Source organism: Streptomyces sp. 2P-4 (assembly GCF_030167965.1).
Lineage (GTDB): Bacteria > Actinomycetota > Actinomycetes > Streptomycetales > Streptomycetaceae > Streptomyces > Streptomyces globosus_A.
Genome location: NZ_CP095011.1, coordinates 112410 through 168216, shown reverse-complemented (window position 1 = coordinate 168216; position 55807 = coordinate 112410). Strand labels below are relative to the sequence as shown.

General features: G+C 74.6%; 53 protein-coding genes and 1 pseudogene (2 of these 54 only partly in view). 21 read left to right on the top strand and 33 right to left on the bottom strand.

The features are described from left to right. Both MUK52_RS00800 and MUK52_RS00795 read right to left on the bottom strand, forming a co-directional pair. A protein-coding gene (locus MUK52_RS00800; protein ID WP_246042546.1) for a SpoIIE family protein phosphatase crosses the window boundary here: on the bottom strand, positions 1-1322 show its 5' portion. The gene continues 1201 nt to the left of window position 1, outside the view; only the first 1322 of its 2523 coding nucleotides appear in the window; its start codon is at positions 1320-1322; the stop codon falls past the left edge of the window. 46 nt (positions 1323-1368) lie between these two features. Then, positions 1369-5406, bottom strand: coding sequence for a HAMP domain-containing protein (locus MUK52_RS00795; RefSeq protein WP_114055755.1), 4038 nt, complete (start codon positions 5404-5406; stop codon positions 1369-1371). Between the two features lie 255 nt (positions 5407-5661). Between MUK52_RS00795 and MUK52_RS00790 the strand changes: the two genes are divergently transcribed. Continuing rightward, on the top strand, positions 5662-5958 hold the full coding sequence (locus tag MUK52_RS00790) for a WhiB family transcriptional regulator (protein ID WP_114055756.1): 297 nt from the start codon (positions 5662-5664) through the stop codon (positions 5956-5958). Between the two features lie 13 nt (positions 5959-5971). On the opposite strand, the gene MUK52_RS00785 is transcribed toward MUK52_RS00790, so the two are convergent. Beyond that, positions 5972-7597 (bottom strand): ADP-ribosyltransferase domain-containing protein, encoded by a 1626-nt coding sequence (locus MUK52_RS00785; RefSeq protein WP_284574116.1) that lies wholly within the window; start codon positions 7595-7597, stop codon positions 5972-5974. Positions 7598-7652: 55 nt separating this feature from the next. Next, positions 7653-8330 (bottom strand): macro domain-containing protein, encoded by a 678-nt coding sequence (locus MUK52_RS00780; protein ID WP_284574114.1) that lies wholly within the window; start codon positions 8328-8330, stop codon positions 7653-7655. Between the two features lie 165 nt (positions 8331-8495). Between MUK52_RS00780 and MUK52_RS00775 the strand changes: the two genes are divergently transcribed. The 3 genes from MUK52_RS00775 to MUK52_RS00765 all read left to right on the top strand — a co-directional run bounded on the left by MUK52_RS00775 (position 8496) and on the right by MUK52_RS00765 (position 10279). Then, a complete protein-coding gene (locus MUK52_RS00775) occupies positions 8496-8891 on the top strand; it encodes a VOC family protein (RefSeq protein WP_114055759.1) in 396 nt (131 codons plus the stop codon). A 66-nt stretch (positions 8892-8957) separates the two neighbouring features. After that, positions 8958-9572: a hypothetical protein gene (locus MUK52_RS00770; protein ID WP_284574113.1), complete on the top strand. Its 615-nt coding sequence runs from the start codon at positions 8958-8960 to the stop codon at positions 9570-9572. A 284-nt stretch (positions 9573-9856) separates the two neighbouring features. Further along, positions 9857-10279 (top strand): hypothetical protein, encoded by a 423-nt coding sequence (locus MUK52_RS00765; protein ID WP_114055761.1) that lies wholly within the window; start codon positions 9857-9859, stop codon positions 10277-10279. A 21-nt stretch (positions 10280-10300) separates the two neighbouring features. On the opposite strand, the gene MUK52_RS00760 is transcribed toward MUK52_RS00765, so the two are convergent. From MUK52_RS00760 to MUK52_RS00750, 3 genes are all read right to left on the bottom strand, one after another. After that, positions 10301-11470, bottom strand: a complete 1170-nt coding sequence (locus MUK52_RS00760; protein ID WP_284574112.1) for an RNA polymerase sigma factor — start codon at positions 11468-11470, stop codon at positions 10301-10303. Positions 11471-11478: 8 nt separating this feature from the next. Then, a complete protein-coding gene (locus MUK52_RS00755) occupies positions 11479-11886 on the bottom strand; it encodes a YciI family protein (RefSeq protein WP_114055763.1) in 408 nt (135 codons plus the stop codon). A gap of 118 nt (positions 11887-12004) precedes the next feature. Further along, a complete protein-coding gene (locus tag MUK52_RS00750; RefSeq protein WP_114055764.1) occupies positions 12005-13261 on the bottom strand; it encodes a cation:proton antiporter domain-containing protein in 1257 nt (418 codons plus the stop codon). A 68-nt stretch (positions 13262-13329) separates the two neighbouring features. Between MUK52_RS00750 and tsaD the strand changes: the two genes are divergently transcribed. After that, on the top strand, positions 13330-14400 hold the full coding sequence (gene tsaD, locus MUK52_RS00745) for a tRNA (adenosine(37)-N6)-threonylcarbamoyltransferase complex transferase subunit TsaD (RefSeq protein WP_284574110.1): 1071 nt from the start codon (positions 13330-13332) through the stop codon (positions 14398-14400). Positions 14401-14583: 183 nt separating this feature from the next. On the opposite strand, the gene MUK52_RS00740 is transcribed toward tsaD, so the two are convergent. The 5 genes from MUK52_RS00740 to cutA form a co-directional block, all read right to left on the bottom strand. Next, a complete protein-coding gene (locus MUK52_RS00740; protein ID WP_114055765.1) occupies positions 14584-14799 on the bottom strand; it encodes a hypothetical protein in 216 nt (71 codons plus the stop codon). A gap of 77 nt (positions 14800-14876) precedes the next feature. Next, complete coding sequence (locus tag MUK52_RS00735) at positions 14877-16124, bottom strand: M20 metallopeptidase family protein (protein WP_428985428.1); 1248 nt, start codon at positions 16122-16124, stop codon at positions 14877-14879. A gap of 227 nt (positions 16125-16351) precedes the next feature. Further along, positions 16352-18754: a glycoside hydrolase family 65 protein gene (locus tag MUK52_RS00730; protein WP_284574109.1), complete on the bottom strand. Its 2403-nt coding sequence runs from the start codon at positions 18752-18754 to the stop codon at positions 16352-16354. Then, positions 18751-19494, bottom strand: a complete 744-nt coding sequence (locus MUK52_RS00725) for a beta-phosphoglucomutase family hydrolase (protein ID WP_284574108.1) — start codon at positions 19492-19494, stop codon at positions 18751-18753. Before MUK52_RS00725 ends, MUK52_RS00730 begins: the two co-directional genes overlap by 4 nt. Before the next feature lie 117 nt (positions 19495-19611). Continuing rightward, the gene (gene cutA, locus MUK52_RS00720; protein WP_114055769.1) at positions 19612-19947 is read right to left on the bottom strand and encodes a divalent-cation tolerance protein CutA; all 336 of its coding nucleotides are present in this window, start codon (positions 19945-19947) and stop codon (positions 19612-19614) included. Positions 19948-20117: 170 nt separating this feature from the next. Between cutA and MUK52_RS00715 the strand changes: the two genes are divergently transcribed. After that, positions 20118-20792 (top strand): esterase/lipase family protein, encoded by a 675-nt coding sequence (locus tag MUK52_RS00715; RefSeq protein ID WP_284574107.1) that lies wholly within the window; start codon positions 20118-20120, stop codon positions 20790-20792. A 119-nt stretch (positions 20793-20911) separates the two neighbouring features. On the opposite strand, the gene MUK52_RS00710 is transcribed toward MUK52_RS00715, so the two are convergent. Both MUK52_RS00710 and MUK52_RS00705 read right to left on the bottom strand, forming a co-directional pair. Further along, entirely contained in the window at positions 20912-21367 is a 456-nt protein-coding gene (locus MUK52_RS00710) for a hypothetical protein (RefSeq protein WP_114055775.1), read from the bottom strand. Between the two features lie 97 nt (positions 21368-21464). Next, positions 21465-21959 (bottom strand): MarR family winged helix-turn-helix transcriptional regulator, encoded by a 495-nt coding sequence (locus MUK52_RS00705; RefSeq protein ID WP_174250399.1) that lies wholly within the window; start codon positions 21957-21959, stop codon positions 21465-21467. Between the two features lie 70 nt (positions 21960-22029). Here MUK52_RS00705 and MUK52_RS00700 point away from each other — a divergent pair, with 70 nt between their 5' ends. Both MUK52_RS00700 and MUK52_RS00695 read left to right on the top strand, forming a co-directional pair. Next, a complete protein-coding gene (locus MUK52_RS00700; protein WP_284574105.1) occupies positions 22030-24108 on the top strand; it encodes an MMPL family transporter in 2079 nt (692 codons plus the stop codon). Positions 24109-24256: 148 nt separating this feature from the next. Beyond that, positions 24257-24586, top strand: coding sequence for a hypothetical protein (locus tag MUK52_RS00695; protein ID WP_114055778.1), 330 nt, complete (start codon positions 24257-24259; stop codon positions 24584-24586). Between the two features lie 46 nt (positions 24587-24632). Here MUK52_RS00695 and MUK52_RS00690 read toward each other — a convergent pair whose 3' ends face one another. Next, positions 24633-24857 (bottom strand): hypothetical protein, encoded by a 225-nt coding sequence (locus MUK52_RS00690; protein ID WP_114055779.1) that lies wholly within the window; start codon positions 24855-24857, stop codon positions 24633-24635. A gap of 128 nt (positions 24858-24985) precedes the next feature. Then, complete coding sequence (locus MUK52_RS00685; protein WP_428985429.1) at positions 24986-26191, bottom strand: spore photoproduct lyase family protein; 1206 nt, start codon at positions 26189-26191, stop codon at positions 24986-24988. A 357-nt stretch (positions 26192-26548) separates the two neighbouring features. Here MUK52_RS00685 and MUK52_RS00680 point away from each other — a divergent pair, with 357 nt between their 5' ends. The 4 genes from MUK52_RS00680 (at position 26549) to gap (ending at position 31654) form a co-directional block, all read left to right on the top strand. Then, positions 26549-27973, top strand: a complete 1425-nt coding sequence (locus MUK52_RS00680) for a helix-turn-helix transcriptional regulator (RefSeq protein WP_284574104.1) — start codon at positions 26549-26551, stop codon at positions 27971-27973. Between the two features lie 378 nt (positions 27974-28351). After that, a complete protein-coding gene (locus tag MUK52_RS00675) occupies positions 28352-29530 on the top strand; it encodes a PP2C family protein-serine/threonine phosphatase (RefSeq protein WP_114055780.1) in 1179 nt (392 codons plus the stop codon). A 54-nt stretch (positions 29531-29584) separates the two neighbouring features. Then, positions 29585-30541 carry a GlxA family transcriptional regulator gene (locus MUK52_RS00670; RefSeq protein ID WP_284574101.1) on the top strand — a complete coding sequence of 319 codons (957 nt, stop codon included), beginning with the start codon at positions 29585-29587 and terminating at the stop codon, positions 30539-30541. Between the two features lie 117 nt (positions 30542-30658). Next, positions 30659-31654, top strand: a complete 996-nt coding sequence (gene gap, locus MUK52_RS00665) for a type I glyceraldehyde-3-phosphate dehydrogenase (RefSeq protein WP_284574098.1) — start codon at positions 30659-30661, stop codon at positions 31652-31654. A 127-nt stretch (positions 31655-31781) separates the two neighbouring features. Here gap and MUK52_RS00660 read toward each other — a convergent pair whose 3' ends face one another. Then, positions 31782-32849 (bottom strand): AraC family transcriptional regulator, encoded by a 1068-nt coding sequence (locus MUK52_RS00660; RefSeq protein ID WP_162793209.1) that lies wholly within the window; start codon positions 32847-32849, stop codon positions 31782-31784. A gap of 464 nt (positions 32850-33313) precedes the next feature. Between MUK52_RS00660 and MUK52_RS00655 the strand changes: the two genes are divergently transcribed. Then, complete coding sequence (locus MUK52_RS00655) at positions 33314-34783, top strand: FAD-dependent oxidoreductase (protein ID WP_114055784.1); 1470 nt, start codon at positions 33314-33316, stop codon at positions 34781-34783. Here MUK52_RS00655 and MUK52_RS00650 read toward each other — a convergent pair. The 3 genes from MUK52_RS00650 to MUK52_RS00640 form a co-directional block, all read right to left on the bottom strand. Further along, positions 34764-35141 (bottom strand): hypothetical protein, encoded by a 378-nt coding sequence (locus MUK52_RS00650; protein WP_114055785.1) that lies wholly within the window; start codon positions 35139-35141, stop codon positions 34764-34766. The two genes, MUK52_RS00655 and MUK52_RS00650, sit on opposite strands and share 20 nt — an antisense overlap. Before the next feature lie 149 nt (positions 35142-35290). Further along, entirely contained in the window at positions 35291-35650 is a 360-nt protein-coding gene (locus MUK52_RS00645) for a PRC-barrel domain containing protein (protein WP_114055786.1), read from the bottom strand. Positions 35651-35706: 56 nt separating this feature from the next. Continuing rightward, positions 35707-35832: a hypothetical protein gene (locus tag MUK52_RS00640; RefSeq protein ID WP_263406993.1), complete on the bottom strand. Its 126-nt coding sequence runs from the start codon at positions 35830-35832 to the stop codon at positions 35707-35709. 226 nt (positions 35833-36058) lie between these two features. Between MUK52_RS00640 and MUK52_RS00635 the strand changes: the two genes are divergently transcribed. Both MUK52_RS00635 and MUK52_RS00630 read left to right on the top strand, forming a co-directional pair. Then, positions 36059-36613 (top strand): cysteine hydrolase family protein, encoded by a 555-nt coding sequence (locus tag MUK52_RS00635; protein ID WP_114055787.1) that lies wholly within the window; start codon positions 36059-36061, stop codon positions 36611-36613. A 113-nt stretch (positions 36614-36726) separates the two neighbouring features. Further along, positions 36727-37542: an SDR family oxidoreductase gene (locus MUK52_RS00630; RefSeq protein WP_114055788.1), complete on the top strand. Its 816-nt coding sequence runs from the start codon at positions 36727-36729 to the stop codon at positions 37540-37542. A gap of 115 nt (positions 37543-37657) precedes the next feature. On the opposite strand, the gene MUK52_RS00625 is transcribed toward MUK52_RS00630, so the two are convergent. Next, positions 37658-38602 (bottom strand): RNA polymerase sigma-70 factor, encoded by a 945-nt coding sequence (locus MUK52_RS00625; RefSeq protein ID WP_114055789.1) that lies wholly within the window; start codon positions 38600-38602, stop codon positions 37658-37660. Positions 38603-38849: 247 nt separating this feature from the next. After that, positions 38850-40043: an FUSC family protein gene (locus MUK52_RS00620; RefSeq protein WP_284574093.1), complete on the bottom strand. Its 1194-nt coding sequence runs from the start codon at positions 40041-40043 to the stop codon at positions 38850-38852. Positions 40044-40209: 166 nt separating this feature from the next. Here MUK52_RS00620 and ppk2 point away from each other — a divergent pair, with 166 nt between their 5' ends. Continuing rightward, positions 40210-41244, top strand: coding sequence for a polyphosphate kinase 2 (gene ppk2, locus MUK52_RS00615; RefSeq protein ID WP_284574092.1), 1035 nt, complete (start codon positions 40210-40212; stop codon positions 41242-41244). A gap of 63 nt (positions 41245-41307) precedes the next feature. Continuing rightward, positions 41308-41958 carry a carbonic anhydrase gene (locus MUK52_RS00610; RefSeq protein ID WP_114055792.1) on the top strand — a complete coding sequence of 217 codons (651 nt, stop codon included), beginning with the start codon at positions 41308-41310 and terminating at the stop codon, positions 41956-41958. A gap of 79 nt (positions 41959-42037) precedes the next feature. On the opposite strand, the gene MUK52_RS00605 is transcribed toward MUK52_RS00610, so the two are convergent. Further along, positions 42038-42964: a hypothetical protein gene (locus tag MUK52_RS00605; protein WP_284574091.1), complete on the bottom strand. Its 927-nt coding sequence runs from the start codon at positions 42962-42964 to the stop codon at positions 42038-42040. Positions 42965-43264: 300 nt separating this feature from the next. Here MUK52_RS00605 and MUK52_RS00600 point away from each other — a divergent pair, with 300 nt between their 5' ends. The 4 genes from MUK52_RS00600 to MUK52_RS00585 all read left to right on the top strand — a co-directional run bounded on the left by MUK52_RS00600 (position 43265) and on the right by MUK52_RS00585 (position 47341). After that, positions 43265-43876 carry a TetR/AcrR family transcriptional regulator gene (locus MUK52_RS00600; protein ID WP_284574090.1) on the top strand — a complete coding sequence of 204 codons (612 nt, stop codon included), beginning with the start codon at positions 43265-43267 and terminating at the stop codon, positions 43874-43876. A gap of 121 nt (positions 43877-43997) precedes the next feature. Then, positions 43998-45449, top strand: a complete 1452-nt coding sequence (locus MUK52_RS00595; RefSeq protein WP_284574088.1) for an MFS transporter — start codon at positions 43998-44000, stop codon at positions 45447-45449. Further along, on the top strand, positions 45446-45916 hold the full coding sequence (locus MUK52_RS00590; protein ID WP_216827085.1) for an SRPBCC family protein: 471 nt from the start codon (positions 45446-45448) through the stop codon (positions 45914-45916). Before MUK52_RS00595 ends, MUK52_RS00590 begins: the two co-directional genes overlap by 4 nt. A gap of 72 nt (positions 45917-45988) precedes the next feature. After that, positions 45989-47341 carry a carotenoid oxygenase family protein gene (locus MUK52_RS00585; RefSeq protein ID WP_114055796.1) on the top strand — a complete coding sequence of 451 codons (1353 nt, stop codon included), beginning with the start codon at positions 45989-45991 and terminating at the stop codon, positions 47339-47341. Between the two features lie 29 nt (positions 47342-47370). Here MUK52_RS00585 and MUK52_RS00580 read toward each other — a convergent pair whose 3' ends face one another. The 10 genes and pseudogenes from MUK52_RS00580 to MUK52_RS00535 form a co-directional block, all read right to left on the bottom strand. After that, a complete protein-coding gene (locus MUK52_RS00580) occupies positions 47371-48492 on the bottom strand; it encodes a DUF8094 domain-containing protein (protein ID WP_284574087.1) in 1122 nt (373 codons plus the stop codon). Positions 48493-48649: 157 nt separating this feature from the next. Next, positions 48650-49426 (bottom strand): SDR family NAD(P)-dependent oxidoreductase, encoded by a 777-nt coding sequence (locus tag MUK52_RS00575; protein WP_114055798.1) that lies wholly within the window; start codon positions 49424-49426, stop codon positions 48650-48652. 97 nt (positions 49427-49523) lie between these two features. Beyond that, a complete protein-coding gene (locus MUK52_RS00570; RefSeq protein WP_284574083.1) occupies positions 49524-50714 on the bottom strand; it encodes a cytochrome P450 family protein in 1191 nt (396 codons plus the stop codon). Positions 50715-50876: 162 nt separating this feature from the next. Continuing rightward, positions 50877-51431 carry a Clp protease N-terminal domain-containing protein gene (locus tag MUK52_RS00565; RefSeq protein WP_284574082.1) on the bottom strand — a complete coding sequence of 185 codons (555 nt, stop codon included), beginning with the start codon at positions 51429-51431 and terminating at the stop codon, positions 50877-50879. Further along, positions 51431-51640: a helix-turn-helix domain-containing protein gene (locus MUK52_RS00560; protein ID WP_030315760.1), complete on the bottom strand. Its 210-nt coding sequence runs from the start codon at positions 51638-51640 to the stop codon at positions 51431-51433. The genes MUK52_RS00565 and MUK52_RS00560 overlap by 1 nt, the downstream gene beginning before the upstream one ends. Positions 51641-51834: 194 nt before the next feature. After that, positions 51835-52203, bottom strand: coding sequence for a hypothetical protein (locus MUK52_RS00555; protein WP_284574076.1), 369 nt, complete (start codon positions 52201-52203; stop codon positions 51835-51837). Positions 52204-52261: 58 nt separating this feature from the next. Beyond that, positions 52262-52432 (bottom strand): annotated as a pseudogene (locus tag MUK52_RS00550) (gas vesicle protein K); the annotation flags it as partial. 133 nt (positions 52433-52565) lie between these two features. Further along, positions 52566-53981, bottom strand: coding sequence for a GH1 family beta-glucosidase (locus MUK52_RS00545; RefSeq protein WP_284574074.1), 1416 nt, complete (start codon positions 53979-53981; stop codon positions 52566-52568). A 60-nt stretch (positions 53982-54041) separates the two neighbouring features. Further along, a complete protein-coding gene (locus MUK52_RS00540; protein ID WP_284574073.1) occupies positions 54042-54962 on the bottom strand; it encodes a carbohydrate ABC transporter permease in 921 nt (306 codons plus the stop codon). After that, positions 54959-55807, bottom strand: partial view of a carbohydrate ABC transporter permease gene (locus tag MUK52_RS00535; RefSeq protein ID WP_114055803.1) — the 3' portion only. It continues 111 nt past the right edge of the window; only the last 849 of its 960 coding nucleotides appear in the window; its start codon lies beyond the right edge, outside the window — the gene reads right to left on this strand; its stop codon occupies positions 54959-54961. The genes MUK52_RS00540 and MUK52_RS00535 overlap by 4 nt, the downstream gene beginning before the upstream one ends.

Here is a 55807-nt window from a genome sequence, read left to right as displayed (position 1 = left end):
AGGCGCCACACCACCAGGAGGTGGCTGCCGTGCCGGCTGATGCTGACCTTGGCGCGGGTGCTCAGCGGCACCCCGCCGACCATCGCGGAGAGCGTCATGCCCCCGGTGCGGAAGGGCTCCCCGGTGACGAAGACGTGCTCGGCAGCCTCCAGCAGCCCGCCGGCCTCCGCGGCGAGCGGGTACGCCTCCAGCAGCCGCGAGCCGACGATGGCGCTCGTCGGCCGCCCGGCGAAGTCCACGAACGCCGGGTTGGCGTGCCGGATGGTGAACTGCACCGGCACCTCGCCGCCTTCGGGCGACATCTGCAGGACCAGGCAGGGGTCCAGCACGCCGTCGGCGAGGGCCCGTACCCCGTCGAGCTGCGCATCGTGGTGCTCGCTGCCCGCGGGGCGGCCGCTGTCCGCCCATGTCTCCAGGGTCGCCGCGCACAGCTCGGCGAGGGCCTCGAACTGCCGCTGGAGGGGCTGGGACTGCTCGGGCAGCCGGTCGTTCCAGCACACCTCCAGCACGCCCGTGAGCCGTCCGCCGATGCCCGCCGGGACGGCGAGGCGGCCGCCGCCGACCGCGTGCTGGCCGATCGAGGGCAGCCCGGCGTCCGCGAGCGCCGGATACGCGACGACAGCCCGCCCGTCGAGGGCGCGGCGGGCGGGGGTCGGCACGCCCGGAGGCACGTGCCGCCAGCGGTGGGCCTCCTCGGCGCCGAACCCGGCGCTGCCGGCGAGCGAGAGGGACTGGTCGGGGTGGGCGGCCCACACGGCGACCGCGACCGCGCCCAGCGGCCGCAGCGCGTGCTCCAGCATCGAGCGGGCGACCGCCTCGGTGTCCCGCTCGGCGAGGGCGTGCGCCTCGGCGCTGCGCAGCCGGACGCCGACGGAGTCCGCGGCCGGCGCCGCGGCCGAGGCCGTGACGAAGTCCCGGGCGACCGCCGAGATCCGGTCCGAGGCCGCCTGGTTGACCAGGTCCGCGGCGAGGACGAGCGGCGTGACGCCGGCCTTCTCGGCGAGGTCCGCCAGCTGCGCCGACGCCTCCGTGGGCCCGCAGTGCAGCCGCTCCACCAGCACACCGACGGCCATCTCGACGAGCGCCCGCCCGGCGGCGTCCGCGTGCGCCTGCTCCAGCTCCCGCCGCAGCAGCTCGACCGTCGTCGCCAGGCGGCCGACGGCACCGCCGTCGGCGTGCGCCCCGGCCTCCGTCCCGGCGGAGGCCGGGACGGAGACGGCGGCCGCCGCGCTGTCGCGCTGCGCCCCGATCCGGATCGCCCCGCGGCCGGGCGGGATCCCGGCGCGGCCGCTGCCGTCTCGCGGATCCTGGGGGTGGTGCACTGCTCGTCTCCTCGCGGTCCTTCGGTTGCTGTCGGCCGGCCCGGCGTCAGGAGGCCAGGTGCCGCTTGATCCGGCTGATCAGTTCGCCGGCGTCGACCGGCTTGGTGACGTAGTCGCTGGCGCCCGAGGCGAGGCTCTTCTCCCGGTCGCCGATCATGGCCTTGGCGGTCACGGCGATGATGGGCAGCCCGCTGTGCTCGGGCATGGCGCGGATCGCCGAGGTGGCGGTGTACCCGTCCATCTCCGGCATCATCACGTCCATCAGGATGACGTCGATGCCCGGGTGCGTGGCGAGCGCGTCGAGCGCGGCCCGGCCGTTCTCCGCCTGGAGCACCCGCATGCCGTGCAGTTCCAGGATCCCCGTGATCGCGTACAGGTTGCGGTCGTCGTCGTCGACGACGAGCGCGGTGCGGCCGGCCAGCGAGGGGTCGACCTCGGGGTCCCAGGGCGAGCCGGCGTCCGTACGGTGGGCGAGCGGCAGGACGTCGCCGGGCCGGTCCGCGCCCATGTGCAGGGCGATGCGCTCGCGCAGCTCGTCCAGCCCCGTGATCAGCTCCAACAGGCCGGAGCCGTCCCGCTCGCGCAGCAGCCGGGCGTCGTGCGCGGCGGTGCCCCGGCTGCTGTGGGCCAGCACCGGGACCCCCTGCAGGGCCGGGTCCCGCTCCATCTCCTCCAGCAGGCCGACGGCCGCCCCGTCGGGCAGGTCCAGTTCGAGGACGACGCAGTGGCAGGGGCTGGTGGCCAGGGTGGCCGCGGCCTCCTGCGCGCCGACCGTGGTGATGATCTCCACCTCCCGGCGGCCCGCCGCGTCCGCCTGGTGCGGCAGGTCCCCGACGGCGTTCTCCGCGACCAGCGACAGCAGCCCCTTGGGGCGCGCCTCGACCACGAGGAGGCGCCGCGGCTGCAGCGGCGCCGGCGCGGCGGCCGGGTCGGCCGCGGCCCGGCCCGCCTCCGGGGCGTCCTGCTCCGGGCCGCCCTCCAGCTCCCGGAGCGCCTCCGCGTCCGTCGCGGCGGCCACAGCGAAGTCGGGCGGTGCGACCGGCAGGTAGAGGGTGAAGGTGCTGCCCCTGCCCAGGGTGCTCTCGGCGGTGATGGCCCCGCCGAGGAGGTAGGCGATCTCGCGGCTGATGGACAGCCCGAGGCCCGTCCCGCCGTACTTGCGGCTCGTCGTCCCGTCGGCCTGCTGGAAGGCGCCGAAGACGGTCTCCAGGTGCTGGGGGGCGATGCCGATGCCGGTGTCCGTCACGCGGAACGCGAGGACGGGGCCGCCGCCGCGGCGCACGATCTCCGGGATGCGCGCCTCGTCGGCCGGCTCGATGTGCAGCCCGACACTGCCCTGCTCGGTGAACTTGACCGCGTTCGACAGCAGGTTGCGCAGGATCTGGCGGAGCCGGTAGTCGTCGGTGACCAGCTCGGACGGCACTTCGGCGGAGGTGTGCACGGTGAACGACAGGCTCTTCTGCCCGGTCATCGGCCGGAAGGTCGCCTCGACGTAGTCGAGCAGCCTGGTGAGGGAGACCGTCTCGGGGGTGAGGTCCATCTTCCCCGCCTCCACCTTGGACAGGTCGAGGATGTCGTTGATCAGCTGGAGCAGGTCGGATCCCGCCGAGTGGATGATGCCGGCGTACTCCACCTGCTTGGCCGTCAGGTTCCGCGTCGGGTTCTGGGCCAGCAGCTGCGCCAGGATCAGCAGGCTGTTCAGCGGGGTGCGCAGCTCGTGGCTCATGTTCGCCAGGAACTCCGACTTGTACGTGGAGGCCAGCGACAGCTGGTGCGCCCGCTCCTCCAGCTCCTGGCGGGCCTGCTCGATCTCCAGGTTCTTCGTCTCGATGTCGCGGTTCTGCGCCGCGAGCAGCTCGGCCTTCTCCTCCAACTCGGCGTTGGAAGCCTGGAGTTCCTCCTGCCGGGCCTGGAGCTCCTGCGAGCGGGCCTGCAGTTCGGCGGTGAGCCGCTGGGACTCGCCGAGGAGCTCGTCGGTCCGGGCGTTCGCGATGATCGTGTTGACGTTCACCCCGATCGCCTCCATCAGCTGCTCCAGGAAGTCGCGGTGGACCTGTGTGAACGGCCGCACCGAGGCGAGCTCGATCACGCCGAGCACCTGCCCCTCGACCACGATCGGCAGGACGATCAGCGACAGCGCCTCCGTCTGCCCGAGCCCCGAGGACACGGCGAGGTAGCCCGCCGGGAGGGCGTCGACCGCGATCGGGCGCTTGCTGCGGGCGGCCTGCCCGACGAAGGACTCGCCGAGGCGGAACCGCGTCGGCCGGGAGCCGTCGGGGAAGGCGTACGAGCCGACGAGCTGGAGGACCGTGCCCTCCCGGTCCTCCTCCGCCAGGTAGAAGGCGCCGCACTGCGCCGACACCAGCGGTGTCAGCTCGTCCATGACCGACTCGGCGACGAGCTTCAGGTCGCGCTGCCCCTGGAGCAGGGCGGAGACGCGGGCCAGGTTGGTCTTCAGCCAGTCCTGCTCCTCGTTGGCGCGGGTGGTCTCGCGCAGGGACTCCACCATGAAGTTGATGTTGTCCTTGAGGTCGGCGACCTCACCCGAGGCGTCGACGGTGATGGAGCGGGTCAGGTCGCCGGCCGCGACGGCGCTCGTCACCTCGGCGATGGCGCGGACCTGCCGGGTCAGGTTCCCGGCCAGCTCGTTCACGTTCTCGGTGAGCCGCTTCCACGTGCCGGAGACGTCCGCCACCTCGGCCTGCCCGCCGAGCCGGCCCTCGCTGCCGACCTCGCGCGCGACACGCGTCACCTCGGCGGCGAACGAGCTGAGCTGGTCCACCATCGTGTTGATGGTGGTCTTGAGCTCCAGGATCTCCCCCCGCGCGTCGACGTCGATCTTGCGGGTGAGGTCGCCGTTCGCGACGGCCGTCGTGACCTGGGCGATGTTGCGGACCTGGCTGGTCAGGTTGTGCGCCATGAAGTTGACGTTGTCGGTGAGGTCCTTCCAGGTCCCCGCCACGTTCGGCACCCTGGCCTGGCCCCCGAGGATCCCCTCCGTGCCGACCTCGCGCGCGACGCGCGTCACCTCGTCGGCGAACGCGGACAGGGTGTCGACCATCGTGTTGATCACGCCGGCGAGGGCCGCCACCTCGCCCTTGGCCTCCACGGTGATCTTCTGCGACAGGTCGCCCTTGGCGACCGCCGTCGCCACCTGCGCGATCGAGCGGACCTGCCCCGTCAGGTTGGAGGCCATCACGTTGACGTTGTCCGTGAGGTCCTTCCATGTCCCCGACACGCCGCGGACGGTGGCCTGGCCGCCCAGGTTCCCGGCGGTGCCGACCTCGCGTGCGACGCGCGTCACCTCGTCGGCGAACGCCGACAGCTGGTCCACCATCGTGTTGATGGTGTCCTTCAGCTCCAGGATCTCGCCGCGCGCCGCCACGGTGATCTTCTGGGACAGGTCGCCCTCGGCGACGGCCGTCGCCACCTGGGCGATGGCCCTGACCTGGCTGGTCAGGTTGCCGGCCATGAAGTTCACCGAGTCGGTCAGGTCACGCCAGGTGCCCGAGACGCCCTGGACGTCGGCCTGGCCGCCGAGGATGCCCTCGGTGCCGACCTCGCGGGCGACGCGCGTCACCTCGCCGGCGAACGAACCGAGCTGGTCCACCATCGTGTTGACGGTGTCCTTCAGCTCCAGGATCTCGCCGCGCGCGTCGACGGTGATCTTCTGGGAGAGGTCGCCCTTCGCGACGGCCGTCGCGACCTGCGCGATGTCGCGGACCTGCGTGGTGAGGTTGCCGGCCATCGCGTTGACCGAGTCGGTGAGGTCCTCCCACGTGCCCGACACGCCCGGCACCTGCGCCTGCCCGCCGAGCCGGCCCTCGGTGCCGACCTCGCGTGCGACGCGCGTCACTTCGGAGGTGAAGAGGGAGAGCTGGTCCACCATGCCGTTGAAGACCGTGGAGATCTCGCCGAGGAGGCCGTCCGCCTCGGCGGGCAGGCGGATGCCGAAGTCGCCGTCGCGTACGGCGGTGAGCCCCGCGAGCAGCAGCCGCAGCTCGGGCTCGCCCACCTGGGCGGGCCCGGCGCCGGATCCCCGGGGCCGTTCCGCACCCTCGTCGGGCGGTGTCGTGCCAGCCATCAGAACGTCGCCTCCGTAGAACGCCGGGCCGGTGGCCGGCTGTCGAATCCTTCGCGTCCCGCCTGCGCGGCGGCCGCCGCCGGCCGGGCGCGGGCCCGTACCGACCCGGAGGCTACCCCACCCTCCAGGGGATGGGAAAAGCCCAGGATCACGCCGTAATTCGCAGGTGCGGCCGTGCATGGATGCCGAGGATCCGGTGATACGCGCACCACCGGGCGGCCGTCGCGGCCGCCCTCCACCGGAAGGAGCCGCCCCGTGGCCGAGATCGCATCCCTGCCCGTGTCCGGATCGTTCGAGCAGCGGCGCGACCGGCCGCTGGACGGGGCGTGCCGGGGCGCGGAGGGCGGCGTCTTCGCCCGGGTCGCCCACGAGCCGGCCACGGCCGCGCGGGCCCGCGAGGAGGCGGCGAAGGCCGTCTGCGGCGGCTGCCCCGTCCGCATCCCGTGCCGCCGGCACGCCCTCGCCGCGCGCATCCCCCACGGGGTGCGGGGCGGGCTGACGGCGGACGAGCGGCACGTGCTGCTGACGGCCGCCCCGCACCTGCCGGCCTGACCGGGCAGGCCGGTCAGGAGACGAGGCTCTGCTCGTCCAGCTCCGTCAGTCTCACCGTGCACAGGCCGCCGCGTTCCGTCCTGACGGACGTCACCTTCAGCTGGGTGCCCGGGGCGAGGATGTACTCCTCCTCTCCGGTGAACGCCGAGAAGCTGCGGATGCCCACCGCCCGGGCCGGTGTCACCTCGAACAGCGTGCGCCTGCCGCGGCTGCCGAGGAACGCCCGCGCCACGCCGGGCTCCGACGTGCACGACGAAACGCCCCACCAGGTCACCGTCCGGCCCGGCGGGTACTGCCCGCGCAGGTCCAGCGGGACGCCCCGCCACAGCGGCTCCGTACGGGCCGGCAGCCCGGACACCGCCGAGAACAGCAGCCGCAGGTACGGCAGGTACGGCGCCACCCTGGCACGGTCGGGGGAGCGCAGCGCGGCGTTGATCTCGCGGTAGAACGCCGACGGGCAGGTGTACAGGTACAGGGCGGCTATCGCGTCGGCGCCCAGCCCGTCGGCCGCCTCGTCGGCCCGCCGCTTGCCGAACTCGTACGACTGCTTCACGTGCCGGTCGAGGTTCGGCAGCAGGGAGGCGAGGGGGCCGACGGCGTCCTGGAACTCCATGAGCGGCGTGTCGAACACGCCCGTGACCGGCGGGAGGACGAGCCCCTCGTCCTTGACGCTCGCCAGCCGCTCCAGGTACAGCTGGTGCAGCTCCATCGTGGAGGCGATGAACGCCCCCATCCGCGCGGCGGTGCCGTCGTCCGGCCCGCCGCCCGGCGCGCCCTCGTTCCACCCCTTGCTCGGCAGCCAGTCGACCGGCTCCGCGCCCAGCGACGCCAGCGCCTCGTTCACCACGGCGAAGTGGTCGCCCTCGCAGAAGACGTCGCCCTGCGCCGCCGGGTTGGGGTGGTCGATGTGCCGGACGTCCACCCCCGGGTACTTCTTCTGCAGCCGCATCACGACCCGCTTCAGCGCCCGCGCATGGGCGCCCCACCACGCGAACACGACGCCGCGGTCCTCCTCGGCGGCTTCCTGCTTGGCCTTCAGGATCTCCTCGACGATCCGCTCGGCGACCGGACGCCAGAACGCGGTGTGCCGGTCGGTCGGCGTCGCCCCGCCGCTGCCGGCGGTCAGCGACGCGTTCAGCAGCAGCACGCCCTGCGTCAGCATCGCCTGGAACCACTCCGGCGGCTGCACGGTGTCCTTCTCCCTCAGGAGCGCCCGTACGTCGGCGATCGGCGTCTTCTTCGCGATCCCGTACTTCCACATCGCCGCCGCCTTGATGATGGAGCGGATGCTGACGACCCTGCCGAACTGGCTGTCCTTCCAGTCGTGGAAGGTGTTGTCGAACATGGCGATGCCGGTGGCGCTCTCCGGCCGCGGGTACGGGTTCTGTCCGAAGACGACCACCTTCCACTTGTGCGGCGGATGCGGCTTGAGCGCCTGGAAGGTCAGTTCGCGGACGGGCACGATGTCCTGGCTGCGGCCCTTCCCGATGTACGACGCGGCCTCGGGCTGCGCCTCGATGACGGGCTTCAGCAGCGCAAGCCACGGCTCACCGCCGCCCGTGAACAGCTCGGTGAGGCCCAGCGGGTCGCTCGGGTCGTGCGGGTCGGCCGGGGCCGGTGCGTTGGCGTCGTCACTCATGGGGGAGGGGCTCCCGGGGTTCGTACCGGACGGGGAAACGGCGGGGGTGTCGGTGTCAGCGGCGAAATCCAGGCCGCGCCGGCGGCACGATCCGCACCCGCGTCGTGGCGGGGGCGCTGTCGATGTCGGCGAGCTGTCCTGTGACCGTGCTCCGCAGGTCGTCGTAGGAGTCGAAGCAGTGGTCGTTGAAGAGCGTGTAGCCGGTCCACATCAGGTTGGCGCACACCTGCGCCGGGACCCGGCCCGTCTGCGCGCCCATCCCGACGAGCGCCACCGACCGGATGCTGCCCGGGCTGACCCGGTTCTGCCGGTGGACCGCCTGGAAGGCGGCCGCGCAGGCGAGGGCCACGTTCAGGGTGTGGCCGACGTCCTGCGAGGACTGCTCCATCGTGGGTGTGGAGATCAGGAACCGCGGCGTCTGCGCCCCCGACGGCACGCAGACCGCACTGCCGACGGGCAGGCTGCCCGCGAACCCGTCCCGGATGGCACGCTGCACACGCAGCTGTATCCCGGCGCCGAGGTGGCGCTTGATGACGGCGTCGACGCCGCCGTCCATCCGGCCGCGGGAGTTGGTCGGGGTGACCCATGCGTCGACGTCCTCGTCGAGGATCGACCCCCGGCGGATCTCGATCTCCGGGGTGTCGGCGAACGCCGCCCGCCACGCCTGGACCACCTGCGCGTTGAGGTCGGTCAGCACCACCCGGAGCCGGGGCTGCACACGGTTGTCGGTCATGAACGCTCCTTCGGGAGGACGGCCCTTCGAACTCCCTCGAAACTACCTTCGACCACTGACAACGGGTCGCCGCCGCAGCCCCGCTGACCTGGCGTCACGCGATCCCCTCAGCGGACCGTCCGCACACCCGCGTGTGTATCCGCGCACCGCGGGCACACGCGGGCCATGACCGTGCAGAAGACACCCGTACTCGCCCTGGACTGCGCCGAACCCGAGGGCCTGGCGCGGTTCTACGCCGACCTGCTGGGCGGCGAGGTCCGGCCCGGCCCCGGCCCCGACGAGGTGGAGGTGGCGGGCCCGGACGGCGTCACGGTGGCGTGCCGCCGCGACCTCGGATTCGCCCCGCCGAGCTGGCCCCGGCCGGAGGGCTCGCTCCAGGCGCACCTGCGTATCCGGGTCGCGGCGGCCGACCTCGACGAGGCCGAGCGGGAGGCGGTCTCCCTGGGGGCCCGCCCGCTGGCCACCGGCACGGAGGACGGCTTCCGGCCGGTCCGCCTCCTCAGCGACCCCGCAGGCCACTCGTTCGCCCTCATGGCGGCAGACCCGCCGACCGCGCCGTAGTCAGACCGGCCAGGCCGACCGCGTCCTCCGCCGCATGGGCCCGGCCCGCCGGGGTACCCGCCGGAGGTGGGACGCGAACGGCTGGTGTTCGACGGATGGATCGCCGCCCTCGGGACGGCGTCCGGCACGCGCGTCGTCCTCGGCCACTGGCCCGACTCGCCCTTCGGGCCGTTCAGCGACGTGATGCTGGAGGACGCCGGCGGGCGGCGCACCCTGCTCGCTCCCACCGCCCGCACCGCCGCGTGCATCGCGGGCGTCTACCGCTTCGACGAGGTCCGCACCGCACCCGTCGGGGTGCGCGTGGACGGCGCCCGCTGGGAGGTCGCCGCCGGCCCCCTGGACCTGTGGTTCTCCGTCGGCCGGCGCGGCCCGCTCGGCCTCGCGCTGCGAGCCGTCCCCCGGCCGCTCGCCCGCCGCCCCGCCTGGGCCGCGCTGGCCGCCGGGCCCGCCCGCCTGCTGCCCGGCGTCCGCACCCGGGGCAGTGCGCGCCCCGGCCACCGCCAGTGGTACGCGGCCTGCGACCTGCGCCGCATCACCGGCGCCGGCGCGGCCCTCGACGGCGCGGACCTCGGGCCGCTGCGCCCGGTCCTGCCCCCGGTGCGCTTCGGCTTCGGCTCGGCTCCGGCCACACCGGCGCTCGTACGCGTCGTCTCCACCATCGAAACACCGGCGAGCGGATAGGCCCGTGCAGGCCTTCCTCCCGTATCCCGGATTCGCCGGGACCGCCGCCGACTCCGGCGGCGGGTCCTGAGCGGCCGGGGGGCCGCGCACCGGTCAGGAGCCGCGGCGTCTCTCCGGCGTTCCCGGCCTGTGCACCGCAGTGCGCCCGCTCTTGTCGCTCCCGACCTCGGCGAGCAGGGGTGAAGACGGTTCCATCATGACAGGTCAGAGACGGTTTTCGTAGGACGGAAGGCACAGTCGTATGCCCTTGTTCGGGCCCCTGTGCGGCTTTCAGAATCACGGTCATGAATCACACGGCGAACACCAACCACGACGCAGTGCTGCGAGCCCGGGTGGCCCTCCTGGGGTCGGGGACCCTGCCGATCCGTCAGCAGGTCGCGGCCTACCGGCTCCTCGCCCGGGTCACCCCGCTCGCGTACCTGCCCCGGCTGTCGATCGCGCTGTACGACTACAGCCGCCAGGAGTTCGCCCACGACACCCGCATCGCGCTCGCCCTGCGGGCCGAGTCCCTGGACGCGGCCCGGCGCATACACGCACTCGAACCGGAGCGCCTGGAACTGCTCGCGGCGGCTCTCGACGCGTACCGGGAACTCCTCGACACCGCCGGCAGCACGGAGGAGGCCGCGGCCGCCGCCCGGGAACTGGCGAGCCTGGGGTACCGCCCCGGCATCCCGGACCAGCGCTTCCACCGCCTCGCGTACCACTAGTGCTGTGACCCGGCCACAGCACTAGGGTCCGTCCGGCCGGCCCCCGGCGCCGCGCAGGCGGGTGTTGAGGCGGGCGGCCTGGCGGGTCAGGTGGTCGCGCTCGGCCAGGCTGGGCGCCTTGTGGGCCGCCTCCGCGTACAGGCGGGCTGCGCCCGCCAGGTCGCCGTCGCGTTCGTGCAGGTACGCCGCCACCGCCGTGTGGCGGGGGAGCGAGCCGTCCACCGAGGCGAGGGCGGCCAGGCCGGCGCGGGGCCCGTCCGCCTCTCCGACGGCGACCGCCCGGTTGAGCAGGACGACGGGGCTGCCGGTCAGCCGGGCCAACTCGTCGTACCACTCCACGATCTGCACCCAGTCGGTCTCCGCGGCGGTGCGCGCATCGGCGTGGAGCGCCGCAATGGCGGCCTGTGCCTGGTATTCGCCGAGCCGGTCCCGGGCGAGGGCCGCCTGGAGGATCCCGATGCCCTCGGCGATCAGCGAGGTGTCCCACCGGCCGCGGTCCTGCTCGGCGAGCGGCACCAGGCTGCCGTCGGAGGCGGTCCGGGCCGCGCGCCGGGCGTGGTGGAGCAGCATGAGGGCGAGCAGGCCGGCCACCTCCGGGTGGTCGGTGCGGGCCGCGAGCTGCCGGGTGAGCCGGATGGCCTCGGCCGCGAGGTCGACGTCCCCGGAGTAGCCCTCGTTGAAGACGAGGTAGAGGACCCGCAGCACGGTGGCGACGTCACCGGGCCGGTCGAAGCGCACCCCGGAGACGGTGCGCTTGGCCCGGCTGATCCGCTGCGCCATGGTCGCCTCGGGCACCAGGTACGCGCGGGCGATCTGGCGGGTGGTCAGCCCGCCGACGGCGCGCAGCGTGAGTGCGGCGGCCGACGACGGCGTCAGCGCGGGGTGCGCGCACAGGAAGTACAGCCGCAGGGTGTCGTCCGCCGCCGGCGCCGGCCCGGGCGCCGGCTCCCCGCCGGCGCGGTCCTCGCGCCGGCGGCGGGCGGCGTCCGAGCGGGCCGCGTCGAGGAACTTGCGCCAGGCTACGGTGACCAGCCAGCCCTTCGCGTCCCTCGGGGGATCGGCGGGCCAGACCCGCAGCGCCTCGACCAGCGCGTCCTGTACGGCGTCCTCGGCCGCCGCGAAGTCGGCTCCGCGGCGGACGAGGGCCGTGAGCACGCCCGGGGTGAGGCTCCGCAGCAGGGCCTCGTCCATGGGAGCGGTCACTCCGCGACCGGGGGCTTCGCGGTCAGGAAGGGGCGGACCTCCAGCCACTCGTGGATCGGCCGGCCGCCCGCCCCGGGGGCGGCCGACAGCTCGCCGGCCAGCTCGACGGCGCGGTCGTAGCCGTCGACGTCGATGATCATCCAGCCGGCGATGAGGTCCTTGGTCTCGGCGAACGGCCCGTCGGTGACGGGGGGCCGGCCCTCGCCGTCGTAGCGGACCCAGGCCCCCTCGGGGGCGAGGGCCTGGCCGTCGACGAACTCGCCGGTCTTCTCCAGCCGCGCCGCGAAGTCGTTCATGTACCGGATGTGCGCCGAGACCTCCTCCGGTGTCCACTGGTCCATCGGCACGTCGTTGACGGCGGCGGGGGCGCCTCGGTAGTGCTTCAGCAGCAGGTACTTGGCCATCGTGTTCTCCTGGGTGCTCGTGCGGCCCGTGCTGGTCGCGTTCGTACCGGGGACGGAGCCGGAAGCGGCTTCTCGACATCTCCTCCGGATCTTTTTCCTCGTACGCCGGCCGCCGCCGTCACGGGGGAGCCTGGGAGTCCCGGCGGAGCCGGTCCAGGCGGCGGATGGCGGGCGTGGCGGCCGCACCGTGCAGGAGGACGGACAGCAGCACGGTGAAGGCGACCACGGACCACAGCTGCGGAGCCAGCGCGTCGAAGCGCGTGGTCTGCCCCAGAGCGTAGGCGAGGTAGAACAGCGAGCCGATGCCGCGGATGCCGAAGAACGACACCGTGAGGCGCTCCCGCGGCCCGGCCCTGTGCCCCCACAGGCTCGCCCACCCGGCGAGGGGCCGGACGGCCAGGACGAGCAGCACGGCGACGAGGGCCCCCTGCCAGGTCAGGTGGGGCAGGCCCGAGACCGCCAGGTAGCCGCCGAGGAGGAACAGCAGGAAGACGGTCAGCAGCCGCTCGATCTGCTCGGTGAACTCGTGCAATACCTTGTGGTAGCCGTGGCTGCGCTCGGCGGCCCGGATCGTGCAGGCGGTGACGAAGACGGCGAGGAAGCCGTAGCCGTGCAGCAGCTCGGCCGCCCCGTACGCCACGAAGGTGGCACCGAGCGCGACGAAGCCCTCCATGTGCTCGGAGAGCCGCAGTGCCGACGGCCGCGCCCGGAAGAACATCATCCCCAGCAGCCGCCCCGCCACCACGCCGACCGCGACGCCGACGGCGGTCATCACGAGCACGTCGACGACGACCCACCGCCCGATCCACCCGCCCCCGCCGCCCGCGGCGGCCGCGGCCAGGGCCGCGAGGACGAAGGGAAAGGCCAGCCCGTCGTTCAGGCCGGCCTCCCCGGTCAGCGAGAACCGCACCTCGTCCTCGTCGTCCGCCTCGTCGGTCGGCTCCCCGACGCGCACCTCCGCGGCCAGCACCGGATCCGTCGGAGCGAGGACGGCGGCCAGGAGCAGCGCCGGGGCGAGCGGCCACTGGAGCAGGGGGACGGCGACCGCACAGACTCCCGCGACGGTCAGCGGCAGGGCGATCCCGACGAGCCGCCACGGCCCGGCCCAGCGCCGCAGCCCGACCGGCCGGTTCAGGGCGAGGCCCGCGCCCATGAGGGAGACGATGACGCACAGCTCGGCCGCGTGCTCCACCCACAGCCGGTCCCGGACGGGATCCACCGCGGGCACGGGCAGCGGCAGCAGTCCCACCAGCACGCCGGCGGCCAGGAACACCATCGGCATGGACAGCGGCCGCCGGAAGACGAGCCGCGGCAGCACGGCCGCGCCGAGCGCCCCGACCCCCATGGCCAGGTACGCGGCATCGGAGAGCGTCATGCGTTCGGCCCCCCGCCCCTGATGCACATATATTGCAACTGCGATAGACCTGCAGAAAGGGGCCCGTGGTGGGCGGACCGGTGGTACTGGGGATCGAGTCGTCGTGCGACGAGACCGGCGCGGGCATCGTCCAGGACGGCAGGCTGCTGGCGCACGTCGTCGCGTCCAGCATGGACGACCACGCGCGGTTCGGCGGTGTCGTACCCGAGATCGCCGCGCGCGCCCACCTCCAGGCCTTCAACCCGGTCGTGCGCGAGGCCCTCGACCGGGCCGGACTGCGCCTCGGGCAGATCGACGCCGTGGCCGTCACCACCGGCCCCGGCCTGTCCGGCGCCCTCCAGGTCGGCCTCGCCGGAGCCAAGACCCTGGCGTACGCGGCCGGCGTCCCCCTGTACGGCGTCCACCACCTGGCCGGGCACGTCGCCGCCGACACCCTCGACCACGGGCCGCTGCCCCGCCCGTCCGTCGTGCTGATCGTCTCGGGCGGCCACACCTCGCTGCTCCTCGTACGCGACCTCGTCCGCGAACCGATCCTGCACCTCGGCGACACCCTCGACGACGCGGCCGGCGAGTGCTTCGACAAGGTCGCCCGCATCCTCGGCCTCCCCTACCCGGGCGGCCCCGCCATCGACCGGGCCGCCCGGGACGGCGATCCGCGGGCCGTGGCCTTCCCGCGGCCGCTGACCCGCCCCGGCGACGACCCGTACGCCTTCTCGTTCTCCGGGCTGAAGACGGCCGCCGCCCGCTGGGTCGAGGACCACCGGGCCCGCGGCGCGCAGGTCCCCGTCGCCGACGGGGCGGCCGCCCTCCAGGAGGCCGTCGCCGACGTGCTCACCCGCAAGGCCCTGGCCGCCTGCGCGGCGCACGGCGTCCGCACGCTGATCGTCGTCGGCGGCGTCGCCGCGAACTCCCGGGTGCGCGCCCTGGCCGAGCGGCGGTGCGCCTCGGCCGGCGTCGAACTGCGCGTCCCCCCGATGACGCTGTGCACCGACAACGGCGCGATGATCGCCGCCGTCGGCGACCTGCTGGTCCGCTCCGGGGCCGAACCGGCCCCGCTCGACGTCTCGATCGACCCCTCCGCCCCCCTCGAGTACGCCGCCCTCACCCCGCTCGCCCGCACCGCCGCCCGGGCGGCCTGACCCCGTCACCCTCAGCCCTCGCCTGCCGCGCACATGCTCCTCCGCATGGCTCTTCCTGGATCGCAACCGGCCTCTGCCGGGTGCGTCTCCCCGCCTACCCGCACGCACGGCGGCAAACGGGCCCTGCCGGTCCGAGCGCAGGGGGACGAGGCGCCCCCGGGGCCGGAGTGCGCCCGGCCGGGGCTACGGGCGGGGCTGCCACTCCTCGGGGCCGCCGCCCCGCCACTCCACGAACGCGGGGTCGGTGAGGTCGGCGTCGTCGGCGTTCTCCAGTCCGGCCGCGGCGAGGAAGACGCGGATGTCGGCGGGGCGGTGGGCCACCCCGATGGCGACGCCGTCGTACCGCACCCGGCGCCAGCCGTTCTCGTCGGGCGGGTGGACGACCAGTCTGGCGGGCATGGCCCCAGCCTGGCCCCGGCCGGGTCGGGCAGCACCCCGCAGCACCCGAACGGGTGGCTGCACTGCCGGGCGGCGGCTCACCCGCTCCCGGCGGGCGCCGGGCCCGCCCGCAGCGCCGCGGCCGCGTAGACGGCGGCGCCGGCGGCCAGGGCGTCCTCGTCGAACACGGCGAGGTTCGAGTGCAGGTCCGCGGCCTCCTCCGGAGGGACTCCGGGCGGGCGGGCCCCCAGGAACGCCATCGAGCCGGGCACCTCCTGCAGGACGTAGCTGAAGTCCTCTGCGCCCATGAACGGCGCGGCAAGCCGCCCGACCCGGTCCGCGCCGAGCAGCGCGACCGCCGTGTCGTACAGGGCGGCCGTGCGGTCGGCGTCGTTCACGACGGGCGGGTAGCCCTCCTCCAGCTCCACGCCGGCCTCGGCCCCGTGGGCGGCGGCCACGTGCCGCGCGACCCTCTGGATGCCCTCGCGGACCTGCTGCCGGGCGCCGGGGGAGAGGGTGCGGAACGTGCCGCGGATCTCGGCCGTCTCGGGGATGACGTTCGACGCCGTTGTGCCGGCGTGGATGGAGGCGACCGTCACCACCGCAGGGTCGAAGACGTCGAGGGTCCGGGTCACCATCGACTGGAGCGCCTGCACGATCTCGCAGGCGACCGGCACCGGATCGAGCGCCCGGTGCGGGGACGACGCGTGCCCGCCGCGCCCTCGGACGGTCACGTGCAGCCGGTCGGAGGCGGCGAAGGTCGGGCCGGACCGCAGGTGCAGGGTCCCGCTGTCGAAGCGGGTCGTGACGTGCAGCGCGAACGCGGCGGCCACCCGTGTCCCGCCGGCGGTCTCCAGCACCCCCTCGTCGATCATGTGGCGGGCGCCGCCGCCGGACTCCTCCCCGGGCTGGAACATGAAGACGACCCGGCCGGCCAGCAGTCCGCGGCGGGCGGCGAGCAGCCGGGCGGCGCCGACCAGCATCGCGGTGTGCGTGTCGTGCCCGCAGGCGTGCATGGCGCCCGGCACCCGGGAGGCGAACTCCAGGCCGGTGCCCTCCTCCAGGGGCAGGGCGTCCATGTCGGCGCGCAGCAGCACCGCCGGGCCGGGCAGGGCGCCCTCCAGGGCGGCGGTGACGGAGCTCAGCCCGGAGCCGGTCGCCACCTCCAGCCCGAGCCCGTCCAGCGCCTCCAGGACGGCCTGCTGCGTACGCGGCAGGTGCATGCCCAGCTCGGGGAAGCGGTGGATGCGCCTGCGCAGGGCGACGGTGTCGGGCAGCGCGGCATGCGCGTCGGCGAGGAGGCCCTCCAGGGCGGCCCCTCCGGACGCGGGCGCGGGGACGCTCAACGGAATCTCCTCATCTCCTTGCGGGACGTGCCGGGCGCACGGGCACGGGTCACCTGCCATCCCTGCCCCGCATCCCGCTCCGCCACGCCGCCCGCACACCACCGGCCGCGTCCGGCGGTCCTCCGCCGCCCGCGGCCGGCCGCCCGCACCCCGCCGGGCCGGCCGGCGCGCAGCCGTTCGGCGAAGGCCCGCTCCGCGATCCGGCAGCCGAGCCCGGCCGCGCGCCGTCACGTCAGCGGGGCACGGCCCTTCGGCTGGGGCGGTTCCACCGTGTCGGGCGCGGGCGGTACGGGAAGGTCCGCCGAGGCCTGCGGGTCCAGGACCGTGGTCGTGCCGTGGTGCAGCACCGGCAGCGGCGCCCCCTCCAGCAGCGTGTACCGCGCCGCGTCGCGGCGGATGTCCACGCGCAGCCGCCGGTCCCTGACGCGGACGTTGAAGGCGAGCCGGGTCAGCGCCGGCGGCAGGCGCGGCGCGAACCGCACCGGAGCCTCCGCCTCCGCCGCTTCGCCCGGCCCGCCCGCGCCCGGCGGCAGGACGGCGGGGCCTGCGCCGTAGCGCCTCCGCAGTCCGCCCAGGCCCTGCACGAGGGCGATCCACGTCCCGGCCAGCGAGGCCATGTGGAGGCCGTCGCGGGTGTTGTGCTCCAGGTCGTTCAGGTCCATCAGCGCCGCCTCCCGGGTGTACGCCCAGGCCAGGTCCAGGTGGCCCGTCTCGGCGGCGAGGGCGGCCTGGCAGCAGGCGGACAGCGAGGAGTCCCGGACGGTCAGCGGCTCGTAGTAGGCGAAGTTGCGGGCCTTCTCCCCGTCCGTGAACTCGTCCGGGCAGGCCAGCATCGCCAGGACCAGGTCGGCCTGCTTGACGACCTGCTTGCGGTAGAGGTCGAAGTAGGGGAAGTGCAGCAGCAGCGGGTACTGCTCCTCGGCGGTGCCCTCGAAGTCCCACGGCTGCTGGTCGGTGAACCCGGCGGCCTGCTCGTGCACTCCCAGCCGAGGGTTGTACGGGATCGCGATCCGGGCGGCGGTGTCCCGCCAGTCCGCGGCCTCGGCGGCGCCGACGGCCAGCTCGGCGGCCCGGTCCGGGTGCAGGGCGACCGCGTCCGCCGCGGCCAGCAGGTTCCGCCGGGCCATCACGTTGGTGTAGAGGTTGTCGCGGGCCACCGCACTGTACTCGTCCGGGCCGGTGACGCCGTCGATGTGGAAGGCGCCGCCGGCGTCGAAGTGGCCCAGGGAGCGCCACAGCCGCGCCGTGTGGACCAGGAGGTCGAGCCCGGGGCCGCGGTGGAAGGCGTGGTCGCCGGTGGCGAACGCGTACCGCTCGGCGGCCGCCGCGATGTCGGCGTTGACGTGGAAGGCGACCGTGCCGGCGGGCCAGTACGCGGAGCACTCCGCGCCGTTGATGGTCCGCCAGGGGAAAGCGGCTCCCGCGAGGCCGAGCTGCCGGGCCCGCTCCAGCGCACTCGGCAGGGTGGTGTGCCGCCACCGCAGGACGGGCGCCACGGTCTCCGGCGCGGTGTGCGTGAGCACCGGCAGCACGAACGACTCGGTGTCCCAGAAGGCGTGCCCGTCGTAGCCCGTCCCCGTGAGCCCCTTCGCCGGAATGGCGCGCTCCTCGGCGCGGGCGGCCGCCTGGAAGAGGTGGAACAGGGCGAACCGCACCGCCTGCTGGACCTGCGCGTCCCCCTCCACCTCGACGTCGCCGTCGGCCCAGAAGTCGTCCAGGCAGGCCCGCTGCCCCTCCAGCAGGCCCTGCCAGCCGGTGCTGCGGGCCGCCGCGAGGCCGCCCTCCACCTGGTCGCGCAGGGCGGGCAGCGACCGCTGCGCGGACCACCCGTAGGAGACGAACTTCACCAGGGACAGCCGCTCGCCCGGCGCCAGGTTGGCGGTGACGGTCAGCCGGGCCACGTCCGGTTCGCTCTCCGCCGCCCAATCCGTCCCCGCGGGCCCCTCCACCAGGTGGTCGGCGGCGACCGCCACCCGCTGGCGGCTGCTGCCGGTGCAGTGCACCAGGCGCAGCCGCGTGCCGTGCGCGTGGTGCTCCTCCGGCAGGAGCGGCGAGTCGATGACCGCTGCCACGCGCGGGTCGCCGGAGGCGGCGGGCAGTTGCTCGTTGGCGACGAGCTCGGACTGCACGGCGATGCCGGCCGGCCCGTCGACGGCCTCCACGGTGTAGGAGACCGCGGCGACGGCGCGCTGCGCCAGGGAGACCACACGGTGGGAGGTCAGGCGCACGGTCCGGCCCGACGGCGTGGTCCACTCCGCGGTGCGGCTCAGCACCCCCGTGCGGAAGTCCAGGACCCGCTCGTGGGAGACGAGTGCGCCGTACCGCAGGTCGAAGGGGTGGTCGTCGACGAGGAGCCGGATGACCTTGCCGTCGGTGACGTTGATGGCGGTCTGCCCGGACTCCGGATAGCCGTAGCCCGCCTCCGCGTAGGGGAGGGGATGCGTCTCGTGCACACCGTTCAGGTAGGAGCCCGGCAGGCCGTGCGGCTCGCCCTCGTCGAGGTTGCCGCGCCAGCCGAGGTGGCCGTTCGACAGGGCGAAGACGGACTCGCTCTGCGCGAGGACGCCCAGGTCGAGGGCGGTCTCCCGGAGCCGCCAGGGCTCGGTGGCGAAGCTCGTGTGCGTGATCATCCGCGGTCCAGGAGTTCGGCGAGGTCGCCCACCACGACATCGGCGCCGTGGTCGCGCAGCGCGCCCGCCTGACCGGCCCGGTCCACGCCCACGACGAACCCGAAGCCGCCGGCCCTGCCCGCCGCGACGCCCGCCAGCGCGTCCTCGAACACGGCCGCCTCGGCGGGCGCCACCCCGAACAGGCGGGCCGCGGCCAGGTAGCTGTCGGCGGCCGGCTTGCCGCGCAGGTGCTGCTCGGCGATGGTCAGCCCGTCCACGCGCTCCTCGAACAGGTCCGCGATGCCCGCCGCGGCCAGGACGTCGCGGCAGTTGGCGCTGGATGAGACGACGGCCCGGCGCAGCCCGGCGTCCCGGGCGGCGCGCACGTAGGCGACCGAGCCCTCGTACGCCTCCACGCCCTGCTCGCGGATCATCCGCAGCACCAGCCCGTTCTTGCGGCTGCCCAGCCCGTGGACGGTCTCCCGGTCCGGGCCGTCGTCCGCGGCGCCGTCGGGGAGGGTGATGCCGCGGGAGGCGAGGAAGGTGCGTACGCCGTCCTCGCGGGGGCGGCCGTCCACGTACTCGTCGTAGTCCCGCACGGCGTCGAACGGAACGAACGGCGAGCCCGTGTGCTCGGCCCGCCGGCGCAGGAAGTCGTCGAACATCTGCTTCCAGGCGGCGGCATGGACCTTCGCGGTCCGGGTGAGCACGCCGTCCAGGTCGAACAGGCACGTGCGGACGTGGTCGGGAAGTCCCAGCATGCCGTCGAGGCTAGGCCGTCTCCTGCGGATCCTGCCTGACCCACGCCGTCCGGCCCCGCGGCTCGTCGCGTTGCCGGAGCGCCGCGCCGCCGGGCCGCCGCGCCGCCGCGGCCCGGGTCACGCGCCGCGGGTCTCCGCCTGAGCCCACGCCAGGTACGCCTCCGCGGCCGCCGACACGGGCAGCACGATCCACTGCGGCACCTCGTACGGGTGCCGCCCGTGCACCCACGCCTCCAGCGCGGCCACCCGGTCCTGCACCGTCTTGAACGTCAGCCGGTACTCGCGCTCGTGCTGCACCTCCCCCTGCCACCAGTAGAAGGACGTCATCCGCGCCTCCACGTGCACCCCGGCAGCCAGCCGCGCCTCGACCGCGGCCCGCCCCAGCTCGTACGCGGTGCCCTCGTCGTCCACCGTGGTCTGCGCGAGCACGACCGGGTTGCCCGGATCCGCCATCTCCAACCTCCTCGATCGGGTTCCCCCGACCCTAACCGGCACGCCGCCCCGCCCCTCCGCCCGCCCGCCGCCGAATCCGTATGCCCCCACGGGGTGAACCTGTCGGCCGTGCGGGTGGTCGCACGGCCCGCAGCGGGCAGCGGGCGGAGCGGTCCCGCTACAACCGGCCCGTGAACTCCCGCTGCCGGCGCGCCGCGCCCGCCCTCGCCCTGGGCCTCGCCGCCCTCCTCCTCCCCCAGCAGGCCTCCGCCTCGCCCACCGCCGCTCCCGATCCGGTCGTCTTCGTCCACGGCTGGAACAGCAGCGGCTCGACATGGGACACCATGGCGGGCCGCTTCCGGGCCGCAGGCTGGCCGGACGACCGGCTCCACCAGTGGACGTACCCCTCCGGCCAGTCCAACGCCACGACAGCCGCCGCCCTGGCCGCCGAAGTCGACCGGGTCCTCGCCGCCACGGGTGCTGCCCGGGTCGACCTGGTCGCCCACTCCATGGGGTCCCTCTCCTCCCGGTACTACCTGAGGAACCTCGGCGGCACGGCCAAGGTGGACGCCTGGGTCTCCCTCGCCGGCCCCAACCACGGCACCGACGCCGCCCGCCTGTGCGGCGGCCCCGCCTGCACCGAGATGCGCCCCGGCTCCGCGTTCCTCCAGGCCCTCAACACCGGGGACGAGACCCCCGGCGCGACCCGCTACGCGACCTGGGCCTCGCCGTGCGACGTCTTCGTCCGGCCCGCGTCCACCGTCGCCCTGGCCGGGGCGGAGAACCGGACGACGGCCTGCCTCGGCCACACCGACCTGCACCGCGACGCCGCGGTCCACGCGGACGTCGCCGCCCACATCGGCTGAGGAACGGCGCTCCGGAGCGGGGCCCACCCGGCGGACCGCCCGGCGCCGTACGGCGCGGCGGCACCTGCCACGCCGTGCCCCCGGTCGGCGGGCGGCACCCGCCGACCGGCCGTTGGGCTTCAGTCCGCCGGCGGGCCCGCCGTGTGGTCGGGGTGGCCCGGGGTGCGGCGGGCGCGCTTGAGCCGGGCCTCGTACAGGTGGTCGCGCCCGCCGGCGAGGTCGTCGACGGCCTGCTGCGCGAGCGCCGCGAACGGCCGGTAGTAGGTGTGGTTGTAGGCCTCGATGATCTGGAAGGTCCAGTGGCCGGGGATGACGTTGCGGCCGAGGATGTCCCGCTCGATCGCCGCCGCCACGTCGCCGTGCCCGGCTTCCCGGAAGAGGCGTACCGCCTCGTCGAGTTCGAAGTCCGCCGTGCCGGTCAGCTGGTGGAAGGCGTACAGGTGGCCGCGCGCGCGTTCGGTGGTCTCCAGCGCCTTCGACAGGGCGCCGAGGGCCAGGACGGTGGCGTGCGCCACGCCGTGCGGGCGGAGGGGGTCCGTACGGGGCGGCCGGTCGTGCTCCTCTGGTGCGCTCACCGTCCCTGCATAGCGCGTACGGGGCCGCCTGCCGAGCGGGCGCGCGGGGCCGCCATCCGGACGGCGGGGCCTCCCGGCTGCGTCCTCTGCCGCGCCGTCAGCGGCCCACGAGGCCGAGCTGGTGGTTCATCGCCTGCAGAAAGCGCACCACGACGTGCAGCTCGGCCGGGTCGAAGGGCGCGCAGGCCGCCTCCGTGCCGCGGGCCAGCGGGCCGAAGAACTCGCGCGCCGCCTCGCGGCCCGACGGCGCGTAGTGGATGTGGACCACGCGGCGGTCGTCTGCCGCCCGGACCCGCCGGACGTGCCCGGCCTTCTCCAGCCGGTCCAGGCAGGCGGTGACGGCCCCCGAGGTGAGGTTCATCCGGCTGCGCAGGCGCCCCGGGGTCATCGGGCCGCCCTCCTCGTCGTGCTCGGCGTCGAGGACGGCGATCAGCGCCTGGACGTCCGTCAGGTGCAGGCCGTGCGCCTGGGCGAACTCCTGGACGATCCGGTTGAACTCCGCGTTCATGCGGCGCAGCAGCACGGCGAAGGACTGCAACCCGATCGGGTCGTCCGCAGGAAGTGAGGACAGGGGGGTGTCGGCACTGGGCATGACACCAGCATATGATCTCTCAATCATTGACATACTTTGTGATTGAGAGATTGAAGGGCGGTTCGTTCACGTGAGCAGCAATCCGCGCCGGGCCCTGTGGCTGGTCCCCCTGGCCCTGCTGGTGGTCTGGCTGGGCATCGGCGGCACGCTCGGCCCCTACGCCGGGAAGCTCGGCGAGGTCGCCACCAACGACCAGGCGGCCTTCCTGCCCCGCAGCGCCGAGTCCACCGCGGTCCTCGAAGCCCGGCGGCCGTTCGAACGCTCGGAATCGGTTCCCGCGATCGTCGTCTGGGAGGCCCCGGAGGGCACCCGGATCACCGCGGACCAGACGGGCGCCGCGACCCGCGCCGTCGCCGCACTCGCGGGCCGGCCCGGCATCGCCGAGACACCCTCGCCCGCCCGGCCCTCGGAGGACGGCAGGGCGCTCCAGGCCGTCGTGCCGCTCAAGCCGGACCTGGGCGAAGAACTCCCCGCCGTCCTCGACTCGGTCCGCTCGGCGGCTGCGACCGTACCGGGCGCCACCGCGTACATCGCCGGCCCCGCGGCCACACAGGCCGACCTCTCCGACGCCTTCGCCGGCATCGACGGGCTGCTGCTCGGCGTCGCACTCGGCGCCGTCCTGCTGATCCTGCTCCTCGTGTACCGGAGCGTCCTCCTGCCGCTCGTGATCATCGTCGCGGCCGTGTTCGCCCTCGCCCTCGCCTGCGCGATCGTCTACGCCCTCGCCGACCGGGGCACCGTGCGGGTCGACGGCCAGGTACAGGGCATCCTCTCCATCCTGGTCATCGGCGCGGCCACCGACTACGCCCTCCTCCTGACGGCCCGATTCCGGGAGGAACTCGCCATCCACGGCGACCGCATGCGCGCGGCGACCGCCGCCGTCCGCCGCTCGGCCGGCGCCATCACCGCCAGCGCGGCCACCGTGGCGCTCGGCCTGCTCGCCCTGCTCGCGAGCGACCTCACCAACAACCGCGCGCTCGGCCCCGTCGGCGCGATCGGCATCATCTGCGCCGTCCTGACCACCCTCACCTTCCTGCCCGCCGTCCTCGCCCTGCTGGGCCGGACCGCGTACTGGCCGGCCAAGCCCAAGGCCGCCGCCGAGGAGGGCGGGCGCGGCGTGTGGCACCGTATCGCCGCGCTGATCGACCGCGCGCCGCGCAAGGTGTGGGCGTCGACCGCGGTGCTGCTGCTCGCCATGGCCGCGTTCGCCCCGACGCTGTCGGCCAAGGGCGTGCCCCTCGACGAGATCTTCGTCGGCGACGCGCCCTCGGTGAGCGCCCAAAAGGCCCTCGGCCGGCACTTCCCCGGCGGATCCGGCCAGCCCGCCGTGATCATCGCCGACGCGGGGCGGGTGGAGCAGGTCCAGGCGGCTGCCCGCGCGACGGACGGCGTCGCCGCGGCCGCAGCCGTCACGGCCACCGGCCGGCCGGGCGAGGGCGACCCGCTCGTGCGCGACGGCCGCGTCCGCATCGACGCCACCCTGGAGGCGGCCGCCGACAGCGACGCCGCCAAGGCCACCGTCGAGCGGCTGCGCACCCAGGTCCACGCCGTCCCCGGGGCCGACGCGATCGTCGGCGGCTACACCGCGCAGCAGTACGACACCCAGCAGACCGCGGCCCGCGACCGCAACGTCATCGTCCCCATCGTGCTCGGCATCATCCTGCTGATCCTCGTGGTGCTGCTGCGCGCCCTGGTGGTGCCGGTACTGCTGGTGGCGACCGTCGCCCTCAACTTCCTGGCCACCCTCGGCGTCGCCGCGCTCGTCTTCGACCTGCTGGGCTTCAGCGGCACCGACGCCTCCGTCCCGCTGTACGGGTTCGTCTTCCTGGTGGCGCTCGGCGTCGACTACAACATCTTCCTCATGTCGCGCGTCCGCGAGGAGACCCTCACGCACGGCGTGCGCCAGGGCGTGCTGCGCGGGCTGACCACGACCGGCGGGGTCATCACCTCCGCCGGGGTGGTCCTGGCGGCAACCTTCGCCGCGCTGATGGTCATCCCGCTGGCCTTCCTCGTCCAGATCGCCTTCATCGTCGCCTTCGGCGTCCTCCTCGACACCCTGGTCGTCCGGTCCCTGCTGGTCCCGGCGCTCGTCGTGGACCTCGGCGCCCGCAGCTGGTGGCCCGGCCGCCTCGCACGCGCCGAGCAGTGAGGGCATGCGGGCCGCGGGGCGGGCGGGCCACGGGTTTGCCACGGGTGCGGGTCAGGCCCGCCCCGCGGCCCGGTCGCTACGGGCAACCCGCGGGGCGACGATGGGAGTGCGGCCGCACTCCGGCAAGGCCCCTCGCCAAGGAGGCTCCATGAACCGGCGCACCCGCCCCCGCATCCTCATCCCCCTCGCGGCCGCCGCACTCGGCGCCCTGACCGGCGCCGGGGCGGCGGCAGCCGCGGCTCCCGCCGCCCCGCCGGCGGCCACGTGCTCGATCTCCGGCGTCCTGGAGAACGGCCGCGTCCACCTCTCCGGCGGGGGTTTCACGCCCGGGCCGGCGTACGTCTTCGGCTCGGCCGGCTTCGGCGGGACGGTGGAGATCGCCCAGAACGGCGGCTTCCAGATCATGGACGTCCCGAACGCCGAGTACACCGTCCGCCAGGGCGGCGAAGTGACCGAGTGCAGCGGCTTCAAGGGCTGACCGGGCGGCGGCCCGGCACCCGGTGCCCCCGGGCCTCCGGGCCCGGTCAGATCCAGGTGTCCGGGCCGCCCCCCGTCCAGACGATCATCGGGCTGTCCTGTTCGACCAGCGATTCCGGATCGTGCAGGCCCGCCCGGCGGGCGAACTCCACGACGTCGGCGAGGCCGTAGGCCGTCCCGAGCGGGGCGTCGGTGCCGTGGGTGTGCGCCGTGACCGGCCGGCCGCCCTTGGCGGTCACGGGGTGGACGGTGATGTGCGGAGTGTCCGGCATGCCCCCAGGCTCACCGCACCCGGGCACCTCCGCATCCCGGAGGACCCGTCCCGCCCCGCCCGCCGCGACCGGCGGGCCCCGCCGGAGGCCGACCCGGCGGTCAGAAGGCGCAGTGCACCCGCACCCGGTCAGAAGGCGTAGCGCACCCGCAGCCAGGGCGCGCGCGCCGCGATCAGCCCCCGCAGCGACTCCACGGCCGACGCCTTCTCCGCGATGCGGTAGCGGACGTTCCAGGCGCCGTTCTCCGACCTCTTCGCCTGCTGGAGGTCCGGGCGCCACAGCAGCTCCTCGGCCCGGGGGTGCCAGCCGAGGTTGACCTCGTGCAGCTCGCGGTTGTGCGTCAGCATGATGACCTCGGCCGCCGCCTGCTCCTTCACCCGGCGCGGCAGTACGTCGTCCATGGCGTCCAGCAGCTCGCCCCAGGCCCGCTCCCAGCCAGGCCGGACCACCACCGGCGACAGGTTGAAGTGCACCTCGTACCCGGCGTCGAGGAAGTCGGCGGCCGCGGCGAGGCGGTCCGCGACCGGGCTGGTCCGCACGTCGAGGAGGCGGGAGTCGTCCGCCGGCATCACGGAGAAGCGGATCCGGGTGCGGCCCTGCGGGTCGAGCCGCAGCAGGTCGGGGTTGACGAACTTGGTCGCGAAGGACGCCTTCGCGGTCGGCCGGCGGCGGAAGGCGCGGACCAGGTCCGCGGTGTTGTCGCTGATCAGGTCGTCGACCGAGCAGTCGCCGTTCTCCCCGACGTCGTACACCCACGCCCGGTCGTCGCACTGGTTGGGCTCCGGCTTCGGCCCCGCCCCCGCCACGTGCCGGCCGATGGCGTCCAGCACCCGTTCGACGTTGGTGAAGACGGTGACCGGGTTGGCGAACCCCTTGCGGCGCGGGACGTAGCAGTAGGCGCAGGCCATGGCGCAGCCGTTGGAGAGCCCCGGGGCGATCCAGTCGGCCGACCTGCCGTTGGGGCGGATCCCGAAGGACTTCCGCTCCCCCAGGACGAGGGTCTGCCGCTTCACCTGCACCCACCGCTCGGCGTTGCCCTCGTTGCCGTGCAGGTGCGGGATGCGCCAGTGGGACCTCGCCTCGACGAGGCGGGCCTCGGGGAACCGCGCGATGATCTGCCGGCCCCGCAGGGAGGCGGCCGCCGCCGGCTCCGCGTGGATCTCGGTGACCCTCAGCATCCTCCGGGCCTGCGGGCCGTCCCGGAACGGCCGCTCGGCGCCCGCACCGGCCTCCTCGCCGACGGGCCCGGCCGCCGCCACGAGCTCGCCGATCCCGAACAGCGCGTCCGCCTCGACGCCCTGCCGCCCCTGCCCGGATTGCTGTCGCCTGTCCACTTCACCCCAGTGTACGGAGGGGTCCCGCCTCCCCCGGGCCGCCGCCCGCTGTCCGGCCACGGCGGCCCGCAGTGCAGGGCCGCCGCGCAGGCCGACACCCGGCGCGAGCGCTCCACGGCGGCCGCCGGCGCAGCCGACGCCGTGCGGATCCTGCCGCACCGGTGGCGCCAGGGCCGGGCGGCATCCGTTTCGCGAAGACCCCGGTCCGCGGAGCGAACCCGGCGACGGGTCGCGCTTCGCCCGCCGGACGGCGGGGCGTAGCGTCGGCAGTGGGGGAGCGCGCCGCACGCGTGCGGGCGCCGGCACTGGCACGGGTACTGGCAGTGGGGGTGAGCGGACGGGGCTGTCGTGGGATTGGTGTTCCGGAGTTCCGACCCGGCCGAGACGGAGGCCTACCTCTCCCGGCAGTACGCAGACGTGACCGTCCACGCCTCGCCGGACGCCCGCACGGAGGTGGTCCGGCACACCGCGGACCGCTTCTCCGTCGAGGACGTGCGGATCGGCTGCGAGATGTCCTTCACCGCCGACCCGCTGGACGCCGTCTGCGTCGTCGTCCTCCACACCGGCACCATCGCCGTCCGCGAAAGCGGACTGCCCGACGAGGTCTTCGGCCCCGGCGAGGTGTTCCTCCACACCGCCGGGCACCGGCCGTTCACGGGAGCCGTCTCCGGCGCCCGCTACACCGCGGCCCTCCTCCACCCCGACCTGCTCGCCGACACCCTGCAGGCCTGCGACAAGACCGCACGGCGCCCTGTCCTGTTCACGGACCGGCGCCCCGCGACCGCCGGCGCCGGGCGGCAGCTCGCCGCTACCGTCGCCTTCCTCCGCGACAGCGTCCTCGCCCCGCCCCCGCGGCCGCGGCCGCCCATCATCGACACGACCTGCGGCCAGCTGCTCGCCGCCGCCGTCCTGTCCGCCTTCCCGTACACCACGCCCGGGGCGCGCCCCGCGGCCGCGCCGGGCGACGCCACCCTCCAGCGGGCGATCGCCTTCATCGAGGCCAACGCCCACCTCGACATCACGCTGGCCGACATCGCCGCCTCGATCCCCGTCAGCCCGCGCGCCGTGCAGTACGCCTTCGCCCGCCACGCCGGCACCACCCCCCTGGCCTACCTGCGGGGCGTCCGCCTGGCCAGGGTCCACGAGGAGCTGGCCTCGGCGATGCCCGGGCAGAGCACGGTCACCGAGACCGCGGCCCGGTGGGGCTTCGCGCACCCCGGCCGCTTCGCCGCCGCCTACCGCGAGGCATACGGCACGTCCCCAAGCCGCACCCTTGCAGCCCGCCCCAGCCGTACCACCCTGCCGGGCCCGGCCACCGCGGTCCCCGCACCGACGGCCATCGTGCCGGGCGGGGCGGAGGCGGAGGCGGAGGCGGGGGAGGCAGGGGGTGCGGGGGGTGCGGGGGGTGCGGGGTCGGCAGGGCGGGGGCCGGGTCGGCCTCCCGTCACGCACGTCGTACGCGAGCGGTGTCTCGTCCTGACGCTGTGGAGCCCACCCGACCCCGACCGGCGCAGCAGGCTCGTCCAGCACGTCCGGTCCCTGCTGGACGAGCACCGCCCGGACTGCGTCGTCGTCGAACTGCCTCCGGCGGCCGCCACGGCATCGGCCGTTGCCACGGTCCTCACCCTGCACCGCCACTGCACGGCCCGCCAGGTCCCCCTGGCGGTGGCAGCGGGCCGGTCGGAAACCCGCCGCCTGATCAGGGCGGTGCAGCCGACGGTGCCAGTCCTGGCGGAAGTACCGGAAGCACTGGAGCAGGCGCGGGAGGCGGCGCGGGGGTGAGGGGGCGGCGGGTCGGGGGAGGGCAGGAGGCGGCGGGAGCGGGGCGGGAGTCGGGGACTCGGGGTGGGGTGGTGCTGGGGGTGTCCCGGCAGCCCATTGTCCTTCCGGTGCGGGCCGTCTTGTAAAGGGCGCTCGCCCGGACGCCGGTTCGGCGTGGCAGGCGGGTCATGGCCGACGCCCGCGCCCCGCCTGCCTCGTGCCGTGGTACAGGGCCGCCGGAAGCGGAGCACGACCGCGAATGGCGGCCCACCCGGAAGGTGGGCACTCTGGAGGTGGCCCACCCGGGTGGCGCCCCGCCCGGGAGAAACGGCATGTCCACGCGCGCGCCGGCAGCACGCGCGGCGGCGCCGCGGGCCCAGCGCGACGAGGGGAGCCGCCGTGACCGGTAGCGACGCCGTCTTCGCCGAGCTGCTGGAACGTTCGCACCGCGTGGCCGCGCGCGAAGTCCCCGACCTCGTCGAGGCCGCGGGCAAGCACCTCGGGCTGACCGGGACGCGCCTCTACGTGGCGGACCTCCAGCAGGTCCGGCTCGTCGCGCTGCCCCAGACCGGCCCCGGCGCGGGCGGCCACGCCGACGCCCTCGACATCGACTCCTCGCTCGGCGGCCTCGCCTACCGGACCCGGCAGGTCCAGGTGCCCCGCGACGGCGGCACCGCCTGGGTGCCGATGATCGACGGCATCGAACGGGTCGGCGTCATGCAGGCGACCGCGCCCGTCTTCCCCCCGGCCCTGCTGGACGTGAGCCGGGCCCTGGCGTCGCTGGCGACGCTCGTGCTCATGTCGAAGTCGCCGTACAACGACCTGGTGGTGAAGCGGGAGCGGCTGCGCCCCATGACCGTCCAGGCGGAGCTGGTGTGGGCGTTTCTGCCGCCGCGGACCATCGGCACCGCCGAGGCCACCTCGTCCGCGGTGCTGGAGCCGGCGTACGACATCGGAGGTGACGCCTTCGACCACAGCTTCACCGCGGACGGCCTGCACCTGACCCTGCTCGACGCGATGGGCCACGACCTCGCCTCCGGCGGTGCCGGCGCCACGGGGCTCGCCGCCTGCCGGGCCACGCGGCGCGCCGGGGGCACCCTCCCCGACATCGCCCGGACCATCGACCGCACCCTCGAGCAGTGGATCCCCGGCCGCCTGATGACCGCCGTCATCGCCCACCTCGACACCGCGGGCGGGCAGTTCACCTGGGTCAACTGCGGCCACCCGCCGCCGCTGCTCATCCGCGACGGGCGCGTGCTGCCCCGGGTGCTGGAGCGGACCCCGCAGCTGCCGCTCGGACTGGGCTTCCACAGGGAGGCGCCGCCGACCCTGCACCGGGAACGCCTGCAGCCCGGCGACCGCGTCCTGATCTACAGCGACGGCGTCACCGAGGCCCGCGGGCCCGACGGCAGCATCTTCGGCGAGCAGCGCCTGGTCGACACCGTCATCCGCTCGACGGCCGCAGGGGACACCGCCCCCGAGGCGCTGCGCCGGCTGATCCAGTTCGTGCGCGGGCACCAGGAGCACAGGCTGCGCGACGACGCCACGATCCTCCTGGTCGAGTGGCATCCAGGCTGACGGCAGGCCGCCCGCCCCGCCGCGCCCGCCGCGTCTGCGCGTACCCTCGGACGGGTGTCGTCCTCCCGTCTGCACCGCGTCGCCGTCCTCGTCCTCGAAGGAGCGAAACCGCTCGACGTCGGCATCCCCGCCCAGGTCTTCACCACCCGCGCGAGCATGCCGTACGAGGTGCGGGTGTGCGGTGCGGCCCCCGGCCTCGTCACGGGCGGCGACGGGCTGTCCTACCACGTGAACCACGGGCTCGACGCGCTGGCCTGGTCCGACATCGTCTTCGTCCCCGGCTACCGCTTCCCCGACCGGGACGACCCGCCGCAGGACGTCCTCGCTGCGCTGACCGCCGCCCACGAGCGGGGCGCCCGGCTCGCCGCCATCTCGACGGGCGCCTTCGCCCTGGCCGCGACGGGCCTCCTCGACGGCAAGCGCGCCACGACGCACTGGCACTACGCGCGGGCACTCGCCGCGAAACACCCGCGGATCCGGCTCGACGAGAACGTCCTGTTCGTCGACGAGGGCAGCGTGCTCACCTCCGCCGGCGCCGCCTCGGGCATCGACCTGTGCCTGCACATCCTGCGCGGCGACCTCGGGGTCGCCGCGTCCAACCACGCGGCGCGCCGCCTGGTCGCGGCCCCGTACCGCAGCGGAGGCCAGGCGCAGTACCTTCCGCGCAGTGTGCCCGAACCCCTCGGGGAGCGGTTCGCCGCCACCCGCGAATGGGCGCTGCGCCGGCTGGCCGAGCCGCTGACCCTGGAGGCGCTCGCCGAGCATGCGGCGGTCTCCTCCCGGACGTTCTCGCGGCGCTTCGCCGACGACACCGGCTACACACCCATGCAGTGGATCATGCGGGCCCGTATCGACAGGGCCCGCGAGCTGCTCGAACGGTCGGAGCGCAGCGTCGAGCGGATCGCCGCCGACGTCGGCCTCGGCACGGGAGCCAACCTGCGGCTGCACTTCCAGCGCATCCTCGGCACGACCCCCACCGAGTACCGGCGCACCTTCACCCGCGGCGAGTAGCGATCGACTGCGGCCCCCACTCGGCTGGCGAGATCCTTTTGAACCATGGCGATCACGCCACTGTCCCGGCCTGGCGCGGCAGGCGAGTCTGGTGCCGAACAGAAGGGGACACCGCTCATGACTCGCATCGCCATCAACGGGTTCGGCCGCATCGGACGCAACGTGCTGCGCGCGCTGCTCGAACGCCACACCGACCTCGAGGTCGTCGCCGTGAACGACCTCTCCGAGCCGGCCACCCTCGCGCGGCTGCTCGCGTTCGACTCCACGGCCGGCCGCCTGGGCCGCCCGGTCACCGTCGACGGCGACGTCCTGGTCGTCGACGGCCGCCGCATCAAGGTCCTCGCCGAGCGCGAGCCGGAGCAGCTTCCCTGGGCGGAGCTGGGCGTCGACATCGTGCTGGAGGCGACCGGCCGCTTCACGTCCGCCTCCGCGGCCGCCGCCCACATCAAGGCCGGCGCGAAGAAGGTCCTGGTCAGCGCGCCGTCGGACGGTGCGGACGTCACCCTCGCCTTCGGTGTGAACACCTCCGCCTACGACCCGGCCGTGCACACGATCGTCTCGAACGCCTCCTGCACCACGAACGCGCTCGCGCCGCTCGCCGCCGTCCTCGACGACCTCGCCGGGATCGAGCACGGCTTCATGACGACGGTGCACGCCTACACGCAGGAGCAGAACCTGCAGGACGGCCCCCACCGCGACCCCCGCCGCGCCCGCGCCGCCGGCGTCAACATCGTGCCCACCACCACGGGCGCCGCCAAGGCGATCGGCCTCGTCCTGCCGAACCTCGACGGCAAGCTGTCCGGCGACTCGATCCGCGTCCCGGTCCCGGTCGGCTCGATCGTGGAGCTGAACACCACCGTCTCGCGCGACGTGACCCGCGAGGACATCCTGGCGGCGTACCGCGCCGCCGCCGAGGGCCCCCTCGCCGGTGTGCTGGAGTACTCCGAGGACCCGCTGGTCTCCGCCGACATCGTCGGCAACCCCGCCTCCTCGATCTTCGACTCGGCGCTCACCCGCGTCGACGGCCGCCACGTCAAGGTGGTCGCCTGGTACGACAACGAGTGGGGCTTCTCGAACCGCGTGATCGACACCCTCACGCTTCTCGCCGGCTGACCCTCCCCGCACGTCAGCACACTCCGGCCGCCCGGTCTCCCGGGCGGCCGGAGCCGTTTCCCGGCAGTGCCGCCCTCGGCTCGTGTGCGGAGGGTGCGTGCCGGGCGTCGCGACGCCGCGGGGCAACTCAACACAGGCCCTGAGGCCGGACGGCGTCCGGGCACCCGCGCGCCGCGCTGCGCAGGGCCGCCGGCGTGGTGCCGTACCAGCGCTGGACCGCGCGGCGCAGGGCGCGGGCGTCGGCGTAGCCGCTGCGGGCGGCGATCGCGTCCATCCCGAGGTCGGTGGTGTGGAGCAGCCGGGTGATCCGGTCCCGGCGCAGCGTCTCCAGTTCGCCGTTCCAGGTGGTGCCGTGCTCGTCGAGGCGCCGCTGGAGGGTGCGGGTGCTGACGGCCATCCGCCGCGCCACCCCGGCGAGCGACGGGCCGGTTCCGTCGTTCGCGGAGGCCAGTGCCGTGCGGAACAGGTCCAGCCAGTCGTGCAGGGGGATCGCGGTGGCGAGGGTCTGCTCGGCGTGCCGGCGGAGCACCGCGGAAAGGCCGGGCTGGGCGTGGGGCGTCGGCGACCTCAGGTCGGACGCCAGGAAGGTGATCGAGCTGACGGGGGCCTCGAAGTCGATGGCGCGGGTGCCGTAGAGCTCGGTCAGGGCGTCGTGCCGGCGGGGGGCCTCGGCCGCCACGGTCACGCGGACCGGGACGAGCCGGCGCCGTGCGGCCTCGCTCAGGCGCTGCTGGTACAGGCCCAGGGCGTAGCCGCGGACGGCGCAGGCCGCCTCGTGGGCGATGTCGGCGTGGTTGACGTGGCTGAGGGTCACCTGCTCGCCGTCCTCCGTGACGCGGAGGGTGTCGGTGCTGGTGTCGGCGACGACGGCCAGGTAGGCGGCGGCGTCCCGGATCCCTTCGAGCGGGGTGGGCGCCGAGGTGATCAGGTAGTCCCACACCCCGAACGTCCCGAGGGCCGACTGCTGCGCCAGCAGCAGGGACAGCTCCGTCCAGGGCACATGGGCCGTCGTCAGTTCCGCGATCCGGTTGCTCGTGGCCGCGGGCGTCCGGCACAGGTCGTCGTTGAGGTGCTCCGCCGCCACTCCGAGCAGGTGGCCGTACCCGGCCCGGGGGACGCCGAGCAGGGAAGCGGCGTTGACGCTGAGTCGGGTGAGGGCGGAGGAGGTCGTCCCCGGATGCGCATGCGAAACCACAGGGCGTGAGCATAAGGCAGGTTCCGGCACAAGCCCTTCGCGGGAGCCCGGCGCAGGATGCCCCCTTCATGGCGTCAGCGGTCCCCGCGATGGCGCGCAGGGTCCCCCCGGTGGCGGGATATGCCCCTGGGGCGGCCGGGCGGCCCGGCAGAGGATGGGGGTACGACCGCGGGGCCGCGACCGGGACGGGGGTCCAGTCGCGGCCGCGCGCCGTCGGCACGCAGCGGGCGGCCAAAAACAAAGGCGAGGGTCCCAGTCGACTCCTCGCCACTCTCAACGTATAGCGCACAGGGGGGCTTGCGGCAAGGCCCAGGTGCGGCCGCAGAATGGCCGGCCTGGGTCGGAAGCCGCGGAAATGCCGTGTCCGTACCGTATGCAGCCCCTTTGCCGGGTGCGTGTGCGGGGTGGGCGAGGGCTGCGCGGCGGCCGACTGCCGTGTCCCCTCCCGTGAAACGGGCGTACCCATGCATGATGTGATCGTGGTCGGCGGCGGACCGACCGGCCTGATGCTGGCGGCCGAACTCCGGCTGCACGGCGTCGACGTGACGGTCCTGGAGCGGCTGGCCGAGCCGACAGGGCAGTCCCGCGGCCAGGGCCTGCACGCCCGCAGCGTCGAAATGATGGACCAGCGCGGCCTGTTGGACCGCTTCCTCGCCTCCGCCGACACGTTCCGGGCAGGCGGCCTCTTCGGCGGCATCGTGAAGCCGTGGCCCGACACGCTGGACACGGCGCACCCGTACGGCATCGCCGTCCCGCAGCCCGTCACGGAGCGGCTGCTGGAGGAGCGGGCCCTCGAACTGGGCACCCGCATCCACCGCGGCCGAGCCGTGACCGGACTCGACCAGGACGCGGACGGGGTGACCGTCGAGCTGGCCGACGGAACCCGCATGCGGTCGCGCTTCGCGGTCGGCTGCGACGGCGCCCGCAGCGTCGTGCGGGGCCGGCTCGGGGTGGCCTTCCCCGGCGAGCCCACCAGGGTCGAGACCCTGCTCGGCGAGATGGAGCTCGCCGAGGCCCCGGAGAAGATCGCCGCCGTCGTCGCGGAAGTACAGCGCACGCAGCTGCGGTTCGCGGCGGCCCCGCTCGGGGAGGGCCGCTACCGCGTCGTCGTCCCCGCCGACGGGGTGGCCGAGGACCGCTCCGCGGCACCGACCCTCGACGAGTTCACCCGGCAGCTGCGCGCCGTCGCGGGCACCGACTTCGGCGCGCACTCACCGCGCCGGCTGTCGCGCTTCGGCGACGCCACCCGCCAGGCCGAGCGCTACCGCGTCGGCCGCGTCCTCCTCGCAGGCGACGCCGCGCACATCCACCCCCCGACCGGCGGCCAGGGGCTCAACCTCGGCATCCAGGACGCCTTCAACCTCGGCTGGAAGCTGGCCGCGGAGGTGGGCGGCCGCGCCCCGGAAGGGCTGCTGGACACGTACCACGCCGAACGGCACCCCGTGGGCGCCGCCGTCCTGGAGAACACGCGGGCGCAGATCACCCTGCTGGGCACCGATCCCGGGGCGGCCGCACTGCGGAAGCTGTTCTCGGCGCTCATGGACTTCGAGGAGGTGAACCGTTACGTCACCGGCATGATCACGGCGGTGGGGGTCCGCTACGACCTCGGTGAGGGCCACGACCTGCTCGGCCGTCGCCTGCGGGACGTGCCGCTGCAGCAGGGCCGCCTGTACGACCGCATGCGCACGGCCCGGGGCCTGCTCCTCGACCGGACCGGCCGGCTCACCGCGGACGGCTGGGCGGACCGCGTCGACCACGTCGTCGACCCGTGCCCCGAACTGGGCGACCCGGACGACGTGCCCGCCCTGCTGCTGCGGCCCGACGGGCACGTGGCGTGGGTCGGCGGCGACCGGGAGGGCCTGGAAGACCGGCTCGCCGCCTGGTTCGGCGCGCCCGCAGGCCGTACGCCCGCGGCTACAGGACGGCGACCGTGAAGGCGTTGTCGACGTAGCTGCCGTTCAGGTCGTACGTGTACACCGTCACGGAGTTCGTGCCGCAGACGGCGTTCGGCGCGGTGCTGAAGCTGCGGCGGTTGGAGTTGGGCAGCTCGACCTGCACGATGCTGAACGCCAGGTTCACCTGGTCTGCCACGTTGACGCAGTACCGGCCGCGGTCGATGTGCCGCACCCAGTCGATGTTCTTCGCCCGCCTCAGCACCCCGGAGGGGCTCACGTCGGCCGCGGCCTGGACATACGGCGAGGTGATCGGAGCCGGGTCCGCCGCGGCGGCGGGCACGGCGAGCGCCCCGGTCAGTGCGGCGGCGGCAAGGACGACGGGAACAGGTCGGCGCATGGTTCACACTCCCGGCGGACGGCGGCCCACGGCGAGCCGCCTGCGGTTCCCCACCCTCCCCGACCTGCGCGGGGCGTGCGGCCGAAACGCCGTGCGGTGCTCGGCCACCCGTGACCGAACCTCACCCGGTCGGCCGCGCCCGGGAGCCGTCAGAAGCGGCCCAGGGGCGCGTCGCCCCAGTAGCCGCCGACCTCCCGGTGGTGGTCGGCGCTGCCCAGGTGCTTCTCCCGTACGAACTCCGGCGCGTCCTTGACCTGCTCCCTGGTCCGGTCGACGTAGATCTTCCGCTCCGCGGCGTCGATGCGGGTGATCGTCCCGGCGGGCAGCAGCACCTGCCGGCCGAAGATCCAGGGCCCGGTGTCGACGACGATCCAGGAGGCGTCGGCCTCGTCCGAGTGCTTGTCGACCTTGCCGATGCCGCCGTCGACGGCCTCGACCTTGTACCCCGTCAGGTCGACGCCCTCCAGGCGGCCGACGGCGAGGCGGTAGACCCAGATGTTCCCGGTCATGGGCTTCGGTTCCTTTCTCGGCGGTTCTCGGGATGCGGCGGCCCGGCCGGAGCGGCTCAGCGGCCCCCGGCCAGGCTGTGGATGAGCACACCCAACGCGAAGGCGAGCAGCAGCAGATGAAGCCAGACCGGCCCCGGCGGGGCCGGTTCGGCGGCCAGTAACGAGAGCTGGTTTCCTGTCATGCCCGCTCGCTTGCCCACGCTCGGCCGGTTGACGCACCCTTCTTCCGCCGCAAGCCCTGCTCCTCCACCCCGCAGCCCTGCGCCGGCACGGGCCGGGCTGCTTCGCCGCCGGCCCCGCCCGGGGATTTCGCCCCGGCCCGGTCCGGCGCGCCGGACGGGGGCCGATGGGGGGACGCCTGCGGCGTGGCGGCCGCCCCCGCCCCGCCCGCGCCACAGATTCGACGGCATGGACAACACGGCCGTCGTGGTCATCGACATGCTCAACCCCTACCGGCACGAGGACGCCGACCTGCTGGTCCCGTCCGTCCGCACCGCACTGCCCCGCATCGTGGAGCTGCTGTCCGCCGCCCGGGCCGCGCAGGTGCCCGTCGTCTACGTCAACGACAACTTCGGCCAGTGGCGCTCCCACCACGGCCAGATCGCCGACATCGCGATGGCGGGCGCACACCCCGAACTGGTGGAGCCGGTCCTGCCGGACGAGGACTCCCTCTTCGTCGTCAAGGCCCGCCACTCGGTGTTCTTCGAGACGCCGCTGGCCTACCTGCTGGGCACGATGGACGTCGGCCGCCTGGTGCTCGTCGGGCAGGTGACCGAGCAGTGCGTGCTGTACTCCGCGCTCGACGCGCACATCCGCCGCCTCGACGTCGTCGTGCCGCGGAACGCGGTCGCCCACATCCACCCGGACCTCGCCGGGGCGGCCCTGCGGATGATGGCGGAGAACATGGGCGCCCGGGTCGTCGACGGCCCGGGCGACCTGTGGCCGCAGCCGCCGGCAGAGTGAGTCGGCTCCGCGGCCGCCGGCGGGGTTGCCGGGCCGGCCGGCGGGCAGGCGCGGACCGCCCCGGATCCCACGCCCGGGGGACGACACCCTCGCACAGGCAGGAGGACAGGCCCATGTCACAGCCCCAGCCCGCTCCCCGGGCGGCCGTGGTCACCGGCGCGGACTCCGGCATCGGCCGGGCGACCGCCGCCCGCCTCGCCGAGGCCGGGATGGACGTCGGCATCACCTGGCACACGGACGAGGCCGGAGCCCGGGAGACGGCCGCCGAAGTACGAGGCCACGGCAGGAGGGCGGCCGTCGCCCGGCTGGACCTGACCGACCTGCCGGCCGCCGCACAGGTCGTCGACGACCTCGCCGACGAACTCGGCCGCCTCGACGTCCTGGTCAACAACGCGGGCACCGGCACGGCCACCCCGTTCCTCGACATCGGCCTCGGCACCCTGCGCGAGGTGCTCGACGTCGACCTGGTCGGCCCGTTCCTGTGCTCGCAGCACGCCGCCCGCCGCATGATCGCCCAGGGCGGCGGGGGCCGCATCGTCAACGTCACGTCCGTGCACGAGCACCAGCCCCGCGTCGGCTCCGCACCGTACTGCGCCGCCAAGGGCGGCCTCGGCCTCCTCACCCAGGTGATGGCGCTCGAACTGGCCGAGCACGGCATCACGGTGAACGCCGTGGCCCCCGGCGAGATCGCGACCCCCATGACCGGCCAGGAGGACACCGACGTGCACCGCGAACACCGCCCCGGCGTCCCCCTCGGCCGCCCCGGCGACGCCCGCGAGGTGGCCGCCGTCATCGCCTTCCTGGCCGGCCCGGACGCCTCGTACGTGACGGGCGCCTCCTGGGCGGTCGACGGCGGAATGCTCCGCATGGGCCCGATGGCCGGCTCCCACCTGGACAGCGAGGACTGGCGCCGCCCCGGCAGGCGCTGACGCCGCCTCCCTCCACCGGACCACTGCCCGGGCAGCGCGAGCGTGCGTGACCGGCGCACCGTCCACAACCTCCCGGGACAGGACACCTGGTGCTGCGGCCGGGAAGGCCACAGCACTAGAACGCGCGCAGCAGGGGCTCCCCGTGGGGCCTGGACGCCCAGGCCTCCGTGGCCCGTTCCAGCTTGTCCGGGTTGACCTGGCTGCGGAACGCGGCGATGCCCTCCGGGGTGACCTGGAGGCAGATGACGCCGATGACCCGGCCGTCGACGACCGCCACGACGGCCGGCTCCCCGTTCGCGGTCGTCGCGTACATGTCCGCCGCGCCGCCGACCAGCTTCCGCTTGGCCGGGGTCGGCCTGAACAGGCCCCGCATGAACCTGGCGACCGCCGTCGCGCCCTCGAAGGCCCTCGCACGGGCCGGGACCTTCCCGCCGCCGTCGCCGACCGCGATGGCGTCGGAGGTCAGCAGCCGCACCAGCGGCTCGGTCTCCCCGCTCGTCGCGGCCGCGAGGAACTCCTCCACCACCCGCCGGGCCGCCGCCCGGTCGATCCCGGTGCGGGTCCTGCCGTCCGCGAGGTGCTTCTTCGCCCGGTGGAAGACCTGCTGGCTGGCCGCCTCCGTCAGGTCGAGGATCTGGGCGATCTCCCGGTGCGGGTAGTCGAAGGCCTGCCGCAGCACGTACACCGCCCGCTCGTTGGGCGACAGCCGCTCCATCAGCACGAGTACCGCGTACGAGACGGACTCGCGCTGCTCCGCGGTGTCCGCCGGGCCGAGCATCGGGTCCCCCTCCAGCAGCGGCTCCGGCAGCCACTGGCCGACGTACGTCTCGCGGCGGGCGCGGGCCGAGGAGAGCTGGTTCAGGCACAGGTTGGTGAGGACCTTCGTCAGCCACGCCTCGGGGACCTCGATCAGCGCCACGTCCGCGGCCTGCCAGCGCAGAAACGTCTCCTGCACGGCGTCCTCCGCCTCGCCCGCGGATCCCAGCATGCGGTAGGCGATGGCCTCCAGGCGCGGCCTCGCGGCCTCGAAGCGGTCGACGTCGTCCATGGTCAGCGGCATGCTCCCGATCCTAGGGGGTGTTGCGCAGGTCCTGTGCGGTGCCCGCGGTGTCCGGTGCGTGCTGTCGGTGTGCCGGGCGAAACCCCTCGTACGGGGCGTACTCGGGGCTTCGGCCGGTGCGGCGGGAGTGCGTGCCGGGCGCCGTGCGGGACTTTCGCAACACCCCCCGGTGCGCGACCGCGGCGCCGCCGGCGGGGGAGGGGCCGACTGCCTTGCACGGCGCGCCGGTTGGGCCCGCCGCCCCGGATCACGCGCGCCGCTCCGCGCCGTCCCGCCCGCGCCGGGCGAAGCGGCCCGCGCGCCGGGCACGGGTGTGCCGGTCGAGTTCCTCCAGCAGGCGCTGCGAGCGCTTGTCCACGCCCAGCTCGTCCAGTACCCGGTCCAGTTCGGCGAGGAGCGCGCCCTGCAGCTGCCATTCGGCGGGATCCTCCTGCACCTTCGCCAGCATCAGGTCCGCGAGCCGGTCGCGGCTCGCCCGGGCCACCAGCAGCCCCCCGGCCAGCCGCTCCTCCGCCTTCTCCGCGTTGGCGCTGACCTGCGCGGTGATCAGCTGGGCGAAGCTCTCCACCGCCCGGGCCGTGTGGTCCAGCAGCTCCCGCAGCGCCGCCTTGACCTCGGCGGTGAACAGCGGGCTGTCGGGCCGGGCCTTCGCCAGGTCGGTCAGCGTCCGGCAGGCCACCCGCAGGACCACCGCGCAGATCTCCAGCGTGTCCAGCCCGGTCCGCAGCACCAGCCGGGAGAGCAGGCCCTCCTTGACCCGCGGGTTCATCCTCAGGCTGTCCTCGGCCTGCCGCAGGGCCGCGTCCACCAGCGCGATGTCGTTGTCGAGGCGCCTCGCCTCGTGGAGCCGGGCCGCGGCCTCCTCCACCTTCGCGCGCCCGGACGGCCAGTCCTCGCCGAGGTGGCCCAGCAGCCGGCTCATCCGGGCAGCGAGGTCGGTGATCGCGCTGCTCGCCGGGCCGACCCACACCGGAGGCGCGACGAGCAGGTTGATCAGCAGTCCGACCGCTGCCCCGATCAGGGTCTCCAGCACCCGGTCCCAGGCGGTGTCCGCCACCTGGGTGACGCCCAGCACGAGCATGGCGCTGATCGCCACCTCCGGCACGAACTCGTCCACCCGCACCAGGTGGCCCACCAGCAGCGACGCCAGGATGACCAGGCCCAGGCTCCACCACGTCAGCCCCACCAGGACGCTGAAGCCGATCGCGATCAGCACCCCGGCGACCACGGAGTTCACCCGGCGGATGCCCGTGGTCAGCGTCGAGTAGAGGGTGACCTGGACGACGAGCAGCGCGGTCAGCGGTGCGGTGAGCGGCGCCGGCTCACTGCTCAGCCGCAGCGCGATCACGTAGCTGATGACGGCGGCGGCGGTGGAGCGCAGGGCCTGGACCGCGACCGGCTCGCGGTGCCGGCCGGCGAAGCGGGAGAGCGTGCTGATCATCTGGGGCATACCTGCGCGCATTCCCCGGCCGGACCGCCGCGTGACAGGGGCGGCCGGGTTTTTACCTCCTTGGCCGTTCCCGGCCCCGTATGCCGACCGGCCGGCATACGCGTACGACACCGCAGGCCGGCGATAGCGCCGCCCGGCCCGGGGGTATACGTCCGCCATGGACGCGCAGGGGCAGGGGCAGGAAGACGACGGCGGCCGGCGGCAGGGCCCGGGGCGGCCCGCTCCGGGCCCCGAGGGGGCGCTCCTCGAAGGGCTCAGCGTGGACGCCAGCCGGCCCGAGCAGCCGGTCCTGCTCGACGCCGACGGGCAGCCCATCCGCACCTGGCGGGAGAACTACCCGTACACCCGCAAGATCCGCCGGCCCGAGTACGAGCGCGCCAAGCGCATCCTGCAGATCGAGCTGCTGAAGCTCCAGCGCTGGGTCAAGGACACCGGAGCCCGGGTGGTCGTGATCTGCGAGGGCCGCGACGCCGCCGGCAAGGGCGGCACCATCCAGCGCTTCACCGAGCGGCTCAACCCCCGCGGCGCCCGCATCGTCGCCCTCGACAAGCCGACCGAGCGCGAGGCCGGCCAGTGGTACTTCCAGCGCTACACCGCCCACCTGCCCGCCCGGGGGGAGATCGTCTTCTTCGACCGCTCCTGGTACAACCGCGCCGGCGTGGAGCGCGTGATGGGATTCTGCACCGACGAGCAGTACGAGCGCTTCCTGCACCAGTGCCCGGCCTTCGAGGCCATGCTCGTCGACGACGGCATCCTGCTGGTCAAGTTCTGGTTCTCGGTCTCCCGCTCCGAACAGCGCACCCGCTTTGCGATCCGCCAGGTCGACCCGGTGCGCCAGTGGAAGCTCTCGCCGACCGACCTCGCCTCCCTCGACCTGTGGGACGCGTACACCGACGCGAAGGTCGCCATGTTCCGCGCCACCGACACCGAGCACGCGCCCTGGACCGTCGTGAAGAGCAACGACAAGCGGCGCGCCCGGCTGGAGGCGATGCGCAGCCTGCTGTGGAGGATCGACTACGCCAGCAAGGACGAGAAGGCGGTGGGCCACCCCGACCCGCTGATCGTCGGCTCCGCGGACACCCTCCTGGAGGCGGGCGAGGAGCCCGCGACCCTGTCGCCCACCCCGCTGAGCGGGTCGCCCACCGGCCCCGGCCAGCACCCCCGTCCGCCGGGGCACGCGCCCCGGGCCTGACGCGCCGAGAAAGATCGCCCACCCGCCGGTACGGCGTGCGGAAGGGGGCCGTAGTCTGCTCGCATGACCGACGCCAACACCCTCACGCCCTCAACGGCCCTGCAGACCATGCTCGCCGGCAACGAGCGGTTCGTGGCCGGCACGCCACAACACCCCAACCAGGATGCCGCCCGCCGCGCGGAGACGGCCCCCGGGCAGCGCCCGTTCGCCGTCGTGTTCGGCTGTTCCGACTCCCGCCTCGCGGCCGAGATCATCTTCGACCAGGGGCTGGGCGACCTGTTCGTCGTCCGCACCGCCGGACACGTGGCCGGCACCGAGGTGCTGGGCAGCATCGAGTACGGGGTCAGCGTCCTCGAGGCCCCGCTCGTCGTCGTCCTCGGCCACGACTCCTGCGGCGCCGTCGCCGCCACCCGCTCCGCGCTCCAGGACGGTGTGACGGCCACCGGATTCGTCCGCGACGTCATCGAGCGGGTCACGCCCAGCGTCCTGGCCGCCCGCGCCGCCGGCCTCACGTCCGGCGACGACATCGTCGACGAGCACATCCGCCACACGGTCAGTCTCCTGATGGAGCGCTCCCGCGCCCTGGCCGAGCGGGTCGCCGCGGGCCGCACCGCGGTCGTCGGCATGTCCTACCGGCTCGCGGACGGCAGCGCCCGCCTGATCACCACCTGGGGACGCGACCTGTCCTCCGCCGCTTCGGAACAGGCGGGCTGACACCCGCGCGCCCCGCAGCAGCCGCGAAGCCGCCGCGTCGCGCCCCGGCAGGGCGCCACGCGGCGGCGAGGTGCGGTGATCAGACGCCCGGTGCGGGCAGCAGGCGTACCGGGCCCTCCTCGGCGGGCTTGCCGGCCGGATGCGGGGCGGGTTTCGGCACCGGCTGCGGTGCGGGCGCCGCGCCCGCATCGGCTCCCTCCGCGCCGGCTCCCGCCGGTGTCGGCACGGGCAGCGTCGGGGAGGGCGTGGGGCGCGGTGTCGCCAGGGCCGTCCAGCCGTAGGGGCAGACGAGCGTGTCCAGGGTGACGGGCAGCGTGTAGGTGCAGCTCGTCTCGTACACGTCGCCGCCCCGCGTGATCACCTTCACGTACACCTGCGGGCCGGCCGCCGGTACGCCGAGGGACACCGAGGCCGCGCAGGCGTTGCGGGGGAAGCCCGGGTTGTCGCGGGTCGAGAGGTCCCGCCACACGTACGGCGCGTACAGGCTGCTGCGGTAGCCGACGAAGGCCCGGTCGTGGTTGAGGGCGACGCTGAACTCGCCGTCCGGGGTGTAGGAGACGGTGTCGATCTCGACGCACGGCCCGTCGTGGCCGCGGTCGCCCTTCGGCCCCTTCTCGCCCCGTTCGCCCTTCTCCCCCTTGTCGCCCTTCGGGCCCTTGGGCCCGGGCTCGCCGCGCTCGCCCTTCTCACCGCGTTCGCCCTTGGGGCCGCGGTCGCCCTTCTCGCCCTTGGTCGTCTTGGGCTTCTTGGTGGTCTTCTTGCTGTCCTTGCCGTCGTCCTTGTCGTCCTTGTCGCCTTGGTCCACGGCGCCGGCCGCAGGCTTGGCGGCCTCGGGCCCGGGGACGGGCGCGGCGACCGCTCCTCCGCCGCGGTCCCCCTCGCCGCCCACCGGGACCGGCCCCGCCGCCACGGCCGGCGAAGCCAGCCCCGCCAACACGACGGCGGCAGGGAGGGCGAAGGCCCGCATGCCCCAGGTACGCCTGGTCGCCCGCTGTACAGAACGCATAGCTCTGCTCCTCTTCCGTACGTCTCCGTACAGGTGTGCCTCGTACGAACGTGTGTGGGATCCGGCCGGAACCAGATGGAGCTTCTCCCGCTTTCGGTGAACCGGGAGCCGACGCGGCGGCAAGTTGCGGTCATCTCATCGGATCGGCCTAGAGGGACTCAGTGCTCGCGGAATGCCCGGCGGCCGGCGTCGGCGCGTCGTCGGGAGGCGGCGCCGTCCCGGAGCGCCCGCACGGGTGGTGCGGCCCGCGGCGCGGCGGCGAGGGTTGACGCCCGCAGGTGTGAGTGGTTTATTACTCATATGCAGACGGGACAGCAGACCGAGCAGCAGGGCGGCGGGCGGCGCCGGCTCTCCACCGCGGACGAGCGCCGGGGAACCGTGCTCCGCACCGCGATCGGCGCCTTCGCGGCCCGGGGGTACTTCGGCACCACGACCACGGAGGTCGCCAAGGCGGCCGGGATCTCGCAGGCCTACGTCTACCGGCTCTTCCCCAACAAGGAGGCCCTGTTCGCAGCGGTCGTCGAGCACTGCTTCGCCCAGGTGCGCGCCGCCCTCGAACGCGGCGCGGCCGAGGCGGAGGGGGCCTCGCCGGAATCGGTCCTCGCGTCCATGGGCGACGCGTACGCCCGACTGATCAGCGACAACGAACTGCTGCTCGTCCAACTGCACGCCCAGGCGGCCGCCGTGTCCGAGCCGGTGATCCGCGAGGCGGTACGCGCCGGGTATGCCCAGGTCGTCGAATACGTCCGCGGGGTGTCCGGAGGGAGTGAGCGGCAGGTGCAGGAGTTCTTCGCGGTCGGCATGCTCTGCCATCTCGTCGTCTCGCTCGGCGTCGCCGGCGCGGGGGAGGCGGGGGGTGTGGCCGAGGCCCCGTGGATGCGCATCCTCGCCGCGGGCATCACCCACTACTGAGCCCCGCGGCCGCGTCCCGGGCTCCGGACGGGCGGCTGCCGGTCATCCGGCACGCCGCCCTCTCTCGGGCCCTCGAAGTGAGTGGTCAATCACACATACTTTACGAAGGGAGACACCCGCCATGCCGCACGCCGCCGGTGGCAGGTACCCGCTCGCCGTGCTCTCCGCAGGGCAGTTCGTCGTCGTCCTCAGCACCTCCGTCGTCAACGTCGCCCTCCCGCAGATCCGGGACGGCGCGGGACTGTCCGACACCGGCATGTCCTGGGTGGTCAACGCCTACGGCCTCGCCTTCGGCGCCCTGCTGCTCCTCGGCGGCCGGGCCGCCGACCTGGCCGGCGCCCGCCGGGTCCTGACCGCCGGCCTGGGCCTCTTCGCCGTCGCCTCCGTGGCTGCCGGACTCGCCGACACGGCAGGGGTGCTCATCGCCGCCCGCACCGCGCAGGGCGTCGGCGCCGCCGCGGCCGCCCCCGCCGGCCTCGCCCTCGTCGTCCGGTTCCACCCGCCCGGCAGCGCCCGGGCCCGTGCCCTGGCCGTGTGGGGAGCAGTCTCCGGCGCGGGCGGCGCGGCCGGTGTGCTGCTCGGCGGCGTCCTGGCCGAGGTGCTGGGCTGGCCCTGGATCTTCCACGCCTGCGGCCTCGGCGCGGCCCTCGTCCTCGGCGCCACGCTCCGCCGCGTCCCCGCCGACCCGGCCCCTCCGCTCGGGGCCGCGGTCCGGCCCCGCCCCGACCTCCTCGGCGCCTTCGCCGTCACCGCCGCCGCTGCCTCCCTCGTCCACGGCGTCACCGCCGTCCGCACCCACGGCCCCGCCGACCCGTACGTCCTCGGCCCGCTCGCCGCCGCCGTACTCCTCTTCCTCCTGTTCCTGTACGCCGAGCGCCGGCACCCGGCGCCGCTCGTGCCGCCGGGGCTGCTTCGCCGGGGGCTCGTCGCCCCCGCCAACCTCCTGAGCGCCCTGGTCGGCGCCGTCTGGGTCGGACTGTTCTTCCACCTGCCGCTGCTCCAGCAGGAGGTCCTCGGCTTTGGCCCCCTGGCCGCGGGCCTCGCCCAACTCCCGCTCGCCGCCGCCACCATGCTGGGATCCTGGCTGGCCCCGCGGTCGGCCCGCCGACTGGGCCCGCACCGGACCCTCGCCGCGGCCCTCCTCGCCCAGGCGGCCGGATTCGCCTGGCTCGCGCTCCTCAGCTCGCCGGCCACCGGCCCGGCGGCCCTGACCGGCCCGACCGCGCTCATCGGCCTCGGACTCGGCGCGGCCTTCGTCCAGCTCACCGGCGCGGCGGTCGGCGGTGTCCCCCCGGCCGACTCCGGGGTGGCCGGAGGGCTCGTCAACACCACCCGCCAGCTCGGCGGCGCCGTGGGCCTGGCCCTGACGGGCACCCTGGCCGCCGCCGTCACCGGCGGCGACCCCGCCGCCGGCCCCGCAGCCCTCGCCGACGGCCACCGCGCCGCCTTCCTGCTGGCCGCCGCCACCGCCGCCGCGGCCGCGGCCCTCACCCCGCTGCTCTTCCGCCGCGACCCGGCCGGCACCCGCCCGGACCCGGCGCCCGACCACACCGCCGAAGGAGCCCGCCGTTGAACCCGCAGAGCCCCGCCCGCCGCCACACAGCCACCGTGGACGAGTCCGCGCCCGCCGTCGTCCGGCTCACCGCCATCGTCCGCGCACCCCTCGACCGCCTCTGGGACCTGCACACCGACATCGCCGCCTGGCCCGCCTGGAACCCCGGCATCAGCCGCGCGGAGCCCGCCGGCCCGCTCGCCGTCGGAACCGTCTTCCACTGGCACACCCACGGACTCGACATCACCTCCACCGTCCTGGAGGCGGTTCCCGGCCGGCGCCTCGTCTGGGGCGGCCCCGCCCACGGCATCGACGGCATCCACGCCTGGACCTTCGAGGACGCGGGCGACGGCACGGTCGCCGTCCGCACCGAGGAGTCCTGGAGCGGGCCCCCCGTCGACGCCGACCCCGACGCCGCCCGCCACGCCCTCCGCGAGTCCCTCGGACTCTGGCTCGCCGCCCTCAAGGCGGCCGCGGAACGCCCCTGACCGGCCGCCGCCCGCAGAACCGCACGACCATCCACCACACCCCGCCCCGCCACCCCGGAAGGACCGCCCGCCATGACCGCCAAGCCGTACCTCACCGGCCACTACGCCCCCGTCGCCGACGAGACCACCGCCACCGGGCTCACCGTCGAAGGCAGCCTGCCGCCCGAGCTGACGGGCCGCCTCATCCGCAACAGCCACAACCCGAAGCCCGGCATCACCCCCACCCACTGGTTCAAGGGCAGCGGAATGGTCCACGGGATCCGCCTCCGCGAGGGCCGCGCCGAGTGGTACCGCAACCGCTGGGTCCACACCCCCGCCCTCGACGGCGCGCCCTACATGACCGAGCACGGACCCGACCTCACCGCCAGCACCGCCGGCACCCACGTCATCGAGCACGGCGGCCGCCTCCTGGCCCTGTGCGAGTCCGCCCTGCCCTTCGAGCTGACGCCCGAGCTGGAGACCGTGGGCGCCTTCGACTGGAACGGCAGGCTCACCTCCGCGATGACCGCGCACCCCAAGGAGGACCCGGCCACCGGCGAACTCCACTTCTTCGCCTCCTCACCCCTCCCGCCGTTCCTGATCCACCACGTCTCCTCACCGGACGGGACGGTGCTGCGCAGCCAGGAGGTGCCGGGCGCGACCGCCGCGCTCAAGCACGACTTCGCCCTCACCGAGCGCCACGTCGTCTTCCTGGAGGGATCGGTCGCCTTCGACCCCTCCGAGCGCTCGGGAATCCCGTACGCCTGGAGCGACGAGCAGCCCGCCCGGATCGGTGTGATGCCGCGGGGCGAGGGCGGGGCCTCGCACATCCGGTGGTTCGACCTGGAACCCGGCTACGCCATGCACCTCGCCAACGCCTACGAGGACGCCTCCGGCCGCATCGTCGTCGAGGGCCCGGCCGTCGGCCGCCGCGGCTGGCAGCGCTCCTGGAACTGGTGGACCGGCGCCCCGGACCGCGGCGCCGAGCCCAACTCGGGCGCCCGCGCGACCCGCTGGACCGCCGACCTGCGCACCGGCCGCGTCACCCAGGAGCACACCGACGACCTGACCGTCGAGTTCCCGACCATCAACGACGCGTACACCGGCCGCGAGCACCGGTACCAGTACGCCCTGTCCTTCCCCGACGACCTCGGCGACGGCACCCACGCCCTGGTGAAGTACGACCGCGCCACCGGCGCCCGCCAGACCAAGCCGTTCGGCACGGGCCGGCTGCCCAGCGAGGCCGTGTTCGTCCCCGCCGGCCCGGGCGGTGACGAGGACGCCGGGTACCTCCTGACCGTCGTCGGCGACCTCAACTCCGACAGCTCCCGCCTCCTGGTCCTCGACGCCTCGGACCTGGACCTGCCGCCGGTCGCCGCGGTCCACCTCCCGCGGCGCGTCCCGGCCATGATCCACGGCTCCTGGATCCCCGACACCGCCCTGTGACACCCGACGGCAGGCCGCCGGCGCCGCCGCTACGCGGCGGTGCCCTCGGCGGAGAGCAGGGCCGGCTTCCGGCAGTTGCAGCCCACCACGTCCGCCTTCCCCTGTGGCGGCACCTCGAAGGTGACCGTCATGCTGTGCCGTATCGTCGCCTTCCGCCAGTACGTGGAGCCCCCGCCGAGGAGCGCGTTGCGGGGGTCGTCCTTCCCGAACCGGACCTTCCACGACGACCCCTGCCAGTGGTCGGTCCGGACGAACGAGCAGGTCACCAGCGACTTGCCGTCCGCCAACCGGAGCACCGGCAGGGCCGGGCCGGTCACCTCCAGCTGGTAGCTGCGCCGCATGCCACCCGACTCCTGCTCCGGATGGTTGTAGTCGCGGACCACGTCGGCGGTGAGCTCGCCGGGCGCGAAGTGCTCGCTCTCCGGGTCGCCGTTCGGGGCTGTGAAGGAAAGGTAGTCCGCGTACCGCCCGCACACCCGGCGGTCCTCCTCCGCGGCCGGCGCCGCCACGGCGGCACCGCCCGCGCCCTGGGTGACCGCGGCGACCTCCTTGTCCCGCACCGCGAAGCCGAACCGCTCGTACCCGCGGTCCTCGAACTCGCCCTCTGCGAGCTGCGGGTCAGGCTTGTCGTGCATCCACGTCATGGCGGCCGCCTTCCACTGGCCGCCCGGCTCCGCCTGCGTGAAGTAGGTCATCATCGCGGCCCGCTCCACCCTCTGGCCGTAATTCCGGGACACGACGGCGAACCACCGGGGGTATCCGGGCCAGTCGCGTTCCGCCGGGATCAGGTACGCGGGACCGGTCTGCGGCGTCGGCGCCGTACCGCGGTCGAACGGCACCCCCGCGCGCGCCCGGTACTCCGCGAGCAGCGGATCCGTCGCGACCGAGGCGATCCCCTCCTGGCCTCCGGGCTTGCGGAACTGCGACTGTTCCCAGGCGAAGGTGTTGAACACCTTCTCGGCCTGCTCCTTGCCGATCACCAGGGCCGGGGCCGGGGGAGACACGGGCGGCGAGGACGCGGGCCCGCCCGCCTTCCCGCCCTCCGCCGACGGAGCGCACCCCGACAGCAGGACGGTGCATGCCGCCACCCCGCCCGCGAAGCCCACCCGCAGCCGCCGCCCACCACCACCGCCGAACACCTGAACGGCCATGATCCGAACTCCCCCGCCCCTTGGGTCACCGGCACCGCGCCGACGATCATGCGGGCAAGGTAACCCGCGGCGGGCGGGCCGCCGCACCGAGCCCCCCGGACTGTCCGGTTCCTGTACCCCGGGGCGCGGGAAACCGGCGCGCGCGGCCCCCCGCCGGTCACGGGGCCGGGCGGGGCGGGCGGGAGCCGAGGCGCTGGAGGACGCGGCCGGCGAAGCGTTGTCCGGCCAGGCGGCCGAGGACCACCAGGGCCTTGTTGGGGGCGCCGGGCACACAGACGGTCCGGCCCCGCTCCAGGTCGCGCAGCGCCGTCCGGACGACGGAGTCCGCGCCGGTCCACATCACGCGGGGGATCGAGGAGGTGTCGCGGCCCGAGCGCTCGTGGAGCGCGGTGGGGACGTAGCCCGGGCAGAGCGCCATGACGCGCACGCCCGGACGGGCGATCCGCGCGTCGGAGAGGCTCCGGCTGAAGGCGTTGATCCAGGCCTTCGACGCCCCGTACGTACTGCGCGGGAAGAACGCCCACAGGGAGGAGACGTTGACGATCCCGCCGCGGCCGCGTGCGTTCATGCCGGGCAGGGCGGCATGGGTGAGCCGCAGCACCGCCTCGCAGTGCACGCGCAGCATGCGCACCTCGTCGGCCGCCGGCACGCGCAGGAAGCCGGCCGGGTGCGCGAACCCGGCGTTGTTCACCAGGAGGTCGAGCGGCTCCGCCGCCGCCCGGTCCGCGACGCGCGCCAAGCCCTCGTCCGCTGCGAGGTCGGCGGCGAGCACGCTGACGCGGACCGCGTGGCTGCGGCGCAGGGCGTCGGCCGTACGGGCCAGCCGGTCCGGGTCGCGGGCGACCAGCGTCAGGTCGTACCCGGCGGCGGCCAACTGCTCGGCGAAGGCCGCGCCGATCCCGGAGGTGGCGCCGGTGACGAGGGCGTGGGGCATGGCCCCATGGTCGCAGCCGGCGGGGCAGGTCCGCCGCACGCCGGTCACCGCTCCCGGCGGGCGGCCTCGGCCCGGCGGCGGCCTGACCGCCGTCCCCTCAGACGGGAAGGGCTGCCTCGGCGGCGTACCGGACGGGCAGTTCGGCCAGTCCGCGGGCGCGCAGCGACGGGCGTCGGCGCGGGGCGCCCGCGGCTTCGAGGACGGGGAAGCGCTCCAGGAGGGCGGCCAGCGCGATCTCGGTCTCCGCGCGGGCCAGGGGAGCGCCGAGGCAGTAGTGGATGCCGTGGCCCAGGGCGAGGTGCCCGGAGGTGTCGCGGCCGGTGTCGAGGATGTCGGGGCGGGAGAAGCGGGCCGGGTCGCGGTTGGCTGCCGAGAGGGACAGCAGGACGGTCTCCCCGGCCGGGACGGTGACCCCGGCGATGGTGACGTCCTCGGTCGGGAAGCGGCGGATGGCGAGCAGCGCGGGCCCCTCGTAGCGGGCGAACTCCTCGACGGCGGCCGGGAGCCGCGCGGGGTCCCGGCGGAGCAGCTCCAGCTGTGCGGGGTGTTCCAGGAGGGCGTGGACGGCGTTGCCGATGAGCTGGACGGTGTTCTCGTAGCCGGCGAAGAGGATGAGGAAGGCGAGGGACATCAGCTCGTCCTCGCCGAGCCGGTCGCCGTCGGAGTCGCGTACGGCGATCAGGTCGGAGAGGAGGTCGTCGGCGGGGCGGCTGCGCTTGTGGCCGATCAGCTCGGTGAGGAAGCCGAGCATCGACACCACCGCCTCCTTCGCGGCGCGGGGCCGGCTCGGGTCGGGGGCGATCAGGGTGTCGGTCCAGGCGCGGAAGTCGAGGCGGCGGTCCTCGGGGATGCCGAGCAGGTCGCAGATGACGATCACGGGCAGCGGCGCGGCGTACGCGGCGACGAAGTCGGCCGTACCGGCGGGGCCGAGGTCGTCGAGGAGCCGGTCCGCGGTCGCGCGGATCGGCGCGCGCAACTGCTCGGTGCGGCGCGGGGTGAAGGCGCGGCTCACGAGCTTGCGGATGCGGGTGTGGTCGGGCGGATCCATGTTGAGGAGGTTGGCGTCGAGGGCCGGCGGAAGGGAAAGCCCGCGGTAGCTGCCCTCGTTGGCGTGGGCCTTGTCCAGTGACAGCCGCGGGTCGGCGAGTGCGGCGCGCACGTCGTCGTACCGGGTGACGAGCCAGGCCGGCATGCCGTCGGTGCCGGTGATCCGGCAGACGGGCGCAGCGTCCCGCAGCTTCTCGTAGGCGGAGTAGGGGTGTTCGAGCAGTTCGGCCTGAAGATCCATGGGGTCAGCCTAGGTTGTGCCGGCGGATCAGCCTGCAGGCCTCCCGCCATGCCGCCTCGGCGTCCCGCGCGTCGTCGAGGCCGGATCGCGGATCCCGCCGCGCCCGTACGCGGGGGACCGCTCCGGACCCTCGGAGGCGGGGCGTGCTGCCGACTCCGGGGGTCAGTGTGCGACGGGCACGGAAAGGGCGGCCTCGACGGACGTGTACGTCACCCCGTGGTCCGCAAGGACTTCCGCGACGACCCCGCCGGCCGTGGTGAGGGCCAGGAGGACGTGTTCGTCGCCGATCTCCCGGTCCTTGCGGGCCAGGGCGATCCGGAGGGACTTCTCCAGCACCGTCTTCGCCTCCCGGGAGAAGGACCTGCGGCCGGACCGCCATCCGGCGCCCCTTCGGCCGCCGGCGAGCGCGCCCCGGCCGTGCGCCTCCTCCACCCGGGCGACGATCGCGCCGACGTCGATGCCGAGGCCCTCCAGGGCCTCCGCGTCCGCCCGGGACAGCCCGGCCCGCCGCCGGGCATCGGCCAGGGCGGTGGCCACCGCGGGCCGGCGATCCGGCGGGCACAGCTCGCGCAGCGCCGCCGCGGCCCGGGTGTCCTCCCGGTCGAGGAGCGCCAGCAGCAGGTGCTCCCCGGTCACGGTGGCGGAGCCGGTCCGCTCGGCGTACTCCACCGAGCCCTTCACCACCGCGCGTGCGTCCTGCGTGAATCGCTCGAACATCACTGCCTCCCGTACTTCTTGTGGACGGCCTGCCGGCTGACACCCAGCTCGGTCGCGATCTCCTGCCACGACCACCCCTGGTTGCGCGCACTGCGCACCTGGACGGCTTCCAGCTGCTCCAGCAGCCGCCGCAGCGCGGACACGGCCCGCAGTCCCACCCGCGGGTCACGGTCGCCTGCACGGGCGGCCAGATCGGTCGCATCGGTCATGCTGTCAATCTACGTTGACATGATGATGCTGTCAATCGTGGTTGACACACGGGGTTGTCCCGCGCCCTGAGCGTGTACAGGCGGCCCCGGTGAGCGGCTCCTCCGCGCCGCAGGCCGAAGGGCAGCGACCGCGGGCATGGGCGGGGGCGGGGGCTTCGGGCCCCCGCCCCCTGCGGTGTGGGTGTGCGGCGGTCTCATAGGCGGCCGCCGGTCAGGCGCGACAGGGGGCCGCGCCGGCGGAGGCCCGCACGGCGGCCCGCCGCGTACGAGACGGCGACGAGCGCAGCCGTCCCGCTCGCCGTACCCGCGGCCGCGGCCTTGCGGGCCCGGACCAGCGCCCACAGCAGGCCGGCCCGGCCGGCGGCGGACCGGAGTGCCCGGGCGGCGGTGGTGGTCTTCTCCGCGATCTGGGAGGGAAGGGCGGTCAGCGTGCCGGAACCGTGCTCCCCGAGTTCGCCGCCGGCCTTCCCCGCGGCGCCGGCCGCCCGCCCACGCGTCGTGCCGCCGTTCGAACCGGCGTTGTCGGAAGGGGACTTGGTGTGGGGCTTCCGAGATGCAGTCATGCTCTGCGTCTGGCCGACCGGCCCTTCCCCAAACGTGGCTCCTCCCGGCCACAGCACCAGGGCCCAGCGGGCCCAGGTCCAGGTTGAGGTCCTCCGCCGTCAGGCCGAAGCGGCGGCGCAGCAGCGCCATCCGGTCCTCCAGCAGCATCAGCGTCAGCCCCAGCCGCTCCTCCTGCTCCTCGCTCAGGTCTCCGGCCTCCACGCGCCTGAGCGTCGCCTGGCGCTCCATTCAGCTGCTGTTTCCTGCCGCGTATGGGCGCCCGACGCACCCTCAAACTCCGGCGCAGGGAACCGGGGACGACGGAAGGGGTGGGCGGAAGACATCCCTCCGCCCACCCCTTCCGGTGCGCCCCGTCAGGCTGTCAGGTGGTCAGGCCGCCCCGGGCGATGACGTCCGCGTACCAGCGGGCGCTGCTCTTCGGCGTCCGCCGCTGGGTGGGGAAGTCGACGTGGACGATGCCGAACCGCTTGCTGTAGCCGTACGCCCACTCGAAGTTGTCCAGGAGGGACCACAGGAAGTAGCCGCGGACGTCGGCGCCCGCCCCGATCGCCCGGTGCACGGCCTCCAGATGGGCGTGCAGGTAGGCCACCCGCTCCGGGTCCTTCACCTCGCCCGACGGGTCGGCGTAGTCCTCGTACGCCGCCCCGTTCTCCGTGATCAGCAGCGGGACGTGCGGGAGTTCGTCCCGCAGCCGCAGCAGCAGCTCGTGCAGCCCGCCGGCGTCGACCGGCCAGTCCATGGCCGTGCGCGGTCCGGTGACGGGCACGAAGCGGACGTGCCGTTCCGCACCGGCCCACGGCGACGGCCCGGCAGCGTCCGCGCCGCCGGGGGTGCGGGCCGCGACCGCGGCGGGGGAGTAGTAGTTGATGCCCAGCGAGTCGATCGGCTCGGCGGCCGCGGCGCAGTCGCCGTCCTTCACGAAGGACCAGTCCGTGACGTCGGCGGTGTCCCGGACGAGGTCCTCCGGGAGGCTCCCCCGGAAGACGGGGTCGAGGAAGATCCGGTTGCCGACGGCGTCGATCCGGCGCACCGCGTCCCGGTCCTGCGGCGTGTCGGTGCGGGGGCGCACCGCGTGCAGGTTGAGCGTCAGCGACACCTCCGCCCCGGCGGGCAGTACGGCGCGCAGCGCCTGGACGCCGAGGCCGTGTGCCAGGTTCAGGTGGTGGGCGGCGCGCAGCGATCCGGCATCGCCGGTGCGGCCCGGGGCGTGCACCCCGCTGCCGTAGCCGAGGAAGGCCGAGCACCAGGGCTCGTTGAGGGTGGTCCAGGTGGCGACGCGGTCGCCGAGCGCCTCCGCGGCGAGTGCCGCGTAGTCCGCGAAGCGGTAGGCGGTCTCCCGCTCGGGCCATCCGCCCGCGTCCTCCAGCTCCTGCGGGAGGTCCCAGTGGTAGAGGGTCGCGACGGGCCGGATGCCCGCCTCGCGCAGCCGGTCGGTGAGGCGCCGGTAGAAGTCGAGCCCCTTGCGGGCGGCGGGCCCCCGCCCGGACGGCTGGACGCGCGGCCAGGCGAGGGAGAAGCGGTAGTCGGTCACGCCGAGGCTCCGCATGAGGGCGATGTCCTCGTCCACGCGGTGGTAGTGGTCGGCGGCGGTGTCGCCGGTGTCGCCGTTGCGCACCTTGCCGGGGGTCCGGCTGAAGGTGTCCCAGATGGACGGGGTGCGGCCGTCCTCGCCCGCGGCGCCCTCGATCTGGTAGGCGGCGGTGGCGGTGCCCCAGCGGAAGGCTTCGGGGAAGCGGAGCGTCGTCCCGGTGCGGGGGCGGGCGTCGAGCGCGGTCATGGCGTTGCGTCTCCCGGAGGTGAGAAGGGGGTGTGCGCGGGGGTGGGCCGGCGCGGCGGCTCAGCCCTTGACGGCGCCCTGCATGATGCCGCCGACGATCTGCCGGCCGAGCAGGCCGAAGACGAGCAGCACGGGCAGGGTGCCGAGCAGGGTGCCGGCCATGACGACGGACTGGTCGTTGACGTAGCCGCCGCCGAGCTGGCGCAGGGCGACCTGCACGGTCGGCTCGGAGGAGGAGAGGGCGACGACGGGCCAGAAGAAGTCGTTCCAGGCGGCCATGAACGTCAGCAGGCCGAGCACGGCCATGCCGGGCCGGGCGACGGGCACGACGACCGACCAGAAGATCCGAGCGGAGGAGGCGCCGTCGACGCGGGCCGCCTCGATCAGCTCGTCCGGCAGGGACTGGGCGAGGTACTGCCGCATGAAGAACACGCCGAACGCGGAGACCAGGCCCGGCAGGATGACGGCCTGCAGCTGGTTCACCCACTGGAGTTCGGCGATCAGCATGAACAGCGGGATGACGCCGAGCTGCGGCGGGACCATCATCGTTCCGACGGTGACGGCGAGCAGCGCGCCGCGGCCCCGGAAGCGCAGCTTGGCGAACGCGAACCCGGCCAGGGTGGAGCACAGGACCGTGCCGACGGTGATCGACCCCGAGACGATGAACGAGTTGACGAGCGCCCGCCCTATGTCGGCCTCCCGTACGACCGCCTCGAAGTTCCGCATCAGATGCGGCCCGGGCAGCAGGGACGGCGGGACGCGGGCCAGGTCGGCGTTGGAGCGGCTGGCGGCGACGACCGTCCAGTACAGCGGGAACGCCGAGACGAGCACGGCGAGCGCCAGGACCGCATGGGTGAGCCTCCCGCCCTGCAGGGTCCGCCCGGCGCGCGAGCGGGTGCGACGGGCTCCGCCGCGGGATCCGCCCCGGGCGGGCCGGCCGGGGGGCCGGTGGCCGACGGGGGGTTCGGCGAGCGCGGTCATCGGCCGGCCTCCTTGCGGGTGCGGCGGCGCGCGATCAGCGCGTTGGCGCCGACGAGCAGCACGATCAGCAGGAACATCACCCAGGCGACGGCGGCCGCCCGCCCCAGGTGGAAGAAGCCCCAGCCCTGCTCGTACATGTACAGGCCGAGGGTCTGGTACTGGTGGGAGATCCCGCCGGAGAGGGAGCCCTCGAACAGCAGCGGCTCCCCGAAGAGCTGCGTCGCCCCGATCGTGGAGACGACGGCCGTGAAGACGATGGTCGGCCGCAGCCCGGGAAGGGTGACGTGGAGGAACTGCCGCCAGCGGGAGGCGCCGTCCATCTCCGCGGCCTCGTACAGCTCGTGCGGGATGGACTGCATGCCCGCCAGGTAGATCAGGGCGTTGTAGCCCGTCCAGCGCCAGATGACGATGGTGGAGACGGCGGCCTGCGAGGCGAAGGTGCCGGTCTGCCAGTCCACCGGGTCGATGCCGGCGAGCCCGAGCACGTAGTTGACCAGCCCGAAGTCTCGGCCGTACAGCTGGGAGAAGACGAGCGTGGCGGCGGCCACCGACGTCGCGTACGGCAGCAGCATCGCCGTGCGGAAGAAGGTGCGCCCGCGCAGCCGGTGGTTCAGCAGGTGCGCGAGGCCGAGCGCCATCGCCAGCTGCGGGACGGTCGACAGGACGCCGATGGTGAAGGTGTTCCGCAGCGAGATCCAGAAGAACTCGTCGCCGAACAGCGCGGTGTAGTTGCCGAGGCCGCGCCACTGCATGTCGCCGGGTGTCTGGAGCTCCACCCGGTACAGGGACACGTACGCGGTGTAGAGCAGCGGGAAGAGCCCGAACGCGGCGAACAGGGTGAAGAA

Coding starts and splice junctions, on each gene's coding strand:
- MUK52_RS00725 (WP_284574108.1), bottom strand. CDS start 19,494: ATGCTGGGACTTCCCGACCACGTCCGCACGTGCCTGTTCGACCTGGAC.
- MUK52_RS00625 (WP_114055789.1), bottom strand. CDS start 38,602: ATGCCGCTGACCATGGACGACGTCGACCGCTTCGAGGCCGCGAGGCCG.
- ppk2 (WP_284574092.1), top strand. CDS start 40,210: ATGGACGCGCAGGGGCAGGGGCAGGAAGACGACGGCGGCCGGCGGCAG.
- MUK52_RS00565 (WP_284574082.1), bottom strand. CDS start 51,431: ATGTTCGAGCGATTCACGCAGGACGCACGCGCGGTGGTGAAGGGCTCG.
- MUK52_RS00635 (WP_114055787.1), top strand. CDS start 36,059: ATGGACAACACGGCCGTCGTGGTCATCGACATGCTCAACCCCTACCGG.
- MUK52_RS00605 (WP_284574091.1), bottom strand. CDS start 42,964: ATGCGTTCTGTACAGCGGGCGACCAGGCGTACCTGGGGCATGCGGGCC.
- MUK52_RS00650 (WP_114055785.1), bottom strand. CDS start 35,141: ATGCGCCGACCTGTTCCCGTCGTCCTTGCCGCCGCCGCACTGACCGGG.
- MUK52_RS00580 (WP_284574087.1), bottom strand. CDS start 48,492: ATGGCCGTTCAGGTGTTCGGCGGTGGTGGTGGGCGGCGGCTGCGGGTG.
- MUK52_RS00585 (WP_114055796.1), top strand. CDS start 45,989: ATGACCGCCAAGCCGTACCTCACCGGCCACTACGCCCCCGTCGCCGAC.
- MUK52_RS00690 (WP_114055779.1), bottom strand. CDS start 24,857: ATGCCGGACACTCCGCACATCACCGTCCACCCCGTGACCGCCAAGGGC.
- MUK52_RS00560 (WP_030315760.1), bottom strand. CDS start 51,640: ATGACCGATGCGACCGATCTGGCCGCCCGTGCAGGCGACCGTGACCCG.
- MUK52_RS00645 (WP_114055786.1), bottom strand. CDS start 35,650: ATGACCGGGAACATCTGGGTCTACCGCCTCGCCGTCGGCCGCCTGGAG.
- MUK52_RS00760 (WP_284574112.1), bottom strand. CDS start 11,470: ATGGACGAGGCCCTGCTGCGGAGCCTCACCCCGGGCGTGCTCACGGCC.
- MUK52_RS00765 (WP_114055761.1), top strand. CDS start 9,857: ATGAATCACACGGCGAACACCAACCACGACGCAGTGCTGCGAGCCCGG.
- MUK52_RS00640 (WP_263406993.1), bottom strand. CDS start 35,832: ATGACAGGAAACCAGCTCTCGTTACTGGCCGCCGAACCGGCCCCGCCG.
- MUK52_RS00570 (WP_284574083.1), bottom strand. CDS start 50,714: ATGGATCTTCAGGCCGAACTGCTCGAACACCCCTACTCCGCCTACGAG.
- MUK52_RS00540 (WP_284574073.1), bottom strand. CDS start 54,962: ATGACCGCGCTCGCCGAACCCCCCGTCGGCCACCGGCCCCCCGGCCGG.
- MUK52_RS00575 (WP_114055798.1), bottom strand. CDS start 49,426: ATGCCCCACGCCCTCGTCACCGGCGCCACCTCCGGGATCGGCGCGGCC.
- MUK52_RS00705 (WP_174250399.1), bottom strand. CDS start 21,959: ATGCCCAGTGCCGACACCCCCCTGTCCTCACTTCCTGCGGACGACCCG.
- MUK52_RS00795 (WP_114055755.1), bottom strand. CDS start 5,406: ATGGCTGGCACGACACCGCCCGACGAGGGTGCGGAACGGCCCCGGGGA.
- MUK52_RS00750 (WP_114055764.1), bottom strand. CDS start 13,261: ATGACGCTCTCCGATGCCGCGTACCTGGCCATGGGGGTCGGGGCGCTC.
- MUK52_RS00775 (WP_114055759.1), top strand. CDS start 8,496: ATGACCGTGCAGAAGACACCCGTACTCGCCCTGGACTGCGCCGAACCC.
- MUK52_RS00695 (WP_114055778.1), top strand. CDS start 24,257: ATGAACCGGCGCACCCGCCCCCGCATCCTCATCCCCCTCGCGGCCGCC.
- MUK52_RS00740 (WP_114055765.1), bottom strand. CDS start 14,799: ATGCCCGCCAGACTGGTCGTCCACCCGCCCGACGAGAACGGCTGGCGC.
- MUK52_RS00600 (WP_284574090.1), top strand. CDS start 43,265: ATGCAGACGGGACAGCAGACCGAGCAGCAGGGCGGCGGGCGGCGCCGG.
- MUK52_RS00545 (WP_284574074.1), bottom strand. CDS start 53,981: ATGACCGCGCTCGACGCCCGCCCCCGCACCGGGACGACGCTCCGCTTC.
- MUK52_RS00630 (WP_114055788.1), top strand. CDS start 36,727: ATGTCACAGCCCCAGCCCGCTCCCCGGGCGGCCGTGGTCACCGGCGCG.
- MUK52_RS00655 (WP_114055784.1), top strand. CDS start 33,314: ATGCATGATGTGATCGTGGTCGGCGGCGGACCGACCGGCCTGATGCTG.
- MUK52_RS00610 (WP_114055792.1), top strand. CDS start 41,308: ATGACCGACGCCAACACCCTCACGCCCTCAACGGCCCTGCAGACCATG.
- MUK52_RS00755 (WP_114055763.1), bottom strand. CDS start 11,886: ATGGCCAAGTACCTGCTGCTGAAGCACTACCGAGGCGCCCCCGCCGCC.
- MUK52_RS00785 (WP_284574116.1), bottom strand. CDS start 7,597: ATGAGTGACGACGCCAACGCACCGGCCCCGGCCGACCCGCACGACCCG.
- cutA (WP_114055769.1), bottom strand. CDS start 19,947: ATGGCGGATCCGGGCAACCCGGTCGTGCTCGCGCAGACCACGGTGGAC.
- MUK52_RS00620 (WP_284574093.1), bottom strand. CDS start 40,043: ATGATCAGCACGCTCTCCCGCTTCGCCGGCCGGCACCGCGAGCCGGTC.
- MUK52_RS00730 (WP_284574109.1), bottom strand. CDS start 18,754: ATGATCACGCACACGAGCTTCGCCACCGAGCCCTGGCGGCTCCGGGAG.
- gap (WP_284574098.1), top strand. CDS start 30,659: ATGACTCGCATCGCCATCAACGGGTTCGGCCGCATCGGACGCAACGTG.
- MUK52_RS00780 (WP_284574114.1), bottom strand. CDS start 8,330: ATGACCGACAACCGTGTGCAGCCCCGGCTCCGGGTGGTGCTGACCGAC.
- MUK52_RS00595 (WP_284574088.1), top strand. CDS start 43,998: ATGCCGCACGCCGCCGGTGGCAGGTACCCGCTCGCCGTGCTCTCCGCA.
- MUK52_RS00555 (WP_284574076.1), bottom strand. CDS start 52,203: ATGACTGCATCTCGGAAGCCCCACACCAAGTCCCCTTCCGACAACGCC.